Source organism: Brevibacterium sp. 2SA (assembly GCF_005502845.1).
GTDB lineage: Bacteria > Actinomycetota > Actinomycetes > Actinomycetales > Brevibacteriaceae > Brevibacterium.
In genome coordinates this window covers 57,672-114,344 of sequence record NZ_SCMW01000003.1, presented here as the reverse complement: position 1 = coordinate 114,344, position 56,673 = coordinate 57,672, and the positions used below count along the sequence as shown (strand labels likewise).

Annotated in this window: 51 protein-coding genes (2 of these 51 running past the window's edge); 28 read left to right on the top strand and 23 right to left on the bottom strand. The window is 68.1% G+C overall.

Annotation, left to right across the window (positions count from 1 at the left end):
* Both FFS20_RS02520 and FFS20_RS02515 read left to right on the top strand, forming a co-directional pair.
* On the top strand, positions 1-1,106 hold the 3' portion of the coding sequence (locus FFS20_RS02520) for a long-chain-fatty-acid--CoA ligase (RefSeq protein ID WP_137824366.1). The gene continues 532 nt to the left of window position 1, outside the view; the window shows 1,106 of its 1,638 coding nt (coding positions 533-1,638); its start codon lies off the left edge, out of view; it ends in the stop codon at positions 1,104-1,106.
* Between the two features lie 79 nt (positions 1,107-1,185).
* Entirely contained in the window at positions 1,186-1,908 is a 723-nt protein-coding gene (locus FFS20_RS02515; protein ID WP_137824365.1) for a YceI family protein, read from the top strand.
* A gap of 69 nt (positions 1,909-1,977) precedes the next feature.
* On the opposite strand, the gene chrA is transcribed toward FFS20_RS02515, so the two are convergent.
* Entirely contained in the window at positions 1,978-3,231 is a 1,254-nt protein-coding gene (gene chrA / locus FFS20_RS02510) for a chromate efflux transporter (protein ID WP_137824364.1), read from the bottom strand.
* A 182-nt stretch (positions 3,232-3,413) separates the two neighbouring features.
* Positions 3,414-4,277 (bottom strand): hypothetical protein, encoded by an 864-nt coding sequence (locus tag FFS20_RS02505; RefSeq protein WP_137824363.1) that lies wholly within the window; start codon positions 4,275-4,277, stop codon positions 3,414-3,416.
* A 98-nt stretch (positions 4,278-4,375) separates the two neighbouring features.
* On the opposite strand from FFS20_RS02505, the gene FFS20_RS02500 reads away from it, so the two are divergent.
* Complete coding sequence (locus tag FFS20_RS02500; protein WP_137824362.1) at positions 4,376-5,350, top strand: 3-hydroxyacyl-CoA dehydrogenase NAD-binding domain-containing protein; 975 nt, start codon at positions 4,376-4,378, stop codon at positions 5,348-5,350.
* Between the two features lie 47 nt (positions 5,351-5,397).
* On the opposite strand, the gene FFS20_RS02495 is transcribed toward FFS20_RS02500, so the two are convergent.
* Positions 5,398-5,751 carry a nuclear transport factor 2 family protein gene (locus FFS20_RS02495; protein ID WP_137824361.1) on the bottom strand — a complete coding sequence of 118 codons (354 nt, stop codon included), beginning with the start codon at positions 5,749-5,751 and terminating at the stop codon, positions 5,398-5,400.
* 204 nt (positions 5,752-5,955) lie between these two features.
* Here FFS20_RS02495 and FFS20_RS02490 point away from each other — a divergent pair, with 204 nt between their 5' ends.
* The 6 genes from FFS20_RS02490 (at position 5,956) to FFS20_RS02465 (ending at position 13,787) form a co-directional block, all read left to right on the top strand.
* Positions 5,956-7,338, top strand: coding sequence for an NAD-dependent succinate-semialdehyde dehydrogenase (locus FFS20_RS02490; protein ID WP_137824360.1), 1,383 nt, complete (start codon positions 5,956-5,958; stop codon positions 7,336-7,338).
* 182 nt (positions 7,339-7,520) lie between these two features.
* Entirely contained in the window at positions 7,521-8,900 is a 1,380-nt protein-coding gene (locus FFS20_RS02485; RefSeq protein ID WP_137824359.1) for a TIGR00366 family protein, read from the top strand.
* Positions 8,901-9,150: 250 nt separating this feature from the next.
* On the top strand, positions 9,151-11,214 hold the full coding sequence (gene betT, locus FFS20_RS02480) for a choline BCCT transporter BetT (RefSeq protein ID WP_137824358.1): 2,064 nt from the start codon (positions 9,151-9,153) through the stop codon (positions 11,212-11,214).
* A gap of 52 nt (positions 11,215-11,266) precedes the next feature.
* The gene (locus FFS20_RS02475; RefSeq protein ID WP_137824357.1) at positions 11,267-12,679 is read left to right on the top strand and encodes a pyridoxal-dependent decarboxylase; all 1,413 of its coding nucleotides are present in this window, start codon (positions 11,267-11,269) and stop codon (positions 12,677-12,679) included.
* Between the two features lie 41 nt (positions 12,680-12,720).
* Positions 12,721-13,317 (top strand): DNA-3-methyladenine glycosylase I, encoded by a 597-nt coding sequence (locus tag FFS20_RS02470; protein WP_137824415.1) that lies wholly within the window; start codon positions 12,721-12,723, stop codon positions 13,315-13,317.
* A gap of 32 nt (positions 13,318-13,349) precedes the next feature.
* Entirely contained in the window at positions 13,350-13,787 is a 438-nt protein-coding gene (locus FFS20_RS02465; RefSeq protein WP_137824356.1) for an NUDIX domain-containing protein, read from the top strand.
* Between the two features lie 22 nt (positions 13,788-13,809).
* Here the strand turns inward: FFS20_RS02465 and FFS20_RS02460 are convergent, their stop codons facing one another.
* A complete protein-coding gene (locus FFS20_RS02460) occupies positions 13,810-14,361 on the bottom strand; it encodes a hypothetical protein (protein WP_137824355.1) in 552 nt (183 codons plus the stop codon).
* A gap of 178 nt (positions 14,362-14,539) precedes the next feature.
* Here FFS20_RS02460 and FFS20_RS02455 point away from each other — a divergent pair, with 178 nt between their 5' ends.
* A complete protein-coding gene (locus FFS20_RS02455; RefSeq protein ID WP_137824354.1) occupies positions 14,540-15,829 on the top strand; it encodes an MFS transporter in 1,290 nt (429 codons plus the stop codon).
* 216 nt (positions 15,830-16,045) lie between these two features.
* On the opposite strand, the gene FFS20_RS02450 is transcribed toward FFS20_RS02455, so the two are convergent.
* Complete coding sequence (locus FFS20_RS02450; protein WP_137824353.1) at positions 16,046-16,417, bottom strand: metalloregulator ArsR/SmtB family transcription factor; 372 nt, start codon at positions 16,415-16,417, stop codon at positions 16,046-16,048.
* A 16-nt stretch (positions 16,418-16,433) separates the two neighbouring features.
* Between FFS20_RS02450 and FFS20_RS02445 the strand changes: the two genes are divergently transcribed.
* The gene (locus FFS20_RS02445; protein ID WP_137824352.1) at positions 16,434-16,922 is read left to right on the top strand and encodes an SRPBCC domain-containing protein; all 489 of its coding nucleotides are present in this window, start codon (positions 16,434-16,436) and stop codon (positions 16,920-16,922) included.
* 113 nt (positions 16,923-17,035) lie between these two features.
* Here the strand turns inward: FFS20_RS02445 and FFS20_RS02440 are convergent, their stop codons facing one another.
* Positions 17,036-17,401 carry a VOC family protein gene (locus tag FFS20_RS02440; protein ID WP_137824351.1) on the bottom strand — a complete coding sequence of 122 codons (366 nt, stop codon included), beginning with the start codon at positions 17,399-17,401 and terminating at the stop codon, positions 17,036-17,038.
* 111 nt (positions 17,402-17,512) lie between these two features.
* On the opposite strand from FFS20_RS02440, the gene FFS20_RS02435 reads away from it, so the two are divergent.
* Positions 17,513-18,529: a WYL domain-containing protein gene (locus tag FFS20_RS02435; protein ID WP_137824350.1), complete on the top strand. Its 1,017-nt coding sequence runs from the start codon at positions 17,513-17,515 to the stop codon at positions 18,527-18,529.
* 297 nt (positions 18,530-18,826) lie between these two features.
* On the opposite strand, the gene FFS20_RS02430 is transcribed toward FFS20_RS02435, so the two are convergent.
* Both FFS20_RS02430 and FFS20_RS02425 read right to left on the bottom strand, forming a co-directional pair.
* The gene (locus FFS20_RS02430) at positions 18,827-19,831 is read right to left on the bottom strand and encodes an aldo/keto reductase family protein (RefSeq protein ID WP_137824349.1); all 1,005 of its coding nucleotides are present in this window, start codon (positions 19,829-19,831) and stop codon (positions 18,827-18,829) included.
* Between the two features lie 62 nt (positions 19,832-19,893).
* A complete protein-coding gene (locus tag FFS20_RS02425; protein ID WP_137824348.1) occupies positions 19,894-20,802 on the bottom strand; it encodes an EamA family transporter in 909 nt (302 codons plus the stop codon).
* A gap of 78 nt (positions 20,803-20,880) precedes the next feature.
* Here FFS20_RS02425 and FFS20_RS02420 point away from each other — a divergent pair, with 78 nt between their 5' ends.
* Entirely contained in the window at positions 20,881-21,771 is an 891-nt protein-coding gene (locus FFS20_RS02420; protein ID WP_137824347.1) for a LysR family transcriptional regulator, read from the top strand.
* 75 nt (positions 21,772-21,846) lie between these two features.
* Here FFS20_RS02420 and FFS20_RS02415 read toward each other — a convergent pair whose 3' ends face one another.
* The 6 genes from FFS20_RS02415 to FFS20_RS02390 all read right to left on the bottom strand — a co-directional run bounded on the left by FFS20_RS02415 (position 21,847) and on the right by FFS20_RS02390 (position 27,170).
* Positions 21,847-22,479 (bottom strand): hypothetical protein, encoded by a 633-nt coding sequence (locus tag FFS20_RS02415; RefSeq protein WP_137824346.1) that lies wholly within the window; start codon positions 22,477-22,479, stop codon positions 21,847-21,849.
* 193 nt (positions 22,480-22,672) lie between these two features.
* On the bottom strand, positions 22,673-23,932 hold the full coding sequence (locus FFS20_RS02410) for a calcium:proton antiporter (protein WP_137824345.1): 1,260 nt from the start codon (positions 23,930-23,932) through the stop codon (positions 22,673-22,675).
* 286 nt (positions 23,933-24,218) lie between these two features.
* Positions 24,219-24,704: a DoxX family protein gene (locus FFS20_RS02405; RefSeq protein ID WP_137824344.1), complete on the bottom strand. Its 486-nt coding sequence runs from the start codon at positions 24,702-24,704 to the stop codon at positions 24,219-24,221.
* Between the two features lie 213 nt (positions 24,705-24,917).
* Positions 24,918-25,484, bottom strand: a complete 567-nt coding sequence (locus tag FFS20_RS02400; RefSeq protein ID WP_137824343.1) for an NADPH-dependent FMN reductase — start codon at positions 25,482-25,484, stop codon at positions 24,918-24,920.
* A complete protein-coding gene (locus FFS20_RS02395; protein WP_249356451.1) occupies positions 25,484-26,689 on the bottom strand; it encodes an LLM class flavin-dependent oxidoreductase in 1,206 nt (401 codons plus the stop codon). Before FFS20_RS02395 ends, FFS20_RS02400 begins: the two co-directional genes overlap by 1 nt.
* Positions 26,690-26,711: 22 nt before the next feature.
* Positions 26,712-27,170, bottom strand: a complete 459-nt coding sequence (locus tag FFS20_RS02390; RefSeq protein ID WP_137824342.1) for a MarR family transcriptional regulator — start codon at positions 27,168-27,170, stop codon at positions 26,712-26,714.
* 206 nt (positions 27,171-27,376) lie between these two features.
* Between FFS20_RS02390 and FFS20_RS02385 the strand changes: the two genes are divergently transcribed.
* From FFS20_RS02385 to FFS20_RS02375, 3 genes are all read left to right on the top strand, one after another.
* Positions 27,377-27,916 carry a MogA/MoaB family molybdenum cofactor biosynthesis protein gene (locus FFS20_RS02385; RefSeq protein WP_137824341.1) on the top strand — a complete coding sequence of 180 codons (540 nt, stop codon included), beginning with the start codon at positions 27,377-27,379 and terminating at the stop codon, positions 27,914-27,916.
* 3 nt (positions 27,917-27,919) lie between these two features.
* A complete protein-coding gene (fdhD, locus tag FFS20_RS02380; protein ID WP_137824340.1) occupies positions 27,920-28,822 on the top strand; it encodes a formate dehydrogenase accessory sulfurtransferase FdhD in 903 nt (300 codons plus the stop codon).
* A 108-nt stretch (positions 28,823-28,930) separates the two neighbouring features.
* Complete coding sequence (locus FFS20_RS02375) at positions 28,931-30,286, top strand: DUF2252 domain-containing protein (RefSeq protein WP_137824339.1); 1,356 nt, start codon at positions 28,931-28,933, stop codon at positions 30,284-30,286.
* A 15-nt stretch (positions 30,287-30,301) separates the two neighbouring features.
* On the opposite strand, the gene FFS20_RS02370 is transcribed toward FFS20_RS02375, so the two are convergent.
* Positions 30,302-31,366 (bottom strand): 2,3-butanediol dehydrogenase, encoded by a 1,065-nt coding sequence (locus FFS20_RS02370; protein WP_137824338.1) that lies wholly within the window; start codon positions 31,364-31,366, stop codon positions 30,302-30,304.
* 190 nt (positions 31,367-31,556) lie between these two features.
* Here FFS20_RS02370 and FFS20_RS02365 point away from each other — a divergent pair, with 190 nt between their 5' ends.
* Positions 31,557-31,916, top strand: coding sequence for a hypothetical protein (locus FFS20_RS02365; RefSeq protein WP_137824337.1), 360 nt, complete (start codon positions 31,557-31,559; stop codon positions 31,914-31,916).
* 7 nt (positions 31,917-31,923) lie between these two features.
* Here the strand turns inward: FFS20_RS02365 and FFS20_RS02360 are convergent, their stop codons facing one another.
* Complete coding sequence (locus FFS20_RS02360) at positions 31,924-33,189, bottom strand: aminotransferase class III-fold pyridoxal phosphate-dependent enzyme (RefSeq protein ID WP_137824336.1); 1,266 nt, start codon at positions 33,187-33,189, stop codon at positions 31,924-31,926.
* The gene (locus FFS20_RS02355) at positions 33,186-34,304 is read right to left on the bottom strand and encodes a phosphotransferase (protein WP_137824335.1); all 1,119 of its coding nucleotides are present in this window, start codon (positions 34,302-34,304) and stop codon (positions 33,186-33,188) included. Before FFS20_RS02355 ends, FFS20_RS02360 begins: the two co-directional genes overlap by 4 nt.
* A 142-nt stretch (positions 34,305-34,446) precedes the next feature.
* Here FFS20_RS02355 and FFS20_RS02350 point away from each other — a divergent pair, with 142 nt between their 5' ends.
* Together FFS20_RS02350 and FFS20_RS02345 are read left to right on the top strand one after the other, a co-directional pair.
* Positions 34,447-35,067, top strand: a complete 621-nt coding sequence (locus FFS20_RS02350) for a TetR/AcrR family transcriptional regulator (RefSeq protein WP_137824334.1) — start codon at positions 34,447-34,449, stop codon at positions 35,065-35,067.
* Between the two features lie 280 nt (positions 35,068-35,347).
* The gene (locus tag FFS20_RS02345) at positions 35,348-36,679 is read left to right on the top strand and encodes an NAD(P)/FAD-dependent oxidoreductase (protein ID WP_137824333.1); all 1,332 of its coding nucleotides are present in this window, start codon (positions 35,348-35,350) and stop codon (positions 36,677-36,679) included.
* A gap of 86 nt (positions 36,680-36,765) precedes the next feature.
* Here the strand turns inward: FFS20_RS02345 and FFS20_RS02340 are convergent, their stop codons facing one another.
* The 5 genes from FFS20_RS02340 to FFS20_RS02320 all read right to left on the bottom strand — a co-directional run bounded on the left by FFS20_RS02340 (position 36,766) and on the right by FFS20_RS02320 (position 42,176).
* Positions 36,766-37,965, bottom strand: coding sequence for an MFS transporter (locus tag FFS20_RS02340; RefSeq protein WP_249356448.1), 1,200 nt, complete (start codon positions 37,963-37,965; stop codon positions 36,766-36,768).
* Between the two features lie 82 nt (positions 37,966-38,047).
* Positions 38,048-38,950, bottom strand: coding sequence for a glycerophosphodiester phosphodiesterase (locus FFS20_RS02335; protein WP_249356446.1), 903 nt, complete (start codon positions 38,948-38,950; stop codon positions 38,048-38,050).
* 163 nt (positions 38,951-39,113) lie between these two features.
* Complete coding sequence (locus FFS20_RS02330) at positions 39,114-39,773, bottom strand: DUF308 domain-containing protein (protein WP_137824332.1); 660 nt, start codon at positions 39,771-39,773, stop codon at positions 39,114-39,116.
* A gap of 96 nt (positions 39,774-39,869) precedes the next feature.
* A complete protein-coding gene (locus FFS20_RS02325) occupies positions 39,870-41,060 on the bottom strand; it encodes a magnesium and cobalt transport protein CorA (RefSeq protein ID WP_249356443.1) in 1,191 nt (396 codons plus the stop codon).
* Between the two features lie 111 nt (positions 41,061-41,171).
* Positions 41,172-42,176 (bottom strand): glycosyltransferase family 2 protein, encoded by a 1,005-nt coding sequence (locus FFS20_RS02320; RefSeq protein ID WP_137824331.1) that lies wholly within the window; start codon positions 42,174-42,176, stop codon positions 41,172-41,174.
* 105 nt (positions 42,177-42,281) lie between these two features.
* On the opposite strand from FFS20_RS02320, the gene FFS20_RS02315 reads away from it, so the two are divergent.
* The 9 genes from FFS20_RS02315 (at position 42,282) to FFS20_RS02275 (ending at position 56,290) form a co-directional block, all read left to right on the top strand.
* Entirely contained in the window at positions 42,282-43,538 is a 1,257-nt protein-coding gene (locus FFS20_RS02315; protein WP_137824330.1) for a CDP-glycerol glycerophosphotransferase family protein, read from the top strand.
* Positions 43,539-43,725: 187 nt separating this feature from the next.
* Positions 43,726-46,359 (top strand): glycosyltransferase, encoded by a 2,634-nt coding sequence (locus FFS20_RS02310; protein ID WP_137824329.1) that lies wholly within the window; start codon positions 43,726-43,728, stop codon positions 46,357-46,359.
* Positions 46,360-46,491: 132 nt separating this feature from the next.
* The gene (gene tagD / locus FFS20_RS02305; protein ID WP_137824328.1) at positions 46,492-46,881 is read left to right on the top strand and encodes a glycerol-3-phosphate cytidylyltransferase; all 390 of its coding nucleotides are present in this window, start codon (positions 46,492-46,494) and stop codon (positions 46,879-46,881) included.
* 46 nt (positions 46,882-46,927) lie between these two features.
* Positions 46,928-48,397, top strand: a complete 1,470-nt coding sequence (locus FFS20_RS02300) for a glycosyltransferase family 2 protein (protein ID WP_171006952.1) — start codon at positions 46,928-46,930, stop codon at positions 48,395-48,397.
* Positions 48,398-48,461: 64 nt separating this feature from the next.
* Entirely contained in the window at positions 48,462-50,279 is a 1,818-nt protein-coding gene (locus FFS20_RS02295; RefSeq protein ID WP_137824326.1) for a glycosyltransferase, read from the top strand.
* Positions 50,280-50,433: 154 nt separating this feature from the next.
* Positions 50,434-51,264 carry a CDP-alcohol phosphatidyltransferase family protein gene (locus tag FFS20_RS02290; RefSeq protein ID WP_249356440.1) on the top strand — a complete coding sequence of 277 codons (831 nt, stop codon included), beginning with the start codon at positions 50,434-50,436 and terminating at the stop codon, positions 51,262-51,264.
* The gene (locus FFS20_RS02285; RefSeq protein WP_137824324.1) at positions 51,261-52,184 is read left to right on the top strand and encodes a glycosyltransferase; all 924 of its coding nucleotides are present in this window, start codon (positions 51,261-51,263) and stop codon (positions 52,182-52,184) included. Before FFS20_RS02290 ends, FFS20_RS02285 begins: the two co-directional genes overlap by 4 nt.
* 60 nt (positions 52,185-52,244) lie before the next feature.
* Positions 52,245-55,097 (top strand): CDP-glycerol glycerophosphotransferase family protein, encoded by a 2,853-nt coding sequence (locus FFS20_RS02280; protein ID WP_137824323.1) that lies wholly within the window; start codon positions 52,245-52,247, stop codon positions 55,095-55,097.
* Entirely contained in the window at positions 55,097-56,290 is a 1,194-nt protein-coding gene (locus tag FFS20_RS02275; RefSeq protein ID WP_137824322.1) for a glycosyltransferase, read from the top strand. The genes FFS20_RS02280 and FFS20_RS02275 overlap by 1 nt, the downstream gene beginning before the upstream one ends.
* A gap of 52 nt (positions 56,291-56,342) precedes the next feature.
* Here FFS20_RS02275 and FFS20_RS02270 read toward each other — a convergent pair whose 3' ends face one another.
* On the bottom strand, positions 56,343-56,673 hold the final stretch of the coding sequence (locus FFS20_RS02270; protein WP_171006951.1) for a CDP-glycerol glycerophosphotransferase family protein. Its footprint extends 1,007 nt past the window's final position; the window shows 331 of its 1,338 coding nt (coding positions 1,008-1,338); its start codon lies off the right edge, out of view — the gene reads right to left on this strand; its stop codon occupies positions 56,343-56,345.

Here is a 56,673-nt window from a genome sequence, read left to right as displayed (position 1 = left end):
TCGTCGATGAGAAGACCGCCGCCTACGCCGGCTACACGACCGGCACCACGGGCAGGCCCAAGGGCGTCTACTACTCGCACCGCTCGATCTACCTCCACACGATGGGCGGCCTCGCCGCGCTCGGCGCCTCGTTCGACGACACGATCATGCCGATCACCCCGATGTTCCACGTCCTGTCCTGGGGCTTCCCGCAGAACGCCGTCGCCGCCGGGGCCAAGCTCGTCCTGCCCGGCAAGTTCGCCGCCGAGGAGTTCGGGGCGATCGCGAAGGCGTTCATCGCCGAGAAGGTCACGCTCGCCAACGGCGCACCGGCGATCTTCGCGCCGATGCTCGCGATGATGAAGGACATGCCGCAGCCCCCGGATCTCAGCGGAGTGCGCCTCGTCTCCGGCTCTTCCGAGCCGCCGCTGTCGATGATGCGCGGGTTCAAGGAGATCACCGGGGCCGATGTCATCCACGGCTACGGGGCGACGGAGACGACTCCGCTGGCGACGACGAACTGGCACATCAAACCCGGACTCGATATGGACGAGGAGGAGCGCTGGGACTTCAAGCGCTACCAGGGCCTGCCCGTCATCGGCGTCGAGGTCAAGGTCGTCGACCCCACCGGTGAGGAGCTGCCCCGCGACGGCAAGTCGATGGGCGAGGTCCTCATGCGCGGTCCGTGGATCACCGAGTCCTACTTCCAGCTGCCGGACAACTCCGAGCGCTTCCTCGACGGCTGGTGGCGCTCGGGCGACGTCGGAGTCATCTACCCCAACGGCTACCTCAAGCTCACCGACCGTCTCAAGGACGTCATCAAATCCGGCGGCGAGTGGATCTCCTCGATCGACATGGAGAACGCGATCCTCGACTGCACGAGCGTCAAGGAGGCCGCTGTCATCGGCGTCCCCGACGAGAAGTGGCAGGAGCGGCCCGTCGCCTATGTCGTCGCCGAGGACGGCGCCGAGGTGACCCGGGAGAAGATCGTCGAGGTCCTCGGCGACCGGTTCGCGAAGTGGCAGCTGCCCGACGAGATCATCGTCACCGACGAACTGCCGCGCACCTCGGTGGGCAAGCTCGACAAGAAGCTCCTGCGCAAGACCTGGGAGGACGCCGGGGCCTGATCCGCTCCCAGGGACTGTGCAGTCCCTCTCCAGGTGAAGGGCCTGGTTGAGCTGTAGTTGAAGTTTGTACTGTGACACTATGACGAACTCCACTGCAGCTCGCCGGCCCTTCTACTCCCGTCCCCTCGTGTGGATCATCGCCCTCATCGCCATCGCTGTGCTCGTCGCAGGCGCGCTGGTCGGCACGAAGCTCTACACCTCATCACAGAACTCCGCGGCTCCCACGGAGTTCGCCAACGAGGACATCGCCTCAGGCTCCGGCAGCACCGACGGTGCGGCAGGGAGCATCGACGGACAGTGGACGATCGGGGAGGGATCGGAGGCCGGATACCGGGTCGACGAGGTCCTCAACGGGGAGGACGTCACCGTCGTCGGCCGCACCCCCGACGTCACCGGCGACATCACGATCGACGGCAGTCAGCTCACGGCCGGGACGGTGAGCGTCGACCTGCGGACCGTGACGACCGACAGCTCCCGGCGCGACGACTACTTCTCCGGGCAGGCCATCGACACGAACGCGAACCCGGAAGCGACATTCACCGCCGCCGGACCCGTCGACCTCACGGCACTGAGCGACTCCGGCAGCGCCGAGGTGGAGATCCCCGGCACGCTCGAGATCAACGGACAGACCCAGGAGGTCACCGCTGAGACCACGGCGACCCGCGCCGACACCGGCCTCTCCGTCGTCGGTGCGATCGACGTGACCTGGCAGGACTACGGCGTGGAACCGCCGAACCTCGGCTTCGTCTCCGTCGAGGATGCCGGCGTCGTCGAATTCTCCCTCGCGCTCACGCAGGGCTGAGGCCCGGATTCCGCCCCCGATCCCAGCCGATCGGGGGCGAGTGCGGTGCCGATCGGGGGGCGAGTGCGCTCAGAGCGCGATCGCGCCGATCGCCGCGGCGATGAGGACGACGGCCCAGGCGGGCAGGTTCCACCGGGTCAGGGCGATGAACGCGGCGAGGGCGATCGCCAGCGTCGCCGGGCTGGTGATGCCCTCGACGAACACGGGATCGAAGAGGGCGGCGCCGAGGAGGCCGACGACGGCGGCGTTGACCCCGAGCAGGGCGCGGCGGGCGCGGACCGAGCCGTGCAGGCTCTGCCAGAACGGCAGGGCCCCGACGGTGAGCAGCCCGGCGGGGAGGAAGATCGCCAGCAGCGCGATCGTCGCACCGAGGAGGCCCGTCGGCTCCGTCGTCATCGACGCTCCGAGGAAGGCCGCGAAGGTGAAGAGCGGCCCGGGCACCGCCTGTGCGGCCCCGTAGCCGGCGAGGAAGGTCTCACTGTTGACGAGGCCGGAGCGCACCGTCTCCGTGTCGAGGAGCGGCAGGACGACGTGGCCGCCGCCGAAGACGAGGGAACCCGCGCGGTAGAAGATGTCGGTGAGCCGCAGCGTCGGATCACCGGTGACGGCGGTCGCGATCGGCAGGAGGACGAGAAGGGCCGCGAAGACGAGGAGGGCGGCGGCACCGACCCTCTTCGACACGGACACCCGGAATCCCGGCGGCGCGCTCGCCCCCGACTCCGCAGTCTCCTCCGCGGCCGCGGCCGCCTCGGCGCGGATTGTCGCCTCCTCCGGTCGCAGCCAGGTCAGGCCGAGACCGGCCCCGACGATGATCGCCAGCACCTGCACGACGGGAGAGGGGATGAGGAGGACGATGATCGCGGCGAGACCGGCGATCGTCGCGCGCTTGGCATCCGGGGCCAGCGACTTCCCCATCCCGAGGACGGCGCCGGCGACGATGGCGACGGCAGCGGCTTTCACACCGTCGAGCCACCCGGTGCCGAGCGCGTCACCGTACGCGTCGAACCCGTAGGCGAAGGCGACGAGCACGATCGCCGAGGGCATGGTGAACGCGAACCACGCCGCGAGCAGGCCGCCGAACCCGGCGCGCTGCAGGCCGATGGCCATGCCGACCTGGGATGATGCCGGCCCGGGAAGGAACTGGCAGAGTGCGACGACATCGGCGTAGGCGGTGTCGGTCAGCCACCGGCGGCGGGCGACGAAGGTCTCGCGGAAGTAGCCGAGGTGCGCGACGGGACCGCCGAAGGAGGTGAGGCCGAGCCGCAGGAAGACGCGGAAGACCTCGCCCACTGTGCCCGGATGCCGCGTGACCGTTGTGCTCATCCGCTCTCCTTGTTCATCGACTCACGCACAGACCGCAGTGTGCGGCGCACGTCTGCGGTCCAGTCAACGGCGTGAACATGACGGACAGGTGAACTCGGCCCGCGGAGCCTCGGCGCGCGGAGCCTCGGGCCCGGGAGCGTCTCGCCGCGGAGGAGTCCCTCCGCGGAGGAGTCCGCCCCGGATCACGGGTGGTGGAGGAGGTACGTGCCGCCCTTGAGGCACGTGTCGAGGACCCAGCCGTCGGCGACGAGGGCGGTGAGCGATTCGCGCAGGGCCAGGCGCCACCTCGTCGCGAGCTCGGGGTCGTGGCGGCGCAGGTTCTCGATGTCGGAGGGGAAGTCGAGGGAGACGACGGCGGCCTCCCGCGGCACCTCGGAGATGAGCGGGGCACCCGACTCGTCGGCGCGCAGGCACGCGAACGCGGCGTCGGCGGAGACCGCGGGCACCCGGGCGGGGCGGTCGAGCGGCCACGACACCATCATCCGGTCGCTGGCCTGTCCGGCGTTGACGCCGTCGCGCATCTGCCCGTAGAAGTCCTCGAGGTACTCGACCATGCTCACGCCGAGGCGCTGGAAGTTGAAGTACGCGTTGCGGGCGATGAGCGGATCGAAGGTCCACGTCATCTCCGTGATCCCCAGCCGCAGGCACCACAGCCGCTGGTGGAGCTTCATCGCCGATCCCGCGCCGTGCCCGATGTGCTCGTGCCGGACCCCGGCGATGTGCGAGTGCATGACGGTGCCGAGCGGCTGGCCGAAGAATCCGATCGTCACCCCGATCATCTCCGCAGGGTCGTCACGGCTGTACGCCGCCGAGACGTAGTTGCCGGCATGGGCGAAGGCGACGATGAGCCCGGGTTCGAGGACGTTCGTGCCGGTCTGGTCGACGTTCCACACCTCGTCGAGGAGCAGCGAGGCCTCGGCCGCCTCGGCGGCAGTGTGGAGTTCCCGGACCTCGACGTTCGCCATCTCGGCGGCGGCCGCGAACTCGTCCTCGGCCACGGCCAGGGTCTCGGAGTCGACGGGCTTGAGTCCGGGGTGCGCTGCCATGGTGTCATTGTGCCACCGAACGCCCCGGTGAGAGCCGTCACGGGCGAAGATTTTCGTCCCCCTCAAGGGCCCCTGCCGTGCCGGTATAGCCTGGGACCATGTCGTTCACAGTCGCCGTCATCGGGGCCGGCACCATCGGCCGCTCCTTCGCTCGTCTCTTCGCCGCGTCGGGATACGACGTCGTGGTCGTCGATCCCCGGGACGACCTCGCCGAGGTGGTCGCCGGCATCCGTGCCGACGTCGACACCGATGTCGCCGCCCGTGCCGCAGCCGCGGAGGAGCGCGACCCCGACCTCGTCGGCTCGGACCTCGGCGGGACGGCCGCGCGCGGACGGACCGGCACCGTCGACCTCGCGGACTCGCTCGAGGAGGCGGTCGCCTCGGCGGGATTCGTCCAGGAGTCCGGACCCGAGGACCCGGACGAGAAGCCCCGGCTCTTCGCCCGGATCGCCGCGGCGGCACCGGCCGAGGCGGTGCTCGCGACCTCGTCGTCGACGATCCCCGCCTCCCACATCGCCGGCGCCCTGCCCGCCGAGGCGGCCGCCCGGGTCATCGTCGGACACCCCTTCAATCCGCCGCACCTCATGCCGCTCGTCGAAGTCGTCCCTTCCCCGGTCACGAGCGCCGAGACGCTGACCCGCACCGTCGAGTTCTACCGCAGCTGCGGACGCGAACCCGTCGTCCTCGCCCGCGAGGTCCGCGGATTCGTCGGCAACCGACTCCAGAACGCACTGCTCAAGGAGGCGATCGCCCTCGTCGAGAACGGCGTCGTCACCGCCGCCGACCTCGACGCGGTGATGCGGAACTCACTGGGCCTGCGGTGGGCGGCCGTCGGCCAGTTCGCAGGCATGCACCACGGCGGGGGAGAGGCCGGGATCCGCGGATTCATGCACCACATCGGCCCCGCATTCGCCGCGATCGACGACCTGCCGCTCGACCTCGGCGACGAGGCGATGGAGACGGTGTTCGCGCAGGTCGAGGACGCCTATGGAACGACCCCGAGTCCCGCCGCGGCCGCCGAGCGCGACCGGATCCAGCGCGCCGTGCTCAGAGCGCGCGGGCAGGCGCTGTAGCGCGCCGCGAGCGATGGTGCGTCGCGGTGTGCGAGAGTGCGACCAGCTCAGACGGCGCCGACGTAGAAGTACGAGGTGCGGGTGCTGATGAGGCCTTCGGCGTCGAAGCGGAAGAAGTCGGCGAAGCCCACCGTCGTCTCCGAGCCGTCCTTGAGACGACCGGCGAAGGTGCCGCGGCTGGCGGCCGCCTCACCGTCGACGAGGATCTCGGCGAGTTCGTGGGCACCGGATTCGATGACGCGCTCGCCGAGGTAGAAGTCCGTGATCTGCTGCCCGACCATCGTCGGGTAGCCGGGACGGTCGTAGGTGGCGTCGGCGGCGAAGAGTGCGGCGGTGGCCACGGGATCCCCGGCGTCGACGGTCGTGTAGTAGCGCTTGACGAGATCTGTGACTGAGGTCATAGCGCCAACTTAGCAGTCGCCGCCGGTTCTCAGGGGCCGGGGGCGCCGATCCGCGGGCGAGGAAGCATCCAGGGAATTCGGTGGGAAGGGGAATTGCCGCGGACCCGGATCGGCCATAGCGTGGGACGTACACGCGGTGACCACCTCGGCGAGGGCCTGCGGTCACCGACGATTCCCGACATCGAAGCAGAGAAGAGGTCCATCATGTCCACCCTGTATCGCGTCACCAACCCCGCCACCGGAGACGTCGTCGAGGAGTTCCCGACGGCCACGGACGCGGAGATCATGGCCGCCATCGACCGGTCGGCGACGACGTTCACCGAGTGGAGCCAGACCCCGGTCGCCGAACGCGCGGCCCTGCTCACCCGGGTCGCGGAGATCTACGCCGAACGCGCCGAGGAGCTCGCCGAGGTCATCCGGCTTGAGATGGGCAAGTCCGTGCCCGAGGGCAAGGGCGAGGTTGCGCTGAGCTCGGCGATCTACCGCTACTTCGCCGACAACGCCGAGGCGTTCCTCGCCGACGAGCCGCTGCGCGGTCCCGAGGACGGCACCGCATGGATCCGCCGCAAGCCCGTCGGCTCGCTGCTCGGCATCATGCCGTGGAACTTCCCGTACTACCAGGTCGCCCGCTTCGCCGCCCCGAACCTCGCGCTCGGCAACACGATCCTGCTCAAGCATGCCCCGCAGTGCCCGCGGTCGGCGGCGATCATGGAGGAGATCTTCACCGAGGCGGGCCTGCCCGAGGGTGCGTACATCAACATCTACGCGAGCAACGAGCAGGTCGCCGACCTCATCCTCCCCGACCCCCGCAACCAGGGCGTGTCCCTGACCGGCTCCGAACGCGCCGGTGCCGCTGTCGCCGCGGAGGCGGGCAAGAACCTCAAGAAGGTCGTCCTCGAACTCGGCGGCTCCGACCCCTACATCCTCCTCGACACCGAGGATGTTGCGAAGAGCGCGAAGACGTTCTTCAACACCCGGATGGGCAACACCGGTCAGGCCTGCAACTCGCCGAAGCGGATGATCGTCATGGACGACGTCTACGACGAGTTCCTCGAGTCGATCACCGCCGCCGCGAAGAAGGCCACCCCTGAGGTGCCCGGTGAGGAGGGCTCGCGCCTGTCCCCGCTGTCCTCGGTCGCCGCCGCCGACCGCTTCGTCGAACAGGTGCAGGACACCGTGAGCCAGGGTGCGACCCTGCTCGCCGGCGGGAAGAAATACGAGGGCGGAGGAGCCTACGTCGAACCCGTCGTCCTCGCCGACGTCGAGAAGGGCATGCGCGGCTACTACGAGGAGCTCTTCGGCCCCGCCGTCATCGTCTACAAGGTGAGCAGTGAGGACGAGGCCGTCGAACTCGCCAACGACACCCCCTTCGGCCTCGGGGCCGCCGTGTTCTCCGGCGACGTCGAGCGCGCCGAACGCGTCGGAGCGCAGATCGACTCGGGCATGGTCTTCATCAATGCGCCTGAGGGCTCACGCGAGTACCTGCCCTTCGGCGGCGTCAAGCGCTCCGGTGTCGGGCGTGAGCTCGGCCCGCTGGCGATGGACGAGTTCGTCAACAAGCAGCTCGTGTTCAAAAGCGACCAGTGAGAGCTGAGCGCTCACCGCGGCAGGAGGGCCTGAGAGCCCGCCGCCGCTGAGTTCGACTCGGCGCAGAAGGCGTCGTCCGCATCCGCGGACGGCGCCTTCGCCGTGTGCGGGTCCCCGCGAACGGTGACGGCGCTCACTGTATCCTGAAGTGATACACAGCACTTTCCCAGCAGGAGGTCCCCATGTCGGCACCGACGCCGTCTGCCCACAAGAACGTCGCGGCCTCGAAGGGGGTGATGCGACCGATCAACCGGGTCCTCGAGCAGTGGATCCCCTCGGCCCTGACCTTCGCGATCGTGCTCACCCTCATCGTCGCCGTCCTCGCCTTCGTCCTCACCGGGGCGAGTCCGGTCGAGGTCGTCACGAGCTGGGGCGTCGGCCTGTCCGGGCTGCTCGAGTTCATGACGCAGATGTGCCTCATCCTCCTCCTCGGCCACATCCTCGCCAACACCGGCCCCGTCCAGGCGCTGCTCTCCCGGCTCGCCCGGGTGCCCGGGTCCCCGGCGTTCGCCTACGTCTTCGTCTTCCTCGTCGCCGCCGTCGCGAGCCTCATCACGTGGGGACTCGGACTCGTCGTCGGCGCGCTCCTGGCCAGGGAGGTCGCCGTGCAGGCCCGCCGCCGCGGCATCAAGGTCCACTTCCCGCTCCTCGTCGCCGCCGGCTATTCCGGGATGGTCGTCTGGCACATGGGCTATTCGGGGTCGGGGCCACTGACCGCCGCGACCCCGGACTCGTTCCTCGCCGACTCCCTCGGCGGTGAGATCGTGCCGGTGAGCGAGACGATCTTCTCGACGTGGAATCTGCTCGCCATCCTCGGCGTCATCGTCGTCTGCAGCATCCTCTTCTACCTCATCGCCCCGAAGCCGGGTGCCACGGTCTACGAGATGCCCGAATCGGTGTCCTCGGGGGAGCGCGGCCCCCTCGTCGAGGAGATCGTCACGCCCGCCGACCGCATCGACGCCTCCCGCATCCTCACCCTCGTCATGGGGCTCGCCCTCGTCGCCTACCTCATCATCCACTTCGCCCAGGGCGGGGGACTGACCCTCGACATCGTCAACTGGTCCTTCCTCGCCCTCATCTTCCTCCTCGTGCGCAACCCCTTCGAACTCATCGCCCTGACCAAGGACGCGGCGTCGAACGTCGGCGAGATCCTCCTCCAGTTCCCGCTCTACGCCGGCATCCTCGGCATCATGTCCGGTACCGGGCTCATCGCGGTGTTCTCCGACGCGTTCGTCTCGATCGCCAACCCCATCTCCTTCGGTGTCCTCGCGCTGCTCTCCGCGGGGCTCGTCAACTTCTTCGTCCCCTCCGGCGGCGGCCAGTTCGCCGTGCAGGGTCCGATCATGCTCGACGCGGCCAACCAGCTCGGCGTCGACCCGTCGATCGCGATCATGGCGGTGTCCTACGGCGACCAGTGGACGAACATGCTCCAGCCGTTCTGGGCGCTGCCGGTGCTCGCGATCGCGGGTCTGAAGATGCGCGACATCCTCGGCTACACGTTCATCACGTTCCTCGGCTCGGGAGTCGTCATGGCGGTGGTCCTCCTGCTCGTCTCACTCTGAGGAGCTCGTCTCACTCTGAGGAGCAGGCCCGGGACGCGCGGGGCCGACCTGTCCCATCACCTGTCTCATGGGAGGACATCGGCTGGAGACCACGGCCGGGAATTCGGCTATGGTAGCGTGCATCGTTGGCTGCCGAGCGCTGAGCGGCCCCTGCGCAGCGGGCCCTGACCGGTCCTCCCGCGACAAGCCCATGAACCCCAAGTTGCCCATGACATCGCGGCGGTCGGTCGCCGGACGAGGGAGCGAAGAGATGACACTGCAGGCAAAGCAATCCAACGAGGACGCGGCGGGCAGGCCGAAGAAGAACCTGCCACCGGTCAACAAGCGCGTCTTCATCGCGGCGGCTATCGGCACGCTCGCCATCACACTGTGGGCGTTCTTCGCCCCCGTCAATGCCCAGGCCGTCCTCGGCGCTGTGGTGACGTGGACCTCGGACTGGTTCGGCTGGTTCTACGTCCTCCTCGTCGCCATCGTCCTCGTCTTCGTCATCTACCTCGCCGCTTCCCGGTACGGGTCGACGAAGCTCGGTCCCGAGCATTCGAAGCCCGAGTTCGGTCTGCTGCCGTGGGCGGCCATGCTCTTCGCCGCCGGCATCAGTACCGACCTCATGTTCTTCGCCGTGGCCGAACCCGTCACGCAGTACCTGCAACCGCCGAGCACGGAACCCGAGACCGTCGACGCCGCCCGTGAGGCCACCGTCTGGACGCTCTTCCACTACGGGCTCAGCGGCTGGGGCCTCTACGCCCTCATGGGCATCGCGCTCGCCTACTTCGCCTACCGGATGAACATGCCGCTGGCGATCCGCTCGGCACTCGCCCCGATCTTCGGCAAGCGGGTTCAGGGCACGCTCGGCGACACCGTCGACTTCGCGGCCCTCCTCGGCACGATCTTCGGTGTCGCCACGTCACTCGGCATCGGCGTTGTCATGGTCAATGTCGGACTGGGTGTCATCTTCGGCCTGCCCGTGTCCGTGGGGTCGCAGATCGCCATCGTCGTCGTCGGCGTGGGTGTCGCCACGCTCTCGGCCGTCTCCGGCGTCGACAAGGGCATCAAGTTCCTCTCCCTGCTCAACGTCTTCGCCGCGATCGCCCTGAGCATCTGGGTGCTCGTGGCCGGCAACACGAAGTTCCTCCTCAACGCGTTCGTCCTCAATGCCGCCGATTTCGTCCGGCTCTTCCCGAACATGGTGGGCCAGACCTTCGCGTTCGAGGACACGGGCACGTGGATGACGGACTGGACGCTGTTCTTCTGGGCGTGGTGGATCGCCTGGGCATCGTTCGTCGGGCTATTCCTCGCCCGCATCTCGCGGGGCCGCACGATCCGCCAGTTCGTCATCGGCACCCTGACGATCCCCTTCATCTACATCTTCATGTGGATCTCGATCTACGGGAACTCCGCACTCGACATCATCCGCAGCGGCAACCGGGAATTCGGGGAGCAGACGATGCTCAACCCCGAGGGCGGGTTCTACGAGCTGCTCGCCCAGTATCCGGCGTTCATCATCGTCGCCGCGTTGGCGACGCTCACCGCTCTCCTCTTCTACGTCACCTCGGCGGACTCCGCGGCCCTCGTCATGGCGAACCTCTCCTCGTTCCTGCCGACACCGCAGGACGACGGGCGCGCCGGACTGCGGATCTTCTGGGCGGTGCTCACCGGCGCGCTGACTGTGGCGATGCTCATCGTCGGCGGGATCGGTGCGCTGCAGAGTGCGACGGTCATCATGGGTCTGCCCTTCGCCTTCGTCGTCATCCTCGTCATGATCGGCCTCTACAAGGCCCTGCGCGTCGAGGGCAACCGCGTCGACAGCGTTGAGCAGAGCCTCTCGGGATCGCTGGCCCGCCGGTCAGGGCGGGGATCGGAGACGTGGAAGAAGCAGCTCTCCCGCGTGCTCGCGTTCCCCAGCGGGAGCAAGGTCCGCGACTACGAGCAGACCGTCCTGCTGCCGACGATGCGGGAGATCGCCGAGGAGATGCGCTCACGCGGCATCTCCGCCCGCTGCGGCCGCGTCGACTCCGAAGGCCGCTTCGACGATGACGGCGAGCTCGTCGAACTCGAGGTCGACGGCGAAGGCCAGTACCCCTTCCGCTACCAGGTGTGGCCGCACAAGGTCAGCGTGCCGTCCTTCGGCGGCCGCGTTCCGCGCGGCACCGAGGACTACTATCGGATGGAGGTCTACCTCGACGGCGGAGCCGGTCAGGGCTACGACATCATGGGCTACACGAAGGACCAGCTCATCGACGACGTCCTCGACAAGTACGAGCGCCACGTCGAGTTCCTCCAGATGCAGGAGAACATCACCGGCGGCACCGAATGATGGGCTGGGAGCCGGGCTGGGGCGCCGACGCGAGGGACCGGGCGGTGCGACGATGACGCCCGAGGAGTTCCGGAAGCACGGCCACGACCTCATCGACTGGATCGCCGACTACCGCGCCTCCCTGGATGAGCGGCCCGTGCGCGCGAGTGTCCCTCCCGGTGACATCGCCGCTCGCCTGGCCGCCTCGGCGCCGGAGGACGGGGAGGATCCGGCCGCAGTGCTCGGGGATCTCGATGACATCGTCATGCCCGGGCTCACGCACTGGCAGCATCCGCGGTTCTTCAACTTCTTCCCCGCCAACAGCGAGCTCTCCTCGGTGCTCGGTGACATCGCGAGTTCGGGACTCGGGGTGCTCGGGCTGTCCTGGGAGGCCTCCCCGGCGCTGTCGGAGGTCGAGCAGGTCGTCCTCGGGTGGGCCCGCGACCTCTTCGGGCTGCCCGCGGACTTCCGCGGGGTCATCCAGGACACCGCCTCGACGGCGACCCTGCTCGCGATGCTCGGGGCCAGGGAACGCGCCTCGGACTTCGCGATGATGGGCCCCGGGCTCACCCAGGCCAGCGCTCCGCTGACGGTCTACCTCAGCCCGTACGCGCACTCCTCGGTCCGCAAGGCCGTGCTCCTCGCCGGTTTCGGGGAGGACCAGATCCGCTGGGTCGACGTCGACGAGGACTTCGCGATGGATCCGGAATCCCTCGCCGAGGCGGTCGCCGCCGACCGTGCGGCCGGTGCCGTTCCCGCCGCGGTCGTCGCGACGTGCGGAACGACGACGACCACGGGACTCGACCCGCTCGCGGCGATCGGGGAGGTCGCCGCCGCACACGGCCTGTGGTTCCACGTCGATGCCGCGATGGCCGGGTCCGCCCTCATCCTCCCGGAGATGAGGGGTATGGCCGAGGGCATCGACCGCGCCGATTCACTCGTCATCAACGTCCACAAATGGTTCGGCGTCGCCTTCGACTGCTCTCTGTTCTTCGTCCGCGATCCCGCCCATCTCGAGGCCGTGATGTCGACGAATCCCTCGTACCTGCAGTCCGATCGGGACGCCGAGGTGACCAACCTCCGCGACTGGGGTGTGCCCTTGGGGCGCCGGTTCCGGGCGCTCAAGCTGTGGTTCATGCTCCGCATCGAAGGCGCCGAGGCGATCCGCGCCCGCCTGCGCCGTGACCTGGACAATGCCCGCTGGTTCGCCGCGCAGGTCGAGGCCGAACCGGGGTGGACCGTCGTCGCCCCTGTGCCCCTGCAGACCGTGTGCATCCGCCATGAGCCGCCGGGCGTGAGCGGGGAGGACCTCGACGCGCACACCCGGGAGTGGGCGCGGGCGGTCAACGACTCCGGGCGCGCGTACGTGTCCCCGTCGACGCTCGACGGTCGGTGGATGGTGCGGATCTCGATCGGCTCCCTGACGACGGAGCGCAGCGATGTCGAAGCGCTGTGGGAGATTCTCAAGGAGGCGGTGGCACCGTGAGGGAGGAGACAGGCGCCGGGGAAACCAGTGCCGTGGAGACGATGGCCGGTGGCCCGGTCGTCGGCGAGGACGGTCTCGCGCGCACCCCGTGGGCCTACGGGGATCCGCTGCTGCTGAAGTACTACGACACCGAGTGGGGTCTGCCGGTCCGCGATGAGTCCGGGCTCTTCGAGCGCCTCAGCCTCGAGGGCTTCCAAGCGGGGCTGTCGTGGCTGACGATCCTCAAGAAGCGCGAACGGTTCCGCGAGGTCTTCGCCGACTTCGATGTCGACACCGTCGCCGGCTACGGCGACGCCGAGGTCACAGCCCTCCTCGACGATCCCGGCATCATCCGGCATCGCGGGAAGATCGAGGCATGCATCGGCAATGCCCGGGCGATCATCGCGTTGCGGGACTCCGGCGGGATCAGCGAGCTCATCTGGAGCTTCCGGCCCGCACAGACCCCGACACCGCAGACGATCGCCGAGGTGCCCACGACCTCCCCGGAATCGACGGCACTGTCGAAGGCGCTCAAGCGCAGAGGGTTCCGCTTCGTCGGTCCGACCACGATGTATGCGCTCATGGAGGCCGTCGGTATGGTGGACACGCACCTCGTCGGCTCCCATCGCCGAGGCGCCTCCGGCCTCTGGTCGGACTGACCCGGACACCACCGCCTCGGCGAAAGGACACCATGAGGGACATCCGCGTGAGCGCGCTCGTCGTCATCCACCCCGAACGCCCGGAACTGCTCATGGTCCGCAAGACCGGGACGACGTCGTTCATGCTGCCCGGCGGCAAACCGGAGGCGGGCGAGACCCCGGAGGACACGATCATCCGGGAGATCGCCGAGGAGCTCGGACTCGACCTCGATCCCGTTCGTCTCTCGCCGCTCGGGGAGTTCACCGCAGCGGCCGCCAATGAGGCCGACCATCGGGTCATCGGCGACGTCTTCGTCTACGACGGGGTGCCCGCCGGGCTCGACCTCACCGACATCCGGCATCAGGCCGAGATCGCCGCGGCCGGATGGTTCCCATGCGATCCGATGCCCGCCGACACCGCCGAGCGCCAGTTCGCCCCGCTCACCCGGGATCGGGTGGTGCCGGCACTGGCGGCGGCCGGCGCGATCTGAGGCTGACGGAGGTCGGCGACGCTCAGCCCTTCGGCTGGCGCGAGTACGCGACGAGAGCGCGGTAGAGGTCGAGGGGAGCGCAGTTCGCGCCCTTGGCCAGGGACTTCACGAGCTTCCGGTAGGCCGTGTAGTCGACATGCGACGGGTTGGCGGATTCGAGCAGGCCATGGTCGTGGAGGACACCGACGGCACGGGCATCGAGGATCGCGTACTTCTTCGGATCGAAGACGGTGAGCAGGGCGCTGGCCAGAGGATTGCCGACCCCCGGCAGGACCTTGAGGAAAGGCAGGCGCAGATGGTTCGGGGTGTCCTCGTCGAGGGCGACGGCGGTGACGTAGTCGATGTCGTCGCCGGAGAGCTTCTCGGCCATCGGCAGCACCGCGACGGCCTTCCACTCGACGACCTTGAGGAAGTTCTTGCGCTTGTAGCCCTCGCGGCGCACGACCTTCGGGGCGATCGAATCGAAGATCTCGGCCTCGAGGTCGGTGAGCTCGTACTGGGGCTCGTAGCGGAGGACGAAAGCCGTGTCGATGAGGCCGGAGGACGGGCTGTCGGGAAGCTGCGACGAGGTCATGCCGCGATTCTACAGAACGTCGAGGAACACGGAATGAACGCTGCCGGTGCTCGGTCGGCGGCTGAGTGCCCGGCAGAGTGCGTGTCCGACCAGCGAAGACCAGCGGGCGCTGACCACCGATCATCGCGAATGCGAGATCCGCAGCCGCCTCGGGGAGGCGATGACGTAACGTGCGAGTATGGATGATCGTCGCACTCTGACCCCGGCCCTGCTCGGGCTCGTGTGGTCGGCGATGTTCGGATTCTCCGGGTTCTTCCTCAGCTATTCGACGATGGTCTCGATCGGGGCGATCGGCGGGCTCGCAACCGTGACCGGCGGTGCCGTGCTGACGACGATGATGGTCGGCGTCATCGCCGTCCAGCCCTTCGCCCCGTGGCTGGGCGCGCGGCTCGGCCTGCGCTCGGCCCTGCTCGTCGCCCTCGGACTCCAGGTGCTCGGGCAGGTGTGCGGCCTCATCGTGACGCAGCCGCTGCTCAGCCTCGTCCTCGCCGGGGTGTTCGGCGGCATGGGGTTCGGCCTCTTCGTCGTCCTCGCCAACGCCGCGGTCCCGGGGACGGTGGCGCCCCGCCGGTTGGGGAAGGCGCTCGGCATCTTCGGCGGCATCACCTCGCTCGCGGCGGCCCTCGGGGCGCCGTTCGGGCTGTGGCTCATCGGTGTCGTCCCCGTGTGGTCGTTCCGCCTCATCGCGTGCGGAACCCTGCTGCTCGCGGCACCGACGATCATCCGCTTCCTGCCCGGACGTGTCCCGCCGCCCGGCGCCGAGCACGACGGGCTGCCCGGCACACACCGCGCTGTTGACGCTGATGCTCAGGCGGCGGTCTCCGACGGCGGTGCCCGGGGTTCGGGTGCCGGCGTCGGTGCCCGGACTTCGGGCCCTGACGCTGACCGCGGAGCGTCCTCGCAGGGCCGGCGCCGCCTCGGCGAGATCCTTCCTCTGCTCACCATGCTCGCGCCGTTCCTCATCGGCATGGTCACCTTCGGACTCATCGTCGGCTTCGGTCCAGGGGAGGGGATCGCCACTCCGGCGATCTACATCGGGATCATGCAGGTGTTCTCCGTCATCGGGCGCTTCGCCGCCGGAGCCGTCGCCGATGCGCGCTCGCCGCTCGGGCTCAACCTCGCCGGCGTCGGCCTGGCGGCCTGCGGCCTCATCATCACGGCGATCACCGGCGGGGGAGTCGTCCTCGGGCTGGCGATGGCGGTGGTCGGACTGGGGCTCGGCACTCTCCAGTCGGCGAGCCTCGTCATGGCGTTCACCGCTGTGAGCACCCCGGCGCGGGCGAGCGTCGCGTGGAACATGAGCTTCGACATCGGCCTCGGCATCGCCGGGGTCATCGGCGGGGTGGGGTTCACCTACCTCGGCGACACCGCGACCTTCCTCCTCTGCGCCGGAATCCTCCTGCTCGCGGGACTCGTGTCATGGATCGTCGCCGCGCGGCGCGCCGGCACATCGGGTGGCCGGGACTAGAGGGAGCAGACTGCGCAGGTGGTCGCTGCGTGCGCGATTGAGCGCCGCATCCATGGCGCTTCCCAGAGGTCTGCGCCACGTTCATGGCGTTATCTCTTCGATTTTCGCCATCGCCGCGGCGCAGAATCACCCTGGACCTGGCGCAGAATCCAGGGTTCACCCTGGACCTGGCGCAGACTCCGAGACCGGCCAGGTTGAGTGCGTGCTGCGGCCGGGTCACTCGTTCTCGGTGTCGAGGGAGGCGAGGAGTTCGACGGCGGCATGGGCGTAGTCGCCGATCCAGCGGTCGTGGATCCGCTTGATCGGCAGCGGAGCCAGGGCGAGCACGCGGGTCCGGCCGACCTTGCGACCGGTGAGCAGCTCGGCATGTTCGAGCACACGGATGTGCTGGAGGACGGTCGTGCGATCGAGCTCGGGAAATTCGGCGGCGACGGCTCCGGTCGTCCGCGGTTCGGCGCGGAGGAGGTCGAGGATGCGACGCCGGGTCGGATTCGCGAGCGCCTTGAACACGGCGTCGTCGCGGGAGTCGGCGGATCCGCTCTCCGTGCGGTCGCCTCGGCGCGAACCTGTTCCCTTCTCTCCAGACATGTGGTAAAAATATCACATGAATGATGAGCAGAACGACAAGCAGGCCCCGCTGGAGGAGCTCTCCTTCACCGTCACCGGCTACATCTCGAAGACGCCCCATGAGACCTATGAGGCGGTGGCCGACCCCGAGCAGCTCTCGAAGTACTTCACGACCGGCGGCGCCCGCGGCCGACTCGCTCCCGGCGCCGAGGTGACCTGGGACTTCGCTGACTTCCCCGGGCGCTTCCCGGTCGACGTCATCGAGACCGTCCCCGATGAGAAGATCGTCATCGCGTGGGAGGGCTCGGAGCACACGACGGCGCCGAAGACGACGACGACCTTCGAGTTCTCGCCGGTCGATGACGGAACCCGCACGCTCGTGACGATCACGGAGAAGGCGTGGAAGACGACGGTCGGCGGAGCCGAGGGCGCCTTCGGCAACTCGATGGGCTGGACCGGCATGCTCGCCGCGCTCAAGGCGTGGGTCGAATACGGAATCAACCTCCGCGAGGGCTTCTACAAGTAGGCCATCGCCTCTCGAGTGCCGAGTGCTCGAGTGCAGGGGTCGTTGAGTGCTGAGACCCTGCACCGCACCGGCCCGCGGGCACTGGAACCCGCGGGCAGGGGCTGCGCGGCGCCTCAGTCGACCGGGGAGACCCGGATGAGGTTGCCGTCCGGGTCGGCGACGACAAACGTGCGCCCGAAGACCGCATCGTGCGGCTCCTCGACGACGGACACGCCTTTCGCCGTCCAATCGGTGAACATCCGGTCGACCGCCTCGGCGGACCCGGGGACCATGAGCCCGACTTCCGCGGTGCGGGCACCTGCCCGGGCGATCGCCTCGGCGCCTCCGCTCCACACCGCGAAGAGGACACCGGGCGCGACCTCGAAGGAGACATAGCGCGGTGTGACCATCTCCGGTTCCATTCCGAAGAGGTCGGAGTAGAACGCGGTCGAGGCCTCGGTGTCGGTGACGTAGATGAGGAAGAGGTTCGGGGTGGACATGATGGCTCCTTCACTGGTTGCCGGGTGCTGACACGACTACAGTGGCACCCATAGATGACAGCCCATGTCATCTTTCGATCGGTCGCGAAGAACAGTCGTCGGGAGGCTGCCATGGATCGTCCGCAGCGTCTGCTGGCGATCATCGCCGTGCTGCAGACCGGGAGGCAGACGACCGCCGCTGACCTGGCCGAACAGTTCGATGTCTCGAAGCGGACGATCCTGCGTGACATCGATGCTCTCGCCGAGGCGGATGTTCCCGTCATCGCCGAACGCGGTCGAGGCGGCGGCATCTCCCTCGTCTACGGCGCGGACATCGACGTCACCAGGCTGAGTGACCGCGAGGCCGAAGCGCTCGGGCTCGTCGGCGTCGACGTCGCCCGGGCCCGCGAACTCGGGCTCGAAGCCGCCACCCGTTCGGCCGCACGGAAGCTCTCGACACGAGCGCCGTGGCCGGTCGGTGCCGAGCACAAGGGCATGACGAAGACGACGGGGCTGGGGGACCTCGTCGCGATCGACACCACGGGGTGGTTCGACGCGGGGCCGTCGATCGACGCCGGTCCCCTCGTCGAGGCGCTGCGGCGCGGCCGGCGTCTGAGTCTGCGGTACCGTCCGAGTGGGCAGTCCGACGCCGCGGACCACACCGTCGATCCCTACGGTCTCTATTCGCGCGGTGGTCGGTGGTACCTCATCGCCGATGTCGAGGGCGACCCGCGGATGTTCGCCCTGTCCCGGGTGCACACATGGCGGGAGCTCGGGGAGCCCAAGCGGGTCCGCGATGATGTCACCCTCGCCGAGGTGGCTGATCACTTGGTCACGCGGCTCGAGACTCGGCACGCTGTCGTCGTCACCGCCGTGATCGACGCTGCCGCTGAGGATCTGGTCCGTCGCATCCTCGGCAGTCGCCTGCTCAGCCTCGAACCAAGTGTCGGGCTCGAACCGAGTGACGATGACGATCGCCGGTGGGACGAGACCGTGACGATCACCGTCGGCTATGAGGAGCTCGACGGAGTCCGTCAGCTCATCCAGTTCACCGACCACATCGAGATCCTCGAACCGCTAGAGGCTCGCAACCTCGTCCACCGCCTGACGAGCGGCATGGCCGCACGCCACGACGACGGGCGTCCCTGACGGTGCTGCAGTGGCGGCAATGGGTCCGTCGACCGATCCACCCCCGTGACAACCCAACCCGCTGCTTCACCGCATGTCAGCTCCGCGCTGATTCTGGCGACTCGGCTCTCCGAGGTGGATCGAGCTCGACAATCCGCTGATCTTCAGCTCAGATCCACCTCGGGAGATTAACACCGGAGCGTCCACCCCGCGTCGGGCCGCTCGAGCCACCCTGCGCCGGGCGCTCGAGCCGGTGCGTGTCAGGAGCGTTCGCTCAGCCTCCTACTCGGGACCCGCCGGCGCGGCTCGAGATGCGCGTCAGACGATGCGGGTCTCCGGGGACTTCGTCTTCGCGGGATCCGTCTCCGGGAGATCTCCGAGGGCCTCATCGATGCGATCGAGCACCTCGGCGTCGAGCTTGACCCCGGCGGCGGCGACGTTCGATGCGATCTGCTCGGGACGCGACGCCCCGACGAGAGCGGTGGCGACGTTGTCATTGGCGAGCACCCACGCGATCGCCAGCTGGGCCATCGTCAGGCCGAGGTCGGCGGCGATCGGCTCGAGCTTCGCGACCGCCGTGAGTGTCTCATCATTGAGGTAGCGGGAGATCATGTCTGCCCCGCCCTTGTCATCAGTTGCGCGCGACCCGGCAGGGGCCGGCTGACCGACCTTGTACTTGCCGGTGAGGACGCCCTGGGCGATCGGCGACCAGACGATCTGCGAGATGCCGAGCTCCTTCGACGTCGGCACCACCTGCGGTTCGATGACCCGCCACAGCATGTTGTACTGCGGCTGATTCGAGATCAGCTGGATGCCGAGGTCCTGGGCGAGGTAGTGACCGGCCCGCAGCTGGTCGGCGTTCCATTCGCTCACACCGATGTAGAGCGCCTTGCCGGCCCGGACGATGTCGGCGAAGGCCTGCATCGTCTCCGTCAGCGGCGTCTCGTAGTCGTAGCGGTGCGCCTGGTAGAGGTCGACGTAGTCGGTGCCCAGACGGGTGAGCGATCCGTTGATCGACTCCATGATGTGCTTGCGCGACAGGCCGGTGTCGTTGTGCCCCTTCGGGCCGGTCGGGAAGTAGACCTTCGTGAAGATCTCGACCGATTCCCGTCGCTGCCCGGCCAGAGCATCGCCGAGGACCTGTTCGGCGGCTGTGTTGGCGTAGACGTCGGCGGTGTCGAACGTCGAGATGCCGGCGTCGAGGGCGGCATGGACGCTCTTCGTCGCGATGTCGTTCTCGACCTGCGAACCGTGGGTGAGCCAATTGCCGTACGTGATCTCCGAGATCTTCAGACCACTGTTTCCGAGATACCTGAACTCCATAACCTCAGCCTACGACCGTGAGTCAAGGGCCTTCGGATCGTGATCGCCGAGGTGGTCCGTCGTCACGTGGGCTGTCCCCGCCGAGGTGGGGTGAGCTGTCCGCAGGCGAGCGCGGCCAGGGCGAGACCGAACCCGGCGATCTGGAGCAGGGTGAGGCGCTCACCGGCGAAGAGCGCCCCGAGACCCGCTGCCACGAGCGGTGAGAGCAGCCCGAGCAGAGCCGTCGCGGTCACCGGGAGGCGGCCCAATCCGCGGAACCACAGCGTGTAGGCGAGGATGCCGCCGACGATGCCGAGCCAGAGGTAGCCGGCGACTCCCGCAGCATCGATGCGCCCCGGCACACCCTCGAAGGCCAGCGTCGGAACGAGGAGGACGAGCCCGCCTGCGGTCAGCTGCCATCCGGCGAAGCCGACCGCGCTCAGCCCGGGCGGGCGGCCCCAGCGTTTGACGAGGACGACGCCGACGCCCATCGACGCCGCCCCGCCGATGCCGGCGAGGAGACCGAGAGGGTCGAAGCCGGCCCCGGGTCCGAGGACGACCATGCCGACGCCGACGACACCGACGATGCCCCAGGCCAGCCGCCAGCGGGAGAGCCGTTCGCCGAGGATGACGACAGCGAGGACGGTGACGAGGATCGGCTGCGTGGCCCCCAGGGTCGCCGCGACTCCGCCCGGCAGACGACCGGCGGCGACGAAGAGGAGCGGGAAGAACACACCGATGTTGAGGGCCCCGAGCACAAGCGCCTTCCACCACCACGAACCCTGCGGCAGCCGGCGGGCGATGAGCAGCCCGATGAGGCCCGCCGGCAGGGAGCGCATGAGCGCAGCGAACAGCGGATGGTCGGCGGGCAGGAAAGCGGTGGTGACGAGATAGGTCGTGCCCCAGACGGCAGGAGCAACGGCGGTGGCCATTGTCGCGCCGAGGCGGGACCGGGTTGGCGAGGGATCCGGAGGCGAGATCGTCGAGGTCATGTCTTCAGATTCCGCCCGAATCGTCAATGAGTCCAACACATGCTTTTCATCTCAGCGATCGTGATTCACGATAGATGCATGGAGCTTCAGCAGATGCGCTACGCGATCGCCGTCGCCGAGGAGCGCAATTTCACGCGAGCCGCCGCACGGTGTCACGTCGTCCAGTCGGCGCTGAGCCATCAGATCAAAGCTCTCGAACACGAACTCGGTGTCACGCTCTTCGCGCGCACGAGCCGGCGCGTCGACCTCACCGATGCCGGCGCCGCGTTCATTCCCGCCGCCCGCGCCGCCCTCGAGGCCGCCGACCGGGCCGGGGCAGCCGCCGCGGCAGCCGCCGGCGAGATCCGCGGGACGCTGTCGATCGGCGTCATTCCCACGGTCACCGCGCTCGACCTCTCGGCGGTGCTCGCCTCACTGCACGCCCGACATCCGCAGGTGCGCATCACGATGCGGGCCGGAGACAGCAGACGCTTCATCGCGGAGATTCGCGCCGGCGAGCTCGACGCCGCCGTGCTCGGACTGCCTGCTTCGGTGACGCCGTCCGGCACCGACCATCTCGTCCTCGCCGAGGAGCGTCACGTCGCGATCCTCGGTCCCGGGCACCGCCTCGGCGGCCGGCGTCGCCTCAGTCTCACCGACATCGCGAACGAGACCTACGTCGACTTCCCTGCCGGCAGTCCCGGTCGCGAACAGACCGACCGGGCGTTCGCCGCCGCCGGGCTGGTGCGGACCGTCGCGTTCGAGGTGATGACAGCGGAGATGATCCTCGACCTCGTCGGCGCAGACCTCGCGATCGCGCTGCTGCCCCCGGCAGTGGTGCCCGCTGAGCGCGGGCTCTCCACGGTCGCAATCACGGGCGGCCCGACCCGCACCGAATACCTCGCGTGGAGTGACTTCAACCCGAGCCCCGCCGCGCTCGCCTTCGTCGAGGAGGTCAGGTTGGCCACGGGCACAGATCGCCCGCGGTGACGGGTGGGTCGACTCCGCGGTGACGAGTGGATCGACCCTGCGGTGACAGACGCCACCGCCCGGTGAACCGCGGGGTCAGCCGGTTGCTCGTCGTCGGTGCAGCACCGGTGGCAGCCCGAAGAGGATCGGCGGTCGCGCCCCGGCGGTGGTCGAGGCGTCGCTGAGCGTCCACGCGCTCTCCCAGCTGATGAGCTCCCCGGCGTGGCAGACGGGATCGCCCCCGGACGCCGGCGGTTCGGCCCAGAACCACAGGTTGATGCCGTACTCGATGACGACGACGCCCACGGTGCGCGGGGATTCGCCTGTGCTGTCATCGCGGGCGCGCAACCGCGCGGTGTTCTCCGCGACGAACTCTCGGTGGAGCTTCGCCGAGGCGGTTTCGGCTTCAACCCATCCGTCCGCTCGGTGGGGGAGGAGCACCCACGTTCCCGCGGGGACGTCGGCAGGGTCGACCTCCTCGGCGGCGCGGACCGTGACGAAGCCGGCGGGCACCGGATCGAGCGCGGCGAGGAGGGTGCCGAGACCGGCGGCGACCACCTCTGCCGACGGGGCGACGATGAGGAGGCCGGTCGCCTCGGCGAGGATGTCGTCCCTGCTCAGGTGCGTGAACGGACTGGAGTTCAGTTGCCTGACGACGGCCTGCCAGTGTGCGGGCACGGGAGCGTCGAGGAAGGCGTGCGTGACCGAGCGCTCGGTGTCGTGGCGCATCCTCGCCCTCCTCTCAGTCTCGATCGGCGGTGGGGTCGGGTGTCTTCAGCCTGCCACGGATCGGCCCATCAGGGCGACGGGTCGGCGATCTTGTGGTCGGACCGGGACAGAACTGCGCCGGCGGGCTGAGCAGGAGTCGTCGCCTCGGAGTCGGCGGCGGGCCGTGGAGGACCTGCCGCCTCGGCGACGACACTTACGAGAACACGCTGATCCCGTAGGCGGCGAAGACGATGAGCAGTGCCGCCCCGTGGACGGCGGTGACCTTCCGTGCGGCGAATGTCGCCACCGACAGGAGGATGACGACGCCGAGCAAGAGGAGGTTCGCCGGGCCCTCGGCGAGGACGATCTGCTGGCCGGTGAGGAGGCCGATGACGAGGACGACGGGGATCGTCAGTCCGACGGTCGACACGAGCGCGCCGTGGCAGAGGTTGCTCACCCGCTGCACTTCGCCCTGCCAGGCGGCGCGGATGGCGGTGATCGTCTCGGGCAGGAAGACGATCATCGCGATGACGATGCCCGACAGGGCGGTCGGGGCGCCGAGGCGGCTGAGCCCGTCATCGAGCAGCGCGGCCATGTCATGGGAGAGGAGGACGATGGGCAAGACGGTGATGACGAGGAGGGTGAGGCGAGCGACGATCTCGACGCGGTGGGTCGCGATGATCTCGAGGATGCCCGGGTGTGCTGGGGCGTGCGCCGTGCCGGCGTGCCCTGTGCCTGCCGGGGCGGGGGCCTGCGCCGTGCCGGTGGGCACCGAACCGACCTCCGCCGTCTCGAGCTGCGCCGTCCCGGCCTGCGTCGTCTCGACCTGAGCCGTCCCGGCGGGAACGAGCCGCGGGTCGACCTCGCGGAAGTCATCGGCCTGCGCACCCATCTGGCGGACGAGGAAGAAGACGTAGATGGCGATCGTCAGCACGATGATCGGGATCTCCTGCCACGGCAGATAGCTTCCGTCCTCGCCGATGACGGCGGGCAGCGCGAACGCGAGCGCAGAGAGGACGACGATCAGGCTGAGGTACGCCGAGGTGCCTGTCCGGTTGTGCTCCATGTCCCCGTGCCGCAGGCCGCCGACGAGCACACAGATGCCGACGACGGCGCCGAGGATGATCATCGACACGGCCATGACGGAGTCGCGGGCGATCGTCGCATGGTCGCCGGGACCGAGGAGGACCGCGGCGATGAGGATGACCTCGATGAGGACGATCGAGAGGGTGAGGACGAGCGAGCCGTAGGGATCGCCGAGGCGGTGCGCCAGATGTTCGGCTTCGTGGACGACCCCGAACGCGCAGAGCAGGATGACGCCGATGATGACGACGAGCGCGGTGATGAGCAGCGGCGCTGGGGCGGGGGCCTCGAGGAGGGAGCCGAAGAGGGAGAGGGCGACGACAGCGCCCCAGCCGAGGACGAGCCGAATGACGGCTGCGGGGGTGATGATGCTGCGGAGTACGGCATTCATGACGGTCTGATCCAGTTCTACGAGGCCGTCCTCATCGCGTAGGACAGCGACCGGGTCGTCCCGATCGCCGCGTCACCTCCAGTCTAGCGAAGATCGCGGCGTTTGGCAGAGGAGGGACGACTGCGCCGAGGTGGCCGGGCCGGAGGATGTCGAGCGGGGAATGCGACGAGGGCCGCTCGCCCCAGGTGGGACGAGCGGCCCTCGGTGCTCTCAGTCCGGCTGTCCTGTCGCGCAGACCGGCAGTGACGACGCAGGCCGTCGCGACCAGTCAGGCAGTCGCGACCAGTCAGGCTGTCGCGACCGAGCGCACACCGCTGGTGCGGGCACCGCGCGATGCCGACTTCTTCTTCGAGCCGCTGAAGAGGAAGCGGTCGACGCTGAAGCGTCCGGGTCCCATCGCGGCGATGAGAAGCGCTCCGGCGGACAGTGCGGCGACGAGCTCCCAGCCGCCCTCGCTGACGAACGGGGCGGGGATGAAGTGGACGATGACGAGGGCTCCGAGGAGGTTCGCGGCGATGAGCACCGCAACGATCGGAGTGAAGGCGCCGAGGATGAGCAGGGCGCCGCCGATGAGTTCGACGAAGGTCGCGAACGGGGCGGCCACCTCGGGGAGGGGCACTCCCATCTGCGAGAACGAGGCGGTTGTTCCGGCGATGGTCCATTCGCTGAACTTCTGCCAGCCGTGGGCCATGAGGATGACTCCGAGCCCGATGCGGGCAATGAGGGCAATGACGTCGCGGGCAAGTGTCGGCAGTCCGGTGGTGGCGTACATGTTGTCCTCCATGTGAGTTGAAATGACAACCAGAACCCTATTCACGGAGCTTGGCAGGACCCTGGGCGGACTTCGGCAAACCCCCGTGAATCTCGGCTCTCACCAGCACTGATGCGGGCAGGTGCGACGAATCCCGGAGAGCGGATTCTGCTCTCCGGGATTCGCTTGACGAACCAGGCGCATTGTCGCAATGCACTCAGTGACGATGCTGGCTCAGAAGCCGTAGGCGGCTTCCCTCTCCTCGCGGATCGCGGTGTACGTGCGGGTGAGCACCACGGTGTCCTCGACGAGGCGGTCGAGGCGCTGGGTGATGTCGCTGCTGACGATCTGGTTGCGATGGAGATCCTTCTCCTCGACGAACACGTAGGGCTGGACGACCTGCGCCTTCATGTACGTGAGGATCGGAGTCAGCTGCTGGGCGGGGATGAGGAAGTGCTTCGGCGAACCGGCGGTCGCGACCATGCCCACGACCTTGTCGCGGAAGGCGCTCGTCGGCAGCAGATCGAAGACGTTCTTCAGGGTCGCCGGGATCGAGGCCTGGAATATCGGGGTGCCGATGATGATCGCATCGGCATCCATGAGCGTCCGGGTGATCCGACCGGTGTCCCCGGAGTACTCCGTGAAGTTCCGGCCGTCGCTGAAGACCATGTCCGCCTCGGCGAGGTCGATGAGCGTGACCTCGACGTCCGGGTCGAAGCTCATCACCGCCTGCGTGACGTACTCCATGACCGTGCGGGTCTTCGTCCCGACGTTCGAGCCGGAGAGGACGACGATTCTCATCAGACGAGCTCCTCACTCTTCGTGCCCGCGGTCTCGCCGTCGCCCGAGGTCGGCTCGGCCGGCGCGCTGGTGCCGTCGGAATCGGCGGCCGGCTGCGCAGTGTACTTCTTCACGGCGGGGATGATCTCCGAGCCGATCGTCTCGATCTGCTTCATCACGCGGTCGAACGGGATCCCGCCGAAGTCGATCTGACCGAGGAAGCGCTGGTGGCCGAAGACCTCGTGCTGGTGGAGGATCTTCTCGATGATCTCCTGCGGGCTGCCGATGTTGACGATGCTGCGCGGATCGACGCTCTGGGCGAAGAGCTGCTTGGGCATGCCCTGCCCGTTGACCCGGCGCATCCCCTCGTTGACGTGCGGGTAGAGCTCCTTGAGGGCATCCTGCGACGACGGTGCCGTGTAGAGGAACCCGGCCGTGGCGATCGGGAGGGTCGCCGGGTCGTATCCGGCATGGCGGGCGCCTTCGCGGTAGGCATCGATGGTCGTCTTGAACACCGAGGTGGTCCCGCCGAGATGGGCCATGACCATGGGGACGCCGGCGAGGCCGGCCTTGATCGCGCTCGTCGGCGCACCGCCGACGGCACGCCAGATCGGGAACGTCTCCTGCGCAGGGCGGGGGATGACCGCGGCGTCGGTGAGCGGGGCACGATACTGCCCGTTCCACGTCAGCGACTCCTTGCGGGCGATCTGGAGGAGGAGGTCGAACTTCTCCTCGAAGAGCTCCTCGTAGTCGCGCAGATCATAGCCGAGGAGCTCGAAGAGTCCCACCCGTGAGGCGCGGCCGGCGACGAGTTCGGCACGACCGCCGGAGAGGTGGTCGATCGTTGCGAAGTTCTCGAACACCCGGACCGGGTCCGAGGTCGAGAGGATCGTCGAGGTGCTGCCGACGCGGATCGACGACGTCGCCTGGGCGATCGCGCCGAGGATGACGGCGTGGGCCTGCGAGGCGAAGTACTCCTGGTGGCTCTCGCCGACGCTGAAGAAGTCGAAACCGGCTTCCTCTGCGGCCGTGGCGTAGGCGACGAACTCGCGGATGCGCTCGCCGGCGCTCACGCGCGACCCGTCGGCGGGGTTCGGCAGGTGGTCGCCGAGGGTGTACATGCCGAACTGCAGGCCCTGGCTGGGGTCGAAGTTCAGCTCCTTCATGAGGTTCTGGGACTCGGGCACGGTGTCTCCTTGAGTGACGATGACATTCTCGTTTGTCATGTCAACTGAGGAGTGCGGGGGATTATTCCCCAGGAGTCTCCGGCAGCGCGCTGCGGCGTGCGACGCTGCGTTCGTAGAGCTTCTTCATCAGCGCATGGAGCTCGATGCGCTCGGATTCGCTCAGGGCGTCGTCGAACATCGAGGACTGGAGGGCGAGCTGGCTGGGGAACGCCTCTTCGAGGAGCGCTCGTCCCTTGTCGGTGAGCGAGATGTACTTCGTCTTCCAGTCCTGGCGCCGGGCGATGAGGCCGTCGCGTTCGAGGCGGGTGAGCATCCGGGAGATCCCGCCGCCGCTGACCGTGAGGCGCTCGGCGAGGTCGGACTGGGTGATCGGCTGATAGGCGCGGATGTTCGCGAGCGCCTCGAACTGTCCGACCGTGAGGTCGAACTGCTTCAGGTGGTCGTTGGAGAGCTGATTGCTGTTCTGGACGAAGCGCACCATGCGCAGCCAGGTGAGCGTGCTCAGCGTCAGGTCGTCCATCGCGGCTCCTCGTTCGACACACCGGGCCTCGGGCGCCGCGGCGACTCACTCTCACTCTACTGACCATCATGTCGGCCTGTCGCCGACGGGGCGGACGATCGGACAGGAGCGCGGCAGGTCGAGTTCCGACCGGGACTCGCGCGCACGGCAGGGCGGCGTGGAAGAATGGTGGCGAACCCAGCGATGGACCAGTGAGGAGACGGGCAATGACGACGAGCGAGACCACGACCGACCGCCTCGGCGCAGGACGCTCTGCCGCTGTCATCATCGCCTCGACCTCGGCGGCCAGGGGAGAGGCGGCGGATACGACTGGCCCGCTCCTCGTCGAGTGGCTGCGCGGTCGCGGCTACGACTGTCCCGACGCGATCGTCGTCCGCGACGGCGAACCGGTCGGGCAGGCTCTGCGGACGCTGCTCGTCGACACCCCCGCGGAGGAGCGTCCACGCGTCATCGTCACCAGCGGCGGCACCGGGCTCGCACCCGACGACCGGACACCCGAGTTCACCGCCGAACTCCTCGAGCGGCAGTCGCCGGGACTCATCTACGCGATGTGGCGCAAAGGCCTCGAGTCGACGTCGTCGGCGGTGATGAGCCGCGGCGTGGCCGGTGTGCGCGGACGCAGCTTCGTCATCAACCTCCCCGGTTCGAAGGGCGGGGTGAGGGACGGCATCACCGTCATCGACGACCTCCTCGAACACATCCAGACCTCGGTCGAGGACACGACCGACCACGGACCGCGGGTCTGAGCCGTGCAGCAGCGCAAGGCCGTCCGCGCCCGCGTCCACCGCTTCGACGCGACCGGTGAGATCAAAGCCGGACCGGACTCGCTCGCCGGGGAGGAGCCGCTCGAGGTCAACCTCAACGGCGAGCAGTTCTCCGTGACGATGCGCACGCCCGGCAACGACGTCGAACTCGTCTCCGGCTACCTGCTCTCCGAGGGCATCGTCGAGTCGATGGACGACATCGCCGAGATCGACTTCTCGACAGGGCTCGCCCCCGACGGCTCTCGGAACTACAACGTCGCCGGCGTGCGCCTGCGACCCGGGGTCTGGGATGCCGCCACGGCACCGGCCCGCTCGGTCTACACCTCGTCCTCCTGCGGGATCTGCGGCACGGCCGCGATCGATGCGGTGACGAAGGAGTCGGCGTATCCGCTCGTGCCCGCCGACGGCCTCGGCGGGATCGACGCCCCGCGTCTTGACGAGGACGGAGAGATCGTCTTCCCTCCGCTGCTCACCCCTGCCCGGATCGGTGAGCTGCCCGACCGACTGCGCGCAGGGCAGGTGGTCTTCGACAAGACCGGGGGAGTCCACGCCGCCGCGCTCTTCGCCGTCGGCGACGACCCCGGGGCCGAACCCGAACTCCTCGTCGTCCGCGAGGACGTCGGCCGGCACAATGCCGTCGACAAGGTCATCGGCTGGGCGATGGCCGAGCGCGGACTGCCGCTCTCGCGCACGGTCCTCCAGGTCTCAGCCCGGGCGTCGTTCGAACTCGTGCAGAAGTCCGCGATGGCCGGAATCCCGATGATGTCGGCCGTCAGCGCCCCCTCGGCACTCGCCGTCGACTTCGGGAAGACGAGCGGCGTCACCGTCATCGGCTTCAACCGCAAGGGCCGCTTCAACGTCTACTCCCACCCCGAGCGCATCGCCTGAGGACGGCGCTGAAAAGGCAGGCTCGCCGCCGCGGAGATCGGCTCTGTCGCACTACGATGAGGGGACGAATCGGCGCCGGGCCGACGCGGTGAGAGCGAGGGTGATGACATGGACCAGTCCGACGGCAGAGCCCTGCGCAAGGACACACCGCGCTCACGCCACGCCGAGCTGCTGCTGCCGCCCGACCGCGACCCGGTGGGAGTGATCTGCCGGCAGAACGAGTCACGGCTGCCCGAACTCCTCGGCATCCGCACCCAGCGGCTCGCCGAATCGCCGTTCAGCTACTACCGCGGGGCGGCTGCGCAGATGGCCATCGATCTCGCCGCCGGGACGACGACCGGTCCCTTCGTGCTCTCGAGCGCGGACGCACATGTCGGGAACTTCGGCTTCTTCGCGTCCCGCGAGCGCTCCCTCATCTTCGACCTCAACGATTTCGACGAGGCGGAGTTCGCCCCGTTCGAATGGGATGTCAAACGCCTCGCCGCCTCGGCGTTCCTCAGCGCTCAGGTCCACGGGCTCGGCGATGACGTCGGGCGATCGGCGGCCTTCGCCGCGGTGCGGGGATACCAGGATCGGCTGGCCGCACTCATGGCGGTGACCGCGCTCGACCGCTTCTACGCGATCGTCGATTCGGACACGATGCTCCAGGCGATCAGCGGCAAGGGGCATCGCAAGGCGACGACGAAGGCGATGAAGAAGGCCCGCAGCCGCACCGGTGAGAAAGCGCTGCAGAAGTTCGCGACGGAGACATCGTCCTCGGGCCTGCGGATCGTCGACCAGCCCCCGCTGACGAGGCACTTCGACGAACAGGGCATCGATGTCGCCGGGATCTTCGCGGAGTACCGGCAGACGGCGCGCACCGATGTGGCCGTGCTGCTCAGGCAGTACGGGGTGGCCGATTCGGTGCTCAGGGTCGTGGGCGTCGGCAGTGTCGGCACCCGCTGCTTCCTCGTCCTCCTCACCGGCCCCGACGGCGAATCGCTGCTGCTCCAGGTCAAGGAGGCGCAGGAGTCGGTGGTCTCGGCGTTCGGCGGTCTGCCGAGATTCTCCTCCCACCCGGAGGGGCAGCGTCTGTCATCGGAGGGGGAGCGCGTCGTCCGCTCGCAGCTCGTGCTCCAGTCCGTCTCCGATCCGTTCCTCGGCTGGACGACGTATGAGGGACGCGACTACTACTGGCGGCAGTTCCGCGACATGAAGGGCAGCTACGACCTCGCCGAACTCGATGCGACCCAGTTCGACGGCTATTCCCGGCTGTGCGGTGAGGTGCTGGCCCGCGCGCATTCTCAGTCTCCGCAGGCCCGCCTTGTCGCAGGGTACCTCGGGACCTCGGATTCGTTCGCGAACGCCGTGGCGGCGTGGGCGGAGAAGTACGCCGAGGTGGTCACCGCCGATCATGCGCTGCTCGTCGAGGCGGCGAAGAGCGGGAAGGAGCCGCTGCTCGGCGAGGTCGCGGACATCGCCTGAGCGACGTCGCCTGAGTCAGGAGTCGGCTTCACCCACCCGCAGGGTGATCTTCGTGCCCGCGCCGGTGCGCAGGGTGTCGATCGCGGTGACGACGTCGTCGAGGGCCATCTCCTCGACCCAGCCGGTCGTGTCGTAGTCGCCTGACTCCATGCGCGCGATGACCTCGTCGAACTCCTCGGCGGTGTAGCCGACTGCGCCGATGAGTTCGGTCTCGCCCATCATCAATGCGCTCGGCTGGATCTCGAACCCGTGCTCGTGCGGCGACTGGAGGACGACGCGGCCGCCCGGGGCGAGCTCGGCCAGTCCGGTCGACAGTGCGGCAGGGACGCCGGCGGCGTCGTAGAACACATCGACTCCGTCGCCGTCGGTGCGGTCGGCGACGATGGCGTGGAGGTCCTCCGTCGTCGGGTCGATGACCGTGGCCCCGAGGGCGGCGATCTTCTGTCGGCGCTCGGGGCTCGGCTCGGAGACGAGCACATCCTTCACCCCACGTGCGCGGAAGGCGTACCACGCTCCGATGCCGATCGGTCCGGCTCCGGCGATGAGGACGACGTCGCCGGCACCGGCCCGGCTCCGGGCGGCACCGTGCCACGCCACGGCCATCGGTTCGACGAGTGCCGCTGTCTGCAGGTCGACGGACTCGGGCACGCGGTGGAACTGCGATGCGGAGACGGTGACGTACTCGGCCATGCCGCCGCCGTCGGCGTTGGCCCCGAGCGAGGCCATGAGCCGGCAGCTCGTCGGTGCCCCGCGCCGGCAGGCGATGCATTCGCCGCAGCTGTAGGCGATGGGGAACACCGCCCCGTGGTCACCGACGGTGATGTCCTCGACACCGGGACCCACCTCGACGACGGTCCCGGAGAACTCATGGCCCATCGGCTGGGGAAGCTGGGCGCCGGTAACCGGGTGCGGGGAGAAGAGGTCGATCGGTGAGGCCTCGGGGTTGAGGTAGAGGTGGACGTCGCTGCCGCACACGCCGACGTAGGCGTTGCGGAGCTTGACCTGGCCGGGGCCGACGGTCGGTTCGGGGATGTCCTCGATGCGCAGATCTTCGCGTCCGTGGAGTCGCGCAGCCTTCATCAGTGCCTCTCTTCATGTTCGGTGATGCTCTCACCATCCACGATCCACGGCGGAGCCCGGGGGCGACAACCGCCGATTGCGGCGGATTTCCCGGTCGTCGTCCGCCATCTGTCGCTCGTCGGGGGCGTGGTGCCGGCCCCGGCCGAGGGCACTCTGGTCGGTGTCAGTCCCTGAGCGCATAATAGAACGCATGAACGAATATCGGGTGCCGGAGTGGCTCACTGACTACCAGGACTTCAAGGCGCTGTGCTCAGCGGTGTCGGGGGAGTACATCCGCTTCTCCCTCACGACCGGGTGCGACACCGTCGCCTACACTCATTCGCAGAACACGGCCGGACTGCCGCGCTACTCGTGTCTGCTCACCGCCGATGACGGGGCGACGCTGCTCCTCGTCCTCGACGACTGGGCAGGGCGGATGGACGAGGCGGGTCCCACGGTGCGCGCGTGGCTCGGTGCGAACGCGAGTCTGCGCGGCTGCCGGCCGGGGAAGTCGCACTACGTCGGCGACAGCTATTGGCGGAAGCAGTGGCAGCTCGCCAACCCATGGTGAGGGGTGCTCACACCTCCACCTCGGCGAGGGACTCGCCCAAGGCGTCGAGCAGCAGGGGCAGCTCCGCCGCGCTGAACGCGAGCGGCGGGCGAACCTTGAGGACGTTGTCGTCACGACCGATGCGGGAGATGACGACGTGCTTGGCCTTCATCGCCTCGACGACCTGCTTCGTCAGGTCGGGGGCAGGTGTGCCGTCGACGGCGAAGTCGAGGCCGAGGAACATGCCCGCGCCCCGCGCGGTGCGGATGAAATCGTACTGGTCCGCGTACTCCTCGAGCCGGACCTTCGCCTCGGCGCCGAGGATGCGGGCGCGCTCCATGAGCTCCTTCTCCGCCATCTCCTCGAGCACGGCCTGCCCGACCGCCGCGGACACAGGGTTGCCGGCGAAGGTGTTGAAGAACTCGTTGCGGGGACCGAACGCATCCATCACCTCGGCGGTGGTGATGACGGCCGACATCGGATGGCCGTTGCCGATCGGCTTGCCCAGGGTGACGAGGTCGGGGACGAGACCGACCCGCTGGTACCCCCACATGTGGGTGCCGGTGCGCCCGAAACCCGACTGCACCTCGTCGGCGATGACCATTCCGCCCGCGGCCCGCACCCGCTCGGCGATCCCGGTCACGAGCCCCTCGGGCAGACGCGGCATCCCCTCGGTCGAGAACAGCCAGTCGAAGAGGCACGCCGACACCCCGTATCCGGCCTCCTGGAGCGAGGCGATCGCGGCGTCGAGGTCAGCGAGTGTCGCGGCGAGCACCTCGTCGGGACCGCGCTCATCGGTGTCGAGGTCGGGGATGCGCAGGGTGCGCACGTGCGGGCCGAGTCCCTCCTGCGTCTTCAGCCCCGTCGTCATCTCCGCCAGCGCGATCGTCGTGCCGTGATAGCTGAAATCGGAGACGATGAGGCCCGTCACCCCGGTCAGCTGGCGGCTGATCCGCAGGGCGAGCTCGTTGGCCTCGGACCCCGAATTGCCGAAGAACACCCGCTCGAGCCGATCCTCGAAGGTCGCCAGCAGCGCCTCCGCGTAGTCGACGACGCGGGCGTTGAGATAGCGGGTGTGGACGTTGAGCGTGCGCGCCTGCTGGCACAGGGCGTCGACGACGCGATCGTTGGCGTGCCCGACGTGGGGGACGTTGTTATACGCGTCGAGGTACCGCTGGCCGTGGACATCGGTGAACCACACCCCCTTGGCCGAGACGAACTCGAGCGGTTCGTCGTAGAACAGCGGTGAGTACGGCCCCAGGGTGGCGTGGCGGCGGGTGAGGAGGTCGGTCATCGGTGGGCTCCGGAGCGTCGGTCGGCGACGAACGCGGCGGCGAGGTCGACGAGGTGGGGGAGGACGGTGTGGATGTGGAACTCCGCGGCCGGCTCGCCGCGGCGATCGGCGGCCCACCCGAGGTAGGTGAGGCCGCGGGCGACGAGGAGGGCCGGGAACGCCGCGAAGTCCGCGGCATCGAGTGGGCGTCGGCGCTGGTAGCCGGCGAAGAGCGCGGCCTGGTACTCCGCGGCCCGCGGATGGCGGGTGAAGAAGTAGAGGGCGGTCGCGAGGTCGAAGAGGTGCCAGCCGGCGGCGAAATCGTCGAAGTCGATGAGGACGAGACCAGAGGTCGTGCGCAGCACGTTCTCCGGGGTGAGGTCGGCGTGGATCGGCCCGAACCGCTGCGGCCCGACGCCGTAGTCGGCGAGGACCGTGCGGATGTCGGCGATCGCCTCGGTGAGCGTGGCGAGCGCTGCGGAGTTCTCCGGCGCGTGCAGTTCGCGCACCCTCAGCGGGGCGCCCCACAGCGCGGCCTCCCCGACGAGACCGTCGGCATCCCAGCGCGGACGGTCGTCGTCGACGGCGAACCCGGAGGTCATGGTGGCGTCGTGGACGTCTCCGATGAGCTCGCCGAGGCGGTCGAAGTCCTCCGGTTCGTGTGTCGCGGTCCCGTCGAAGGCCGTCTGCTCGTCACCGAAGTTCCCGTCGTTGGCGATGTGGAGCTGGAGATCGACCTGATGGACGCCGAGGCGGTGGTCGTGACCGACGTGGACGAAGCTCTGTGCATCGGAGACCGGCACGAACCGCGGCACCGGGACGCCGCGGCCGGCGAGGCTGCCGACGAACTCGAGTTCCCGTGCGAGCTCGGCATCGCTGTGATAGCCCTGCCGGTGGACCCGGAGGACGTAGGACGTGCCCGCGTGCTCGAGCCCGAAGACGCTGTTCTCCCGGTGCTTGAGCAGGCGCAGTGCGGTCGACTCCGGCAGGCCGAACGCGGCCAGGGCCTCCGCGGCGAGCTCTGCCGCCCCCACGACGGCCGTGGATGCGGCACCCGCCTCTGTGGATGCCGCACCCGCCGCCACGGCGGAGGGGCCGGTGCTGCGCCGCGGTTCGGGCTGGGCCGTCCTCGACATCGATGTCTCCTTCGGTCGCTCTGCGGGTGTCGCCGTGCGGCGAACAGGGGCCGATTGCAAAGTTATACTCGGAGTATAGAACATGAACTGGCAATCCATCCAGGGGTCGGAGGCGATCCGTCCGCTGTGAGAGGATCAAGGCGTGAACAGTGCGACCGACACCGGTGACCCCGCCCCCAGCCTGCGGGAGCGGCGCCGGGCGCAGACCCGCGAGGACCTCGTGTCCGGGGTGCTCGCGGTCATCGACGCGCAGGGCTTCGACCGACTGACGATCGAGAGGATCGCGACGGCGGCCGGGGTGTCCCGGGGGACCGTCTACGCGCATTTCCCCGGAGGGCTCACCGAACTCGTCTCCGCCGCCTATGCGGAGATCGGGCGGACGATCGTCGCCCGCACGACCACGGAGATCGCGTCAGTGAGCGTGTGGACCGAGGAGCTCACCGCACATGCCCGAGCGATGTTCGACTTCGCCGCGAACTCCGGCAGCGGACACTTCTACAACGTCTCCGGGCCGGCCTTCATCGCCGGCGGGGAGTCCCGTGGCATCGGCTCCGGGGCGAGTCGGGCGATGATCGCCGACACCCTCGCACAGGCCCAGGCCGCGGGCCTGTTGCGGGAGACCGTCGTGCCCGGAGCCGTGGCCACCCTGCTCGTCGGCGCCATCCGGGAGGCCGCGATCGCCATCGCCACCGGCGAGGCCGACTCCGCGAAGGAGCTCGCCGCGTTCTCCACCCTCGTCGCCGGCCTCGCGGCCCCGCACTGAGGGCTCTCGCCGCCACTGGGCGCCGCCACCGGGCGCCGACACCGGACAGCGACACCGGGCAGCAATACCGGGCAGTGACACCCGGCACCGACACCGGACACAGCCGCACCGTGCACGCTCGGGCAAGGATCGTGCACGCGCGCACAAGGACCGGTGCCCCCACCTCGGCGAGGATGGACTCAGGCAGCGACAGCTGCTGACGATCCGCCGGGCGCGGACGTGCCGGTCACCAGATGACGGCAGGCGTCTCGGTCGGCTGCAGACAAGGAGTGCCCCGGGTATGTCAAAGAAGATTCTCATCGTCGGTGCCGGATTCTCCGGCCTCATCGCAGCGCGCGAACTGCAGACCGCAGGTGTGGAGGTCGAGATCTTCGAGGCTCGCGACCGGATCGGCGGCCGCGCCTGGACCGATGAGCGACTCGGACGGCCGCTCGAACTCGGCGCCACGTGGGTGCACTGGATGCAGCCGTTCGTGTGGTCGGAGATCGCCCGCTACGGTCAGGAGATCCACCCCAGCCCCGACTACGACCGCGCGTTCTGGATCACCGACGGCAACCTCGTCGAGGGCCCGAAGGAGCGGATGAACGAGGTGCTCGACCGGCCGCAGAAGAAGATCTTCGAGGGCTCGCGTGAGCTCTTCCCCTACCCGCACGACCCGCTCCACGTCCTCAGCGACCGCTACGACGGCCCCGCCGAGGTCGTCGAGCAGTTCCGGGCCGCCGATGAGGGAGGCGTCCTCGACGTCCTCCGCGACGGTGACTTCTCGCAGGAGGAGATCGACCTCTGCGACTCCTACTGGACCGCGGCCTATCAGGGTCCCCTCGAGACCGCCTCGCCGCTCATGGCCAAGCACTGGGCCGCGCTGTCGGACCACCGGCTCGACCTCCTCGACGAGCAGACGCTCGAGTTCAAGCTGAAGAACGGCATGCGCGGACTCTACGAGGCGCTCGCCGCCGACCTCACGTGCCCCATCCACCTCTCGGCGCCGGTGACGAAGGTCGAGCATGAGAACGGCGCCCGGCTCACGCTTGCCGACGGCTCGACCGTCGAGGGCGACGCCGTCATCGTCACCACCCCGATCGGGGCGATCAACACGATCGAGTTCTCGCCCGCCCTGCCGGCCCCGCTGCAGGAGATCGCCGACGAGAAGACGAACAGCGTCGGATCGAAGATCTGGATCAAGATCGACGGCCACCATTCGTTCATCGCCACGGCCCCGAAGGGCGGGCCGCTGGCGATGATCAAGAGCGAGTACTTCCTCGACGACGGCACGACGATCATGGTCGGCTTCGGCGGCGACCACACCGCCATCGACCTCACGGACACGGACCAGGTGCAGGAGATCATGCGGCAGTGGCGCGACGACATCGTCGTGCTCGCCGCCGACGGCCACGACTGGGTGGCCGACCAGTGGAGCGGGCAGACGTGGGCGACGCTGAAGTCCGGCCAGTTCATCGACGGCTGGTCGCGCTTCGCCGACACCGACACGGCGATGTACTTCGCCGGTGCCGACTACGCGAAGGGCTGGAACGGCGTCGTCGTCGACGGGGCCATCGAAACCGGGATCACGACGGCCAGGCGCGTCCTCGCCGAGGTGGTCCGCGACCGCTGACGAACCCCGAGTCCCAGCCCGGTTGGGCTGGGAGGGCAGGACCGCCTCGGCGCCGGTCGGCCCTCACGGAGGCCCCCGCATGAGTCTCAGACTCGGCGGGGGCCTTCGTAGGTGCGGCGGACGATGACGACGACCGCGGTGAGGACGAGGGCGATGCCCGCGGTGAGGGTGAAGAGCAGAGACCATTCCCCGTGCTCGCCGAGGTAGCCGCCGGCCCAGGCTCCGAAGGCGCTGCCGGCGAAGAGGAAGCCGGCGAAGAGGGAGACGACGGTGCCGCGGGCCTGGGGGAGGACCGTCGTCGACCACGTCTGCAGGGACGAGTGGAGGAACGACCACGTCGTGCCGAGGAGGAGGGCGGCGACGATGACGGTGACGATGGAGAGGTGGAGGGCGAGGACGGTGAAGCCGACGGTCGCCGCGGTGCCGCCGATGGCCATGAGCAGCGGCATCGCCAGGCGCGGGGCGAGGAGTCTGATGAGGCGGCTGGTGAGGATGACGCCGACCCCGTAGGCGGCGGTCGCGAGCCCGGCGATCGCCGCGCCGACCCCGAGGGACTGCAGGGCCGGGGCGAGGAGCGTGAGGACGCCGAGGACGACGGCGCCCTCGACGAAGACGAGGGCGATGACGACGAGCACCCACCGGTTGCCCAGCGCCATCCTGATCGTCGTCAGCACGCCGGCCCGCGGGGTCCTGGGTGCCTCGGGGGCGCGGGCGAGGCCGAGGACGGAGAGGATCGCGAGCACCGAGGTGATCGCGAAGACGACCCGCCAGTCGAGGAGGTCGGCGATGATCCCGGCCAGGGCTGTGGCGACTGCCGTGCCGACGGCGATCGCGGCCATGAGATCGGCCAGCGCCGGCTGCCGGTGCCGCTCATCGACGGTGTCGCCGACGTACGTCAGCGAGGTCGGGACGATCGCGCCGTAGAACGCACCGCCCAGAGTGCGGGCGATGATGAGGACGGTGAGAGTGGGCGCGAGTGCCGCGACGATGCCGACGAGCGCCGCGGCGATGAGGCTTGCGCGCATGAGGCGGATCCGCCCGACCCGGTCCGAGAGCATCCCCCACAGCGGCTGACTCACCCCGTAGGCGAGGTAGTACGCGCTCGCGACGGCGAGGGCCTGGGCGAGGGTGACGCCGAGGTCGGCGGCGACGAGGACGAGCAGAGGACTGATCGCGAACCGGTCGAAGCTGCTGACGAACGCTGCCAGCGAGACCGCCAGCGGCGGGCGCGTGGGGGAGGAGCGGTTGTCCGAGGGACTCTCGGCAGGATCGGTCGCGGGGCTCACGAATCCTCACTGTACTCCCGCTCAGACTTCCAGGGCCGCGGAGCTCACCTCGCGGAACGGGCGGTCACTGAGCGGCCGGGTCTCACTCGTCCCACGGGTCGTCGGTGAACCAGCCGGCGACGCCGTCGGGCAGTTCGGCGACATCCTCGGCGTTCTTCAGCCCGTACGGGGCCACCTGGAGTCCGGCACCGGTGAGGGCGGCGACGTCGTCGGCGGGCAGCGACCTGTTCGGTCCCACCCAGGTAATCCCCGCAGCGGCGATCTGCTCTGGAGTCTGGTCCGGCAGGGTGCCGTCGAAGAGGTAGAGCGAGGTGAACCCGCGGTCGGCGATCGTCTCTGCCGTGTCGAAGTCGAAGGACTGGACGATGAGGGATGCGGTGAGTCCGCGATCGGTGAACTCGTCGAGGACGGAGTCGACCTCCGCCGAGGTGGCCCCGGGCTTGATCTCGGGCACGAGGACGACCTCGCCGCCGAGTTCGTCGAGCAGCTCGGTGAGGGTGACCGTTTCGGCCGGCGCCCCGCCCGTCGGGTGCGTGATCGTCGCAGCGTCCCACTGTTCGCGGGTGAGGTCCCGGATCGGGCCGGTGGCGCCGTTGAGTGTGCGGTCCGCGGTGTCGTCGTGGATGAGCACGGGGGTGCCGTCGGAGAGGAACTGGATGTCCATCTCGGGGAGGAATCCGTCCCGCGCCGAGGCGGTGAAGCCCTCCATCGACTCCTCCGGATAGACGAGGGCCCCGCCGCGGTGGGAGATCGTCACCGGGGAGGACAGGTCAGCGACGGAGGCCGTGCCACTGGTCCCGGTCGGAGGAACGGGCATGTCCCCGGCGAGCTGCGACATCGGCGCGGCGGCCTGCTGGTTCTGGACGGATGGCGCGTTCGCACCGCAGCCGGTCGCGGTGACGAGGGCCGATCCCAGTGCGGCCGCGATCGCAGCGGATCGGAGAGGAATGCGTGTGCGGAGCAGAGTCCGAGGTGAGGCGCCCATTCATCGGACGCTACGGCGACCGTCCGATCCTCCGATGGCGCGGAGCTGAACGTCAGGGCGGCAGACGGCGAACAGTCGGATGCGGTGGTGAACACCGTGTGAATGACAGCGGCCCGGACGACAGGGAGTCCCTGCCGTCCGGGCCGCCGGCGGTGCGGTGTCCTCAGCCCTGCATCACGCGCTTGGCCTGGGAGCGGGCCATGAACGCCATGACGATGAGGAAGATGCCGAAGAGGATCGCGTAGACGCCGATCACCCAGAGCAGTGCGGTCACGGCGGCAGCCGGTGAGGTGAAGACGACGATCATGAGGATGATCGCGAAGATGATGTCGATAACGCCGAGGAGCTTCGACCAGCCGCGGTACGACTTCGAGGCGAGGCTGAAGATGCCGCGCAGCAGCATGCCGAAGGCCATGAACCACAGCACCAGGACGCCGGAGAGCATGGCGAAAGCGAGCGGGGCGATGAAGATGAGGAGGCCGACGATGATGTAGATGATGCCCGCGGTCAGCTCCCACCCCCATGACAGCCCGGCCTTGCGGGCGGTGTTCGCGTTGACGATGGTGAGGATGCCGTCGACGAAGAGCCACGCGCCGATCCAGATGCCGATGACCAGGGCCACAGCGTCCGGGGCGGCGAAGACGAGGATGCCGAAGACGATCGCGAGGATGCCGCGGAGCAGGACGACCCAGAACACGCCCTTGCCGAGCTCGGTGAGCAGGGAGCGCGTCGAGTCGACCGGGTTGCGGTAGCCGTCGTTGGGCGGGGTGTCGGCGGAGGGGTTCGGGTCGGGGAAGTTCTGGGATTCGGGTGAGGTGGTCATCTCAACTCCTCATGAAGGGGACTTGCCAAGGGATGGTGCCACTTCAGTCTAAGTCCGACCGGAGGGGACGGCTGAGATCCGTTGGCACCGATTCGGTCACATCCACTTCTTCACACGGAAGACCGTGTAGAGGGTGACGCTGAGACCGACCATGAGGAGCAGCGCCATCGGGTAGCCGAACCTCCAGTTGAGTTCGGGCATGTTCGCGAAGTTCATCCCGTAGATCGCGCCGATGAGGGAGGGGGCGAAGAGGATCGCGGCCCAACCGGAGATCTTCTTCATGTCCTCGTTCTGGCGCTGGGCCACGAGGGTGGCGTTGACGCTGAGGATCTGGGAGAGGGCCTCGCGCAGTTCCCCCGCCTCGGCGAGGACCCGGGTGAGGTGGTCCGTGACGTCGTTGAGATAGGTGCGCAGCTCCTCGGGGATGTCGTACTTCGTCGCGCCGTTGCTCAGTGCCTGGGTGAGTCGACTGAGGTGGGTCGTGGCGTGGAGGACGTCGATGACCTCCTGGCTGAGGCGATAGATGCGCTCGGCTGCGGCGGGGTCGCCGCTGAAGACCTGGCGTTCGATCCCGTCCTTGTCATCCTGCAGACCGTCGATGACGGGGAAGTAGCCGTCGACGACGCCGTCGAGCAGACGGTAGATGAGGGCCTCGGGGCCGAGCGAGAGCAGGTCCTTGTCGGATTTCCTGATGAGGTCCGCGTCGGAGAAATGCTCCTCGAGGTCATGAACATCCGAGGGGATCGGCATGCCGTCGATGAAGCGGCCGTCCTGGCAGATGATGACGACGTCGTCGCCCTTCATGAGGAGATGGAACTCGCTGAAGTCGACCTCCTCCTCGGCGTCGACGTAGAGCGCGGAGATGAGGACGACGAAGAGGACGTCGTCGTAGCGTTCGACCTTCGGCCGCTGATCGGCGTGGAAGAGGTCCTCGACGAGCACCGGGTGGAGGTCCCACGTCGTCGCGATCTCCGCGAGCAGCTCCGGCGTCGAATGCGGGACGATGACCTGCGTGATCGTGCCCGGCTGGGTCGGACCCTGGGGTGCGCAGGCCGCGAGCGCCTCGGCGAAGGAGGTCGTCACGGAGACCGGCTGCGGCTGGCTGTCGACGATCTGTCGGCTCAGCAGCACCGGCGCCGAGGCGCTCGCCCCCGGTCCCCGGTTCCCGCCCTTGCCCGTGGTCGCCTTCCCGCCGGCGGGTTTCGCGTTCCCGAGCCGGCCCGTGCCCGGATTCCCGCGGAGTCGACGGGTGAGCGGGGGAGTGGGAAGTCGGCGTGAGGGTGCCATCGGATCTCCTTGGGTTGGTCTCTCACCCCAAGGTACTCGACGGGGGTGGGGAGGTGGGAAGCTGTCGGAGTCAACGTCCCCAGTCGCGATGATGGGGTGCTCCGACGCGCGCTATCTGAGAAGCTGCGCGACGTATTCGACCATCTCGCGATCGGCGAGCTCGAGCGCCCGGTGCATGGATCGCGATTTGAGGTTGAACTCGTTCACAGCGTCGGCTGCGCCTTCGATCTCCATGATCTGTCTGGCGACGGTGATGGAACGGTCGCGATCGGCGGGCGTTCGCTTGCGGCGCATCTCAGTGGGGAGATCGAACGACAGCAACCGGTGCCAATACCGGTTGTGAAGGTACTCGGCGAAGGGTTGGCGGCGGCTGGCTGCATGCGCGAGCACCCCGAACGACTCGAACATGTAGGCGTAGAACTCGTCGACGGGAAGGACGTGTCCGGTCAGATGGCCCTTCGCACCCGAGTCGGTGGTGTGCCGAACCCAGAAGTAGCAGTCGACATCCGCCTGCACGGCCACGCGGTCGGTGCGGGCGTAGGCGGACAACACGAATGGGTGGTCCTCGGCCATTCTCAGGTCGGGATTGAACCGGTAGTCGAGGTCGCGTGCGAAAGCCGTCCGAAACATCTTGAGCACATTGAGCGAATCAATGAGTGGAGTCTGGCGTGCGTCGGTGCGGCTGAGCGTCTCTTTGAACATCACCTTGGGGACTCCCCGTCCGACCCCGACGTACCTGCCGACGACGACATCGGCGCTGTCTGAATGCCCCAAGCTCGTCATCGCGTCGAGGGCTTGCGGACCGAGGTGATCGTCGACATCGACGAAGTAGATCCATCGGCCTCTGGCCTCGTCAAGGGCGACATTGCGTCCCTTGGCCGGTGTGCCGGAATTCTCCTGGGTGAGAACAGTGCCGCGCAGCTTCAGCTGCCCAAGCAGTCGTCTCCCCAGGTCCACTGTGCCGTCTGTCGACCCGTCATCGACGATGATCGTCTCGACGCGCTTGGTGTCGATCGTCTGTGCGGCGATGCTGCGCAGACACTTTTCCAGATGCGCCTCGGCGTTGTGGGCTGGGATTCCGATCGTGACGTCTGGCGTTCTGGTGAATAGTGCCATCGGGACCACTCCGGATTCTCACGTCGGCGGCTGTCAGCCGAAAGCAGGGGGCCATTGTTCGCCAACTATACTCGGACACCCATCTTCGCCAGGCACAATGGATCCATGGTCTCCCTTTCTTCGAAGACTCTGCGCCGCGGGTGGACATTCCTCTCCACTGCGGCGCGAGTCGGCACCGACGTGATGGGCAGCCGGGTCGAAGAGGCCCGGTTGCCCGACGCCTTCCGACCTGACCCCGCCGACCGGTTCGTTGCGGCGGCGTACTTCGGATCAGATCCTCATTCGGATTACCAGCTCGAACAATGGCTGTGGCCGTTCGAGCAGCTCCGCGACAGCCTTGTCGAGGCCGGTGAGGGTCCGTCACCCTTCGGTATCATCGTCCGCGACCCGCGAGTGGCGCGCCGGGTCGCGAAGCGCACCGACCTTCCGGTGCGATTCTCGCGCCTGACCAAGGGGCTCGATGAGTTCTTCTCCTCACCGAGCCTGCGCATCGTCTTCTACGTCAATCAGGCGACGATGAACTTCCAGGCGCTGAGATTTCCCGTCCCCGCCCATGTGCACCTCAGTCATGGAGAGAGCGAGAAGATCTCGATGATCTCCAACCAGCTCAAGGCCTATGACTTCGTCTTCACGGCAGGGCAGGCAGCCAGGGACCGCATCGGGTCCATCCTCCACGGACTCGACGAGGAAGCGCTCATCGATGTCGGCCGCCCGCAGCTCGACCGCACACCGACGATCCCCGCTGTGTGGCACACGTTCGCCGCGACGGCGCCCACCGGTCGCGTCGCATTCTATGCCCCGACCTGGGAAGGCGACTCGTCGAGCATGGCCTACGGCTCTATTCCGGACACCGGTGCGGCCGTGGTCGAACAGCTGCTCAGCGCCGGCTATCGCGTGATCTTCCGAGCGCATCCCCGCACGGGTCTCTTTCGCGGCGACTTCGCCCGCGCACTGGAGGCGGTGCAGGCCGTCGTTGACGCGCATCCCCGTGGCTTCGTCGATACCACGCCGGATGTCACGTGGCAGCTGCAGGTTGCTGATGTCGCATTCGCAGAGATGTCATCCGTGGCCTTCGACTGGCTGTCGACGCAGAAGCCGCTGATCATGATCCCTCCGACCGACTCCCGCGCCGAGGTGTTGCCAGGGGGTTTGCTCGACCGTGCCGTGTCGTGGAGAGGACAGCAGCCAGACGTCGATTCGGTGACCGCACTCATCGCCGCTGCCGAGGACCGTGAAGCGGCTGAACTCAGCCGCCACTACCTAGGCGACACCGCGCCCGGAGCGCAGATCGACCGCTTCGTCGCGGCCGGACAGCGTGTCATCGACGCCCGGCGGCGCGAACTCGACCACAGCACGAACTGATGAGGTCATGTGTGGCTGGGCGGTCAATGACCGCCGTGTGACTCCGAGGGTGACCCGCCTCCGTCCTCAGTGACCTCGTTCGACTAAGATCTTGGCGAGATCAGCCACGGTTGCCGTTCGACGGTTCGGCAGCCGACCTGTGCGCAATGATGCGGCAGAAGTGGAACGACGAGGAGAGTCTGAACGCATGAACGTCCGCACCACGGGGAAGCGACTGCTTCTCGACTCTCTGCCGCCGGCGATGGCCGCCTATCTGCGCAAGGAACGGGTCACGTGGTCGCGCCAGTTGAAGCGAAACCGCAGATCGCTCTCATCCGCGCTGACCTCGCGTGCCTTTGCGAAGGCCCTGCTCAGCCCTGTCGAGAAGAACACTGTGGTGTGGGAGTCATTCGCCGGCAATGGTGCACTCTGCAATCCCGAGGCACTGTTCCGCACCATGATCGATTCCCCCGAGTACGTGAGCTATCGCCACATCTGGGTGCTCTCGACCGCTGCGTGGAACTCACCGATTCGAGCGGAGTTCGCAAAGCACCCACGCGTCAGTTTCGTCCGCCACCGCTCGCGGAAATACTTCGATGCTCTCGAAACCAGCGAGTTCCTCGTCAACAACGCGACGTTTCCGGCCGAGTTCATCAAACGGCCCGAGCAGACCTACCTCAACGTGTGGCACGGCACGCCGTTGAAGAAGATGGGCTATGACATCGAGAACGGTGCGGACGGGGCACGCAACGTCCTGCGCAACTTCATGTCGGCGGATTATCTGCTCTCGCAGAATTCGTTCATGACCGAGACGATGTACCTCGACGCCTACAAGCTGCGCAACATCTTTCGCGGCGCGATCATCGAGGAGGGTTATCCGCGCACCGACAAGATGTTCGGACCAGAGGCAGGCAACCGCGCCCGAACGGAGCTGCGAGAACACGGGATCGAGATCGCGGGCAAGAAGGTGCTCTGCTATGCGCCGACGTGGCGCGGGGAGTCGTTCTACAATCCCCAATCCGATGCCGCTCGGCTCAAGAGCACCCTTGTCGCACTGCGTTCGGCACTTGCGGACAAGGGCTGGACGGTGTTGCTCAAAGCCCACCAAGTCATCGTCGATCAACTCATCGATGACGCAGACCTCGCCGACTTCCTGGTTCCCAACGACATTCCCGCCAATGACGTCCTCGCCCTCACCGACCTCCTCGTGTCGGACTATTCGAGCATCTTCATCGACTTCTTGGCGACCGGTCGACCTGTCGCTTTTCATGTGCCAGACGCGCAGAAGTACGCCACCCAGCGCGGCATCTACTTCGGCATCGAGGAGCTGCCCGGCCCAGTGTCCGAGACCGTCGAGAGTCTTATCAGTGATGTGACAAAGCTGGTGTCCGACACTGCGGCATTTCCTCTTGCGACAGCTCGCTACGAGCGTCTCGCTGCGGAGCTCACACCTCACGACGACGGCGCAGCCAGTGCCCGCATCCTCGACATCGTATTCGGCGGTCGGGAATCGGACCGGCGGGTGCTGCGCGGATTCGAGGACGGGCGAATTCGGCTCATGCTCTACCTCGGCGGACTCATCACCAACGGGATCACCTCCTCGGTGCTCAATCTCCTCCATCAGCTGGACCCGGAGAAATACGACATCACGACGCTGCACTATCGGTCGAAGCAGGGCGACCGGCTTGACAACGCCGCCCTCATCCCACGCTATGTCCGTCAGGTCATACGCGACCAGGGGAGTCTGCAGCTGCCGTTGCTCGGCAGTATGCAGGAGTTCGATGAGTCGACCAGCGATGACCTTGAAGCAGGCAATCGCGACGCTGGTCTGTGGAGCCGGGAATGGCGCAGACTTTTCGGCCACGCCGAGTTCGATGCTGCCGTCGATTTCAGCGGCTACTCCTCGTACTGGGCGCGGATCGTCGCGCATGGCACCGCAGCGCGCAGAGCCGTCTGGCTCCACAACGATCTCGAAGCCGATGCGATGCGCGAGGTCGACGGTGCGCGCCCGCATTTCAACAACCTCACTGGAGTCTTCAAGCTCTACCACCACTTCGATGCTCTCGTGTCGGTCTCTCCTGACCTCAGAGCGATCAACGCGACCAACCTCGGCGAGTATGCCGCCGCGGAGAAGTTCGTCAGCGCACGCAACGTCATCGACAGCGAGCGGGTGCGCGGTGGCGCCGGGCACTCGGCAGCGGCGGACGCCGAGACCGAAGCGATCGATGTTCGCAGTCTGTCCGGAGCCGTGGCGCAACTGGGCAGTCTCTACTCGTTGGGTGAGGTGATCTCCGAAGCATCCAGACAGGAACTCCTCGGAGGTCTGCTCGAGAAGGGCAGCGGCAGAACATTCGTGACCGTCGGGCGACTGTCGCCGGAGAAGAACCAAGCCCGTCTGCTCAGGGCGTTCGCCGAGGTGAGCGCCGAAGACCCGAACGTACGCCTCGTCGTCATCGGCGACGGACCCCTCGCCGGGGAACTGCGGCAGCTTGCGGTCTCGCTCGGCATCTCCGGAGCCGTCGAGTTCACCGGTCGTCTGCGCAATCCCTATGCCGTGATGGCCGCCGGCGACTGTTTCGTGCTCTCGAGCGATTATGAGGGGCAGCCGATCGTCATCCTCGAAGCACGGGTGCTCGGCCTGCCGGTCGTCACCACCCGCTTCGGGTCGGCGGCAAGTGCGATGGAGGGCAGCGGCGGCCTCGTCGTCGACCGTGACGTCTCCGCACTTGCTGATGGGATGCGGGCGTTCCTCAACGGGGAGATCGAACCGTCCGAATTCGACCCCGACGCCTACAACGCCGACGTCGTCGTCGAGTTCGAACGGGCGGTCTTCGGACGCTGACTCCTCCTTGCGAGAAGGCGGCGTGAATTCAGCGTCCGAGTGACACGCTGGTAAAATCGCCGTGAACTCCTCAAATCTTTCGGAGCTCGGCGCCCGGCGCGAGTTCCACATCACAGTTGGGAAGCACCGCGCATGCGTCGAGTCATCACCTATGGCACGTTCGACCTGCTGCACTACGGCCACATCCGGCTCCTGCAGCGGGCCAAGGAACAGGGCGACTACCTCGTCGTCGCGCTCTCGAGCGACGAATTCAACGCCGGCAAGGGCAAGAAGTCGTACTTCACCTACGAGGACCGCAAGCGCATGCTCGAAGCCATCCGCTACGTCGACCTCGTCATCCCCGAGGACAACTGGGAGCAGAAGGCCACCGACGTCGACAAGTACCACATCGACACCTTCGTCATGGGTGATGACTGGGAAGGCGAATTCGACTTCCTCAAGGACAAGGTCGACGTCGTCTACCTCTCGCGGACCCCGGAGATCTCCACGACCAGGATCAAATCCGAGCTCAGCAACTCCTGATCCCCAATCCTCATCTCATCCCCACCCTGCGAGGAGAACCCCCTCAGTGAATGAGAAGACGGCCGGAGCAGATCCGGTGCGCCTTTCGATCGTCATCCCCGTCTTCAACAACCCCTCCCACGTCAGGACCGCCGTCGACATTGCGGCAGCGCAGACGTGCGACGACGGACTGACGGAGGTCATCGTCATCGACGATGGGTCGACCGATGACACACCGCAGGTCCTCGCCGAGGCGGTCGCCCGGCATCCGAATGTGCGGGTCATCCGGCAGGAGAACTCCGGCTGGGCGGGCGGTCCCCGCAACACCGGGCTGGACGCGGCCCGCGGCGACTACGTGTTCTTCCACGATGCCGACGACCGCCTCGACGGCGACTGCCTGGGAACGGCCGTCTCCTACGCCGATGCACAGGGCAGCGACGTCGTTCTCGTGACGATCGAGGGACGGGGAGGACGCCACACCCACGCCGACGTCTTCGCCGACACCCAGGACGAGGGAGACATCCGACGCCTCGTGCGGTCGAACTACTCCTTCAAACTCTTCCGCCGATCCTTCCTTCATGACCACGATCTGCGCTTCCCCGCGCACAGGATCAGGCTCGAAGACGCCCAATTCTGCTTCCGCGCCTATGCCGCGGCGTCGAAGGTCTCGATCCTCGCCGACCGCAGCTACTACTTCGTCTACGACCACGGCGGGGGACACATCAGCCAGACCGGCACAGCTCCCGAGCTGCACGCGCAGGGCATCCGCGAAAGCCTCCTGCCGCTGACCTCAGGACCCTGGGAGCCCGAGCTGCGCCGCGAGGCCATGGCCGACTGGTTCCGACGGGTCACCCTCAACCGCTTCAACGACAGCTTCGACGGTCGGCGCGTGGAGTTCCGCCTGCCGTGGATCGCCGAATCGAAGAAGCTCGTCGACGAATTCTGCCTGCCCTCCAGGCTCTTCGAGTTCTACAGTCCCCTCAACCGGGCACGGGTGTGGAGCCTCTCCACGGGGATCCCGGCCCTCGTCGAGGCCGTGAGCCGACGCGGCAATCGCAGCCGACTCGTCGCCGTCGAGGTCGATCGAGCTGAGCTCACCGGCGTCCGACTCGTGCTCGAAGGGCGCGCCGCAGCTCTCCTTGCCGCAGAGGACATCACGGCCTTGACGTTCGTCCTCCGTCGCGGCGATGAGGACATCGCCGAGTTCGCGGCGGACCTTCTGCCCGTCGCCGCCACCTCGGCCGACTCACCCGACGCCGCCGCCAACGCCGTCAAGCGGTTCCGCAGCGAGATCCCGCTCAAGGCGCTGCTCGCCCACGGCACGGTCAAGGTCTACGCCCGGGCCGACACCGGCACCGAAGAGACGAGGGCGGTTCGCGTCGGTCTCGCCGACACCGGTGTGCTCTCCGCGCGCCGCTGGGGGCTGCGCGTCGAGGTCACCCCCACCAGCCTCGGCGGGGCGAACCTCCACGTCGCGAGCGGAGCACGCGCCTTCGCGAAGCGGCTGACCGGGCTCGGCCGCAGATCGATGCGGTAGCATTCCGCAGACACGTCCCAGCCGGCGCTTCGCATCCCTGCCCCACCACCAAGGAACGCCACCTATGCCACTCAACCGCCTGCTCCGGCGTATCCGCCGCGCCACCGCCTCGAGCTCGGCCCCTCCGACCCGCATCTTCGACCTCACCTGGTCGATCCCGCAGGAGTACGGGGGTCTCACCAAGGTCATGCTGCGACGGTCGCGGAACTTCGTCACCCTCCTCGGGATCGACGTCGATGTGCTCACCCTCGACTACCGACTCGACGTCGCCGAGGCTCGGCAGCGACTGCGCGAGGCGGGCGAACTCATCGACGGCATGCGTCTGCGCAATGCGTGGGACGAGGTCGCCGGTTACGACCGGCGCGCCCTGCGCCGGTTCGGCGGTCGCCCCGCCGCCGGGATTCCCCCGCAGCACGCACCTGGGTCGACGAACACCACCGACCGCTACATCGAATACTTCGCCGCGGACGGCACGATCGATCGGGTCGATCATCTGCGCCGCGACGGCACGACCTTCCTCATCGACGACCGCACCGGGAGCACAAGACGGCTCGTGCTCCTCGACCACGACGGTCGCTGCGTGTCCGAGTTCGCCCGCGCCAGGGACTTCTACTTCGCATGGCTCGACGCCGCGACCGGCGGCGAAGAGTCGATCCTCATCAACGAATCGAAATTCATCGCGACGTTCCTCCATCGCTACAAGCGCGACCATCTGCGCATCGGCCAGGTCCTCCACAATTCCCACCTCAACCCGGGAACCGCGTCCGTCAACGGCCCCTTCACCCGGTCCCGGATCGAGATCCTCAGGCACTGGTTCGAGTACGACTTCCTCGTCTTCCTCACCGAGAAGCAGCGGGCTGACTTCGCCGCCGCCTTCGGCAGCGCGCCGACGCTCGTCGTCATCCCCAATTCGACGGCCGTCGACGAGGTGGGACACCCGTCCCCGGAGAACGATTCCCGGCCGCCGGGACGCGGCGTCGTGCTCGCCCGACTGACGAGTCAGAAGCGCATCGACGAGGCCCTGGCCGCCGTCGCCCGGGTCGGACCCGAGATGACCCTCGACATCATCGGCGACGGGGAGAAGCGAGCCGAGCTCGAAGCGATCGTCGCCGGCAGCGATGTCCTCAGCTCCCGCGTCACCTTCGCCGGCCACGTCGACGGGGCCGCCGAGAGGCTGCGCGACCACTCCTTCATCCTCCTCACGAGTTCGTTCGAGGGGATGGGCGTCGTGCTCATCGAAGCCATGGCCAGAGGCTGCATCCCGCTGGCCTACGACATCAGGTACGGTCCCTCCGACATCATCGACTCCGGGGTGAACGGGTACCTCGTCGCCGACAGCACGGCCATGGCCGACGCGATCACCGGCCTCCTCGACGCCGACGCCGCCGCGATCGCCGACCTGCGGCGCGCCGCCGTGGCGAAGGCCGCGACCTTCAGCGACGACAGCGTGACCGCGCGCTGGGCGGAGCTGTTCTCGCGGCTGCGGACGACGGCGAAAAACCGGCCGAAGACGATCGTCCCCGCACTCACCGCGGCACCCGAGACGGCCGTCGACGGCGGGGTCCGGATCACCGTCGAGGGCCGTGCCCCCGGCGAGGACTTCGCGGTCGTCCTGGGCACGCGCGACGGGAGCTGCGCGTTCGCCTCGGCGGTCGATGCGCAGGGCAATGCCGTCTTCAGCGGAGAGGAACTGTTGATCGTGCCGGCGGGCGCGACGCTCGACGCGTGGTGGCAGTGGACGGGCCAGGACGGGATCCACCACCCGCGGATCGCCGTCGACGCGGATGCGGCCGGGGACGAGGCCGCGGACTCGCCCGGCGCGGAGAGGCGGATCACCCCGTATCGCACGGTCAAGGGCAACCTCAGCTTCACGGTGGGCTGAGCGGTCGCCGCCCACCGCAGGGCGGGGTCAGCCAGGACGCCCTGCGCGAAACACGCGGTCGTGTCGGCGGTCACGGAAGTGGCCAGGGGGTTGGACAGTCGGTAAACTTGGCGTGAATTGTCGGGGTCAGATGCAGTCAGAAGGCAGGTCGGGAGTGAGCGCGGAGAAGCAATCACGGTACCCGACCCTGGCCGAACTCCGCGCCAAGGCCCAGCCGATCGAAGTCCGCACCCGGAAGAACGCCGAGCACTGGACGGCTCAACTCTACCTGCGGCATTTCTCCATCTACTTCACGATGCTCCTCGTGCGCACCCGCATCAGCGCCAACGGCGTGACCGGGATGATGATCGTCGCCGGGTGGTGCATCGCCGCAGCGCTGCTCATTCCCGGGATCTGGGGCGCCGTCCTCGCCGTCGTCTTCTCGCAGGTCCAGATGTACATCGACTGCTGCGATGGCGAGGTCGCGCGGTGGCGCGGCACGAGCGGCGCGAAAGGCGTCTTCCTCGACAAGGTCGGCCACTACACGACCGAGGGACTCGTGGCCTTCGCGCTCGGGGCGCGCGCAGTCGGCGAATGGTCGAACCTCGCCACCGATCCCGGCGGCACGTACCCGTACCTGCTCGCCGGCTCCATGCTCGCCTCCCTCGTCCTGCTCAACAAGGCGCTCAACGACATGGTGCACGTGTCCCGCGCCTTCAACGGGCTCGACAAGCTCGCCGATTCGCAGTCCGCGACCGCACTCAACCCCGGCTTCACCGCGAAGCTCAAGCGCGCCGCCCGCTTCGTCCCGTTCCACCGCATCTACCACTCGGTCGAACTCTCGCTGCTCGCCCTGCTCTCGAGCATCGTCACGGCCGTCGCCGTGCCGCTCGGCGCCGCCCCGCTCGTCGGTGAGCGCTGGCTCGTGCTCATCCTCGTGCCGCTCTGCCTGCTCTCCGTCATCGGCCACTTCATGTCGATCATGGCGTCGAAGAGGCTGTCATGACGAACACCTCACGGGTCCTCACCCAGCGCTTCGAAGCGAACCGGAAGTACACCTTCGGCGTCGTCGTGCTCACGCAGGGCAAGCGACTGGAGGAGCTCAACCGCGGCTTCGACTCGCTGCTCGCGCAGAAGGGCGTCGACCTCGACATCGTGTGCGTCGGCAACGGCTGGGAGCCGCAAGGCATCCCGCCGGCCGTCAAGCGTCTCGCCCTGCCGGAGAACCTCGGCATCCCCGCCGGACGCAACGCCGGGGTGCCGCACGTCAAGGGGGAGTTCCTCTTCTTCCTCGACGACGACGCCTGGCTGCCCGATGACACCACGCTCATGCGCATGGCCCAGCTGATGCGCACGAAGCCGAAGATCGGGCTCGTCCAGCCCCGCGTCGAGGAGCCGGGCGGACCGGCCTCCCCGAAGCGCTGGATTCCGCGCCTGAAGAAGGGCGAGGCCGACCATTCCTCGAACGTCTTCTCCGTGTGGGAGGGCGCCGTGTGCATGCAGCGCAAGGCCTTCGACGAATGCGGCGGCTGGCCGGCCCCGTTCTGGTATGCCCATGAGGGCATCGAACTCGCGTGGCGGGTCTGGGACGCCGGCTACTCCGTGTGGTACATGGGCGACCTCGCCGTCGCCCACCCCGTCATCGATCCGAGCCGCCACGACGAGTACTTCTACATGAACGCCCGCAACCGCGTGTGGCTGGCCCGGCGGAACCTGCCGTGGCCCTTCAATTGGATGTACGTTGGATCGTGGACGCTCATGCAGTGCCTGAAATGGGCGAACAAGCCCGACCAGCTGCGCCCGTGGTTCGAGGGGTGGCGCGACGGGTGGAAGCTCGACCCGTGGAGCGACGACGAACAGCACCGGAAGCTGTCAGGGCGCGGTGTCCTGCGCATGGCGCGCCACGGCCGACCCCCGGTCGTCTGAGCCGCCCCACGGAGCCGCGGGCCCGCCCGACCGATAGAGAAGACGACGACGGAGAACACTTTGACTCACCCAGCGGTGCGCGCCGCCGACACGACCGCAACGACCCCACCGGAGACCGTCTGGGGGATCGACGGACGACCGCTGGTCACCGTGGTCATCATCATGTTCAACGACATCGCGAACGTCGGCACTGCGATCCGCTCCGCCCTCGACCAGACGCTCAAGGGCACCGAGGTCATCGTCGTCGACGACTGCTCCACCGACGGGTCCTTCGAGCACGTCTCCGAGCTGGCCCGGGACGAACCGCGGCTGCGGGTGTTCCAGACGCCGAAGAACAGCGGCGGGCCGGGAGCGCCGCGCAACATCGGAATGGACAACGCGAGCGCCCCGTACCTGACGTTCCTCGACAGCGACGACATCCTCGAACGCCATGCGACGTACAACCTGCTCACGGCCGCGGAGCGCAGCGAAGCCGACATCGTCATGGCCAAGACGCGGCGCCGGGACATCGCGAAGAAGAAGTTCCGCGGCTGGCACCACCGGCTCTACCGGGAAGAGCAGCACTTCGACACGATCGAGGAGAACCCCGAGCTCTGCATCGACACGATCGCCGTCGCGAAGCTCTACCGCATGGAGATGCTGCGGGCCAACGGCATCCGCTTCCGGGAGGAACTCCACTACGAGGACCTCATCTTCACCGCCGAGGTGTTCGCGAAGGCCGAGGGCATCCGCGTCATCCCCGAATTCGTCTATCAGTGGAACCTCTATCCCATCAAGGTCCGCAAATCGATCACCAACCAGCGCGACGACATCAGGAACCTCCAGCATCGCAAGGTCGCGCTCGCCGAAGTCCTCCGGGTCGCCGACCCGGCCAGCGTGCCGGCGCTCCACGCCCGCCTGCAGCTGAAGATCCTCCGCCACGACGCCCGGCTCTACCTCAACGACATCGCCCACGGGCAGGTGCCCAACCTCGCGCCCGAACTCCTCGCCGAACTCAAGCCGCTCATCGAATCGATCCCCACCGAGATCTACGACGATGTGCCCCGCGACGACCGGCTGCTCATCGCCTCGGCCCTCGCCGAGGATGTCGACCTCGTCTCTCGGATGGCCCACATCGCCTCGGGCACGTGGGACCTCTACGGCGACTGGGAGCCCGGTGGGCACCGCAGCCTGTGGGAGCCGGAGACCTTCGCCTCCTACTCGGCCGACTCCCGTGAGCACATGCTCGCGACCTTCGACGCCGCCGAGGTCGTCGCGATCCCGTGGTACGCGTTCAAGTTCTACAACGCCGTCGACGCCGTGGCCATCGACGGGAAGAACCGGGTGACGATCTCCGGCCGCATCCCCGACTCGTTCGCCAAGCTCGACCGGCCCGATCTCACTGCGCGGATGCTCATCAGGGAGCGCTGGGGCTTCCAGCGGGAATGGGTGGCACCAGTGCGCTGGGAGCGCACCGCCGACGGTGAGGTGGAGTGGACCACCGAGTTCGAGTTCCCCGCCGCCATCGACCGTGCCGTGCGGCCGAAGATCTCCATCCGCATGGAGCTGACGAACGGCACCGCCTCGACGCTCCTCCCGCTGCGGGTGAGGAAGGGATTCGTCGGCAGCAAGCAGAAGACCCAGCCTCACGGGGTCGCCGAGTCGCTCGCGAACATCCGCTATCAGCCCTACGCCACGGAGATCGGCACCCTGGCCTTCCGCCTCGCCCGCATCGGCAAGCAGCGCCGGCGACTGCGCCGGGCGATCAGACCCATGCTCTCGACCGGTCAGACCGCGCTGCGGGACAGATACGTGCCCCTGCCCTCCCATGCGCTCGTCGCCGAAGGCGCGCGGATCGCCGCGGAGGCACCGGCGCAGCTCGACGACCGCCTCGTCGTCGTCGAATCCCACATGGGCACCACCGAGTCCGACTCGCCCCACGTGCTCGCCGCGGAGCTGCGTCGCACCCGCCCCGACCTCAGGGTCGTCGTCGTGGCGGCGGCCAACCAGCGCTGGGCGGCGGGCCGCGAGGACATCGTCATCCGCAACACCGTCGACTACTACCGCACGCTCGCCCGGGCGAAGTACATCATCGACAACCAGAGCCTGCCCGTCGGCTACGTCAAGCGCCCGGGTCAGATCTACATCCAGACGTGGCACGGCATCCCCATCAAGAAGATGGGCTTCGACGAGCCGAACCTCGAGTTCGGATCGCGCGAGGACATCGCCGACCTCGAACGGCGAGTCGGCTACTGGGACTTCCTCAGCATCCCCAGCGCCTACTTCCGCGACACCTTCGTGCCGGCGTTCCGGTACGAGCGTGCGCAGCTGCCGGTGGGATCGCCGCGCAACGACGTTCTCGTCGGCGATGCCGCGGGGATCGCCGCGGCCAAGGCGCGCCTCGACCTCGACCCGGCGAAGACGAGCGTGCTCTACGCCCCGACGTTCCGCACCCGCGGGCAGGCCTCGCTCGAACTCGACCTCGCCGAGCTCGTCGACGACCTCGGTGAGGACTATCAGATCCTGCTGCGGCCCCACTACCTCAACCGCATCGCCGTGCCGCCCCACCTGCGCGGTCGGGTCATCGACGTCAGCGGCATCGCCGACACCGCAAAGGTGCTCCAGGCCGCGGACATCCTCGTCTCCGACTACTCGAGCATCATCTTCGACTACCTCAGTCTCGACCGCCCGATCATCCTCTACGCGTACGACCTCGACGACTATGCGAACTCCGCGCGCGGCACCTACTTCGACCTGCGCGACCATCATCCGGGTCCGCTGGTCACCGACCAGGAGGAACTCGTCGCGGCGATCAGGGCCGCAGGAGACGACGCGGCGGAGCCGCTGCGGCGCCGCTTCCGGGAGGACTTCGCCGGCACCGAACCCGGTGATGCAGCCGCGCAGACGATCGCAACGATTTGGGGAGCTCAGTGATGGCGCAGTCGCAGTTCGATCGGATCGTCCTCATGGCCAACGACGTCGACCGCCTCGGCGGTGTCGGACGCTTCATCAGCACGATGGCCGACGGGTTCCACGCCCGGGGATACGCCACCGAGCTCGTCGGGGTCTCGCCGCCGCCGGAAGGTCACGGTCAGGTCGTCGAGCGCTCCGCCGGCATCACGGTGCGCACGCTCATGCCCGAGCCTCCGCCGCCGGACTGGACCATCCGCTCCGACGCGGACAAGAAGGACCGGGAGCGCATGCGGCGGTATCGGAAGCGCTTCGACCTGCGCAAGATCGCGGTCGACAAGCTGCGGGCACTGCTCGCCGAGTGGGGTCCGCGCACGCTCATCATCTGCACGCAGGTCTACGGCATGGAGCACATGCTCGAAGCCGGATACGACGCCGCCGATCCCCGCCTGCCGCGGGTCGTCGGTCAGTACCACGGGTCATACGACGGGGCCACGCGCACCGGTCGGGACGCCGGCCGCGTGCTGCAGGCCTACGCCGACGTCGACCGCACCGTGTTCCTCACGGCAGAGGACGCCGAGCGCTTCCGCCTCGCAGGACTGAACAACACCGGGTGGATCCCCAACCCCGTCACCCTCGCCGGGTCGGAGATCGAGGCAACGGCGGAGACCGGATCCACGCGCCGCAACACCATCGTCGCGCTCGGGCGCTACGACGAGGTCAAGTCGCTGCACTACCTGCTGGCGGCCTGGGCCGAGATCGCTCCCGCCCTTCCCGACTGGAGTGTCGAGCTCTACGGTGAGGGCGAACTGCGCGAGAGTCTGCAGGCCCTCATCGATGACCGCGCGATTCCCCGTGCCGCGCTCATGGGCAAGACCGACGCTGTCGCCGAGGTGCTCGCGGCCGCGAAGATCCACGTCATCTCCTCACAGCACGAGGGACTGCCGATCTCGATCGTCGAGGCGGGACTCTCCGGCGTGCCCACGGTGTCCTTCGACTGCTCCCCGGGGGTCGAGATGCTCATCGACTCCGGGCGCACCGGATACATCGTCGCCCAGAACAACGTCTCCGCCCTCGCCGAGCGCCTGCAGGCGCTGGCCGCCGACCCCGCGGCGCTGGCGCAGATGTCGGACGAGGTCCGCGCCGATATGGCGCAGTACGCCCCCGAGCGCATCCTCGATCGGTGGGAGGACCTCTTCCGCGAGATGGCCCGCTGAAACCGACGGTTCGGTCGCTGGGGCCGACGGTTCGGCCGCTGAGACCGGCTGCTCAGTCGAGGTCGGTCTTCGCGAGCATCTCCCGCTGCCGTGAGGCGATGAGCCCGGAGATCGTGGCGACGAACTCCCGGGTCGAGTCGCCGACGGCACGGCGACCGAAGTAGAACTCGCGCAGCTCCGCGCGCTGGGCCGCCGTGGTGTCAGCGTCGAGCTCGGTGGCGATCGTGTCGGCGATCTCGGCGATCGTCGACTGCGACACGACGGGGGTGGCTCGGGTGATCGGCGAATCCTCGTTGATCGCTGCGAGATCGTCCCGGCGATCGGTGATGATGATCGGCTTCTCCGGCCGCAGGTAGAGGAAGTCGAGCCCGACACTCGAGACG

Excerpts from the sequence above, each read along its gene's own strand:
- FFS20_RS02515 (WP_137824365.1), top strand. The coding sequence starts at position 1,186 with ATGACGAACTCCACTGCAGCTCGCCGGCCCTTCTACTCCCGTCCCCTC.
- chrA (WP_137824364.1), bottom strand. The coding sequence starts at position 3,231 with ATGAGCACAACGGTCACGCGGCATCCGGGCACAGTGGGCGAGGTCTTC.
- FFS20_RS02505 (WP_137824363.1), bottom strand. The coding sequence starts at position 4,277 with ATGGCAGCGCACCCCGGACTCAAGCCCGTCGACTCCGAGACCCTGGCC.
- FFS20_RS02500 (WP_137824362.1), top strand. The coding sequence starts at position 4,376 with ATGTCGTTCACAGTCGCCGTCATCGGGGCCGGCACCATCGGCCGCTCC.
- FFS20_RS02495 (WP_137824361.1), bottom strand. The coding sequence starts at position 5,751 with ATGACCTCAGTCACAGATCTCGTCAAGCGCTACTACACGACCGTCGAC.
- FFS20_RS02490 (WP_137824360.1), top strand. The coding sequence starts at position 5,956 with ATGTCCACCCTGTATCGCGTCACCAACCCCGCCACCGGAGACGTCGTC.
- FFS20_RS02485 (WP_137824359.1), top strand. The coding sequence starts at position 7,521 with ATGTCGGCACCGACGCCGTCTGCCCACAAGAACGTCGCGGCCTCGAAG.
- betT (WP_137824358.1), top strand. The coding sequence starts at position 9,151 with ATGACACTGCAGGCAAAGCAATCCAACGAGGACGCGGCGGGCAGGCCG.
- FFS20_RS02475 (WP_137824357.1), top strand. The coding sequence starts at position 11,267 with ATGACGCCCGAGGAGTTCCGGAAGCACGGCCACGACCTCATCGACTGG.
- FFS20_RS02470 (WP_137824415.1), top strand. The coding sequence starts at position 12,721 with ATGGCCGGTGGCCCGGTCGTCGGCGAGGACGGTCTCGCGCGCACCCCG.
- FFS20_RS02465 (WP_137824356.1), top strand. The coding sequence starts at position 13,350 with ATGAGGGACATCCGCGTGAGCGCGCTCGTCGTCATCCACCCCGAACGC.
- FFS20_RS02460 (WP_137824355.1), bottom strand. The coding sequence starts at position 14,361 with ATGACCTCGTCGCAGCTTCCCGACAGCCCGTCCTCCGGCCTCATCGAC.
- FFS20_RS02455 (WP_137824354.1), top strand. The coding sequence starts at position 14,540 with ATGGATGATCGTCGCACTCTGACCCCGGCCCTGCTCGGGCTCGTGTGG.
- FFS20_RS02450 (WP_137824353.1), bottom strand. The coding sequence starts at position 16,417 with ATGTCTGGAGAGAAGGGAACAGGTTCGCGCCGAGGCGACCGCACGGAG.
- FFS20_RS02445 (WP_137824352.1), top strand. The coding sequence starts at position 16,434 with ATGAATGATGAGCAGAACGACAAGCAGGCCCCGCTGGAGGAGCTCTCC.
- FFS20_RS02440 (WP_137824351.1), bottom strand. The coding sequence starts at position 17,401 with ATGTCCACCCCGAACCTCTTCCTCATCTACGTCACCGACACCGAGGCC.
- FFS20_RS02435 (WP_137824350.1), top strand. The coding sequence starts at position 17,513 with ATGGATCGTCCGCAGCGTCTGCTGGCGATCATCGCCGTGCTGCAGACC.
- FFS20_RS02430 (WP_137824349.1), bottom strand. The coding sequence starts at position 19,831 with ATGGAGTTCAGGTATCTCGGAAACAGTGGTCTGAAGATCTCGGAGATC.
- FFS20_RS02425 (WP_137824348.1), bottom strand. The coding sequence starts at position 20,802 with ATGACCTCGACGATCTCGCCTCCGGATCCCTCGCCAACCCGGTCCCGC.
- FFS20_RS02420 (WP_137824347.1), top strand. The coding sequence starts at position 20,881 with ATGGAGCTTCAGCAGATGCGCTACGCGATCGCCGTCGCCGAGGAGCGC.
- FFS20_RS02415 (WP_137824346.1), bottom strand. The coding sequence starts at position 22,479 with ATGCGCCACGACACCGAGCGCTCGGTCACGCACGCCTTCCTCGACGCT.
- FFS20_RS02410 (WP_137824345.1), bottom strand. The coding sequence starts at position 23,932 with ATGAATGCCGTACTCCGCAGCATCATCACCCCCGCAGCCGTCATTCGG.
- FFS20_RS02405 (WP_137824344.1), bottom strand. The coding sequence starts at position 24,704 with ATGTACGCCACCACCGGACTGCCGACACTTGCCCGCGACGTCATTGCC.
- FFS20_RS02400 (WP_137824343.1), bottom strand. The coding sequence starts at position 25,484 with ATGAGAATCGTCGTCCTCTCCGGCTCGAACGTCGGGACGAAGACCCGC.
- FFS20_RS02395 (WP_249356451.1), bottom strand. The coding sequence starts at position 26,689 with ATGACAAACGAGAATGTCATCGTCACTCAAGGAGACACCGTGCCCGAG.
- FFS20_RS02390 (WP_137824342.1), bottom strand. The coding sequence starts at position 27,170 with ATGGACGACCTGACGCTGAGCACGCTCACCTGGCTGCGCATGGTGCGC.
- FFS20_RS02385 (WP_137824341.1), top strand. The coding sequence starts at position 27,377 with ATGACGACGAGCGAGACCACGACCGACCGCCTCGGCGCAGGACGCTCT.
- FFS20_RS02375 (WP_137824339.1), top strand. The coding sequence starts at position 28,931 with ATGGACCAGTCCGACGGCAGAGCCCTGCGCAAGGACACACCGCGCTCA.
- FFS20_RS02370 (WP_137824338.1), bottom strand. The coding sequence starts at position 31,366 with ATGAAGGCTGCGCGACTCCACGGACGCGAAGATCTGCGCATCGAGGAC.
- FFS20_RS02365 (WP_137824337.1), top strand. The coding sequence starts at position 31,557 with ATGAACGAATATCGGGTGCCGGAGTGGCTCACTGACTACCAGGACTTC.
- FFS20_RS02360 (WP_137824336.1), bottom strand. The coding sequence starts at position 33,189 with ATGACCGACCTCCTCACCCGCCGCCACGCCACCCTGGGGCCGTACTCA.
- FFS20_RS02355 (WP_137824335.1), bottom strand. The coding sequence starts at position 34,304 with ATGTCGAGGACGGCCCAGCCCGAACCGCGGCGCAGCACCGGCCCCTCC.
- FFS20_RS02345 (WP_137824333.1), top strand. The coding sequence starts at position 35,348 with ATGTCAAAGAAGATTCTCATCGTCGGTGCCGGATTCTCCGGCCTCATC.
- FFS20_RS02335 (WP_249356446.1), bottom strand. The coding sequence starts at position 38,950 with ATGGGCGCCTCACCTCGGACTCTGCTCCGCACACGCATTCCTCTCCGA.
- FFS20_RS02330 (WP_137824332.1), bottom strand. The coding sequence starts at position 39,773 with ATGACCACCTCACCCGAATCCCAGAACTTCCCCGACCCGAACCCCTCC.
- FFS20_RS02325 (WP_249356443.1), bottom strand. The coding sequence starts at position 41,060 with ATGGCACCCTCACGCCGACTTCCCACTCCCCCGCTCACCCGTCGACTC.
- FFS20_RS02320 (WP_137824331.1), bottom strand. The coding sequence starts at position 42,176 with ATGGCACTATTCACCAGAACGCCAGACGTCACGATCGGAATCCCAGCC.
- FFS20_RS02315 (WP_137824330.1), top strand. The coding sequence starts at position 42,282 with ATGGTCTCCCTTTCTTCGAAGACTCTGCGCCGCGGGTGGACATTCCTC.
- FFS20_RS02310 (WP_137824329.1), top strand. The coding sequence starts at position 43,726 with ATGAACGTCCGCACCACGGGGAAGCGACTGCTTCTCGACTCTCTGCCG.
- tagD (WP_137824328.1), top strand. The coding sequence starts at position 46,492 with ATGCGTCGAGTCATCACCTATGGCACGTTCGACCTGCTGCACTACGGC.
- FFS20_RS02295 (WP_137824326.1), top strand. The coding sequence starts at position 48,462 with ATGCCACTCAACCGCCTGCTCCGGCGTATCCGCCGCGCCACCGCCTCG.
- FFS20_RS02285 (WP_137824324.1), top strand. The coding sequence starts at position 51,261 with ATGACGAACACCTCACGGGTCCTCACCCAGCGCTTCGAAGCGAACCGG.
- FFS20_RS02275 (WP_137824322.1), top strand. The coding sequence starts at position 55,097 with ATGGCGCAGTCGCAGTTCGATCGGATCGTCCTCATGGCCAACGACGTC.